At 58.2% G+C, this 56679-nt stretch carries 53 protein-coding genes and 1 pseudogene (2 of these 54 running past the window's edge); 23 read left to right on the forward strand and 31 right to left on the reverse strand.

Annotated elements, in window-relative coordinates; all coding sequences use genetic code 11:
• Positions 1-69, forward strand: partial view of an AAA family ATPase gene (locus ACFSM5_RS10975; protein WP_379876418.1) — the 3' end only. 4056 nt of this gene lie to the left of the window's left edge; 69 of the gene's 4125 nt are visible here — the last part of the coding sequence; its start codon lies off the left edge, out of view; the stop codon is at positions 67-69.
• On the opposite strand, the gene ACFSM5_RS10980 is transcribed toward ACFSM5_RS10975, so the two are convergent.
• The 4 genes from ACFSM5_RS10980 to ACFSM5_RS10995 all read right to left on the reverse strand — a co-directional run bounded on the left by ACFSM5_RS10980 (position 50) and on the right by ACFSM5_RS10995 (position 4359).
• Positions 50-631: a hypothetical protein gene (locus tag ACFSM5_RS10980; protein ID WP_379876419.1), complete on the reverse strand. Its 582-nt coding sequence runs from the start codon at positions 629-631 to the stop codon at positions 50-52. The genes ACFSM5_RS10975 and ACFSM5_RS10980 overlap by 20 nt on opposite strands.
• An 871-nt stretch (positions 632-1502) precedes the next feature.
• A complete protein-coding gene (locus tag ACFSM5_RS10985; protein ID WP_379876420.1) occupies positions 1503-1859 on the reverse strand; it encodes a ubiquitination-like system serine protease family protein in 357 nt (118 codons plus the stop codon).
• Positions 1856-3250 (reverse strand): ThiF family adenylyltransferase, encoded by a 1395-nt coding sequence (locus ACFSM5_RS10990; RefSeq protein WP_379876422.1) that lies wholly within the window; start codon positions 3248-3250, stop codon positions 1856-1858. The genes ACFSM5_RS10985 and ACFSM5_RS10990 overlap by 4 nt, the downstream gene beginning before the upstream one ends.
• The gene (locus tag ACFSM5_RS10995; protein WP_379876423.1) at positions 3247-4359 is read right to left on the reverse strand and encodes a multiubiquitin domain-containing protein; all 1113 of its coding nucleotides are present in this window, start codon (positions 4357-4359) and stop codon (positions 3247-3249) included. Before ACFSM5_RS10995 ends, ACFSM5_RS10990 begins: the two co-directional genes overlap by 4 nt.
• A 156-nt stretch (positions 4360-4515) precedes the next feature.
• Between ACFSM5_RS10995 and ACFSM5_RS11000 the strand changes: the two genes are divergently transcribed.
• Together ACFSM5_RS11000 and ACFSM5_RS11005 are read left to right on the forward strand one after the other, a co-directional pair.
• Positions 4516-4902 (forward strand): antitoxin Xre/MbcA/ParS toxin-binding domain-containing protein, encoded by a 387-nt coding sequence (locus ACFSM5_RS11000; protein ID WP_379876424.1) that lies wholly within the window; start codon positions 4516-4518, stop codon positions 4900-4902.
• Between the two features lies 1 nt (position 4903).
• Positions 4904-5608 (forward strand): RES family NAD+ phosphorylase, encoded by a 705-nt coding sequence (locus ACFSM5_RS11005; protein WP_379876425.1) that lies wholly within the window; start codon positions 4904-4906, stop codon positions 5606-5608.
• Positions 5609-5660: 52 nt separating this feature from the next.
• Here the strand turns inward: ACFSM5_RS11005 and ACFSM5_RS11010 are convergent, their stop codons facing one another.
• The 4 genes from ACFSM5_RS11010 to ACFSM5_RS11025 all read right to left on the reverse strand — a co-directional run bounded on the left by ACFSM5_RS11010 (position 5661) and on the right by ACFSM5_RS11025 (position 8426).
• Entirely contained in the window at positions 5661-6011 is a 351-nt protein-coding gene (locus tag ACFSM5_RS11010) for a hypothetical protein (RefSeq protein ID WP_379876426.1), read from the reverse strand.
• Positions 6008-6757, reverse strand: a complete 750-nt coding sequence (locus ACFSM5_RS11015) for a Panacea domain-containing protein (protein WP_379876427.1) — start codon at positions 6755-6757, stop codon at positions 6008-6010. The genes ACFSM5_RS11010 and ACFSM5_RS11015 overlap by 4 nt, the downstream gene beginning before the upstream one ends.
• A 549-nt stretch (positions 6758-7306) precedes the next feature.
• The gene (locus ACFSM5_RS11020) at positions 7307-8047 is read right to left on the reverse strand and encodes an endonuclease (protein WP_379876428.1); all 741 of its coding nucleotides are present in this window, start codon (positions 8045-8047) and stop codon (positions 7307-7309) included.
• 154 nt (positions 8048-8201) lie between these two features.
• On the reverse strand, positions 8202-8426 hold the full coding sequence (locus ACFSM5_RS11025; RefSeq protein WP_379876429.1) for a hypothetical protein: 225 nt from the start codon (positions 8424-8426) through the stop codon (positions 8202-8204).
• 90 nt (positions 8427-8516) lie between these two features.
• On the opposite strand from ACFSM5_RS11025, the gene ACFSM5_RS11030 reads away from it, so the two are divergent.
• Positions 8517-8804, forward strand: a complete 288-nt coding sequence (locus tag ACFSM5_RS11030) for a hypothetical protein (RefSeq protein WP_379876430.1) — start codon at positions 8517-8519, stop codon at positions 8802-8804.
• Between the two features lies 1 nt (position 8805).
• Positions 8806-9606: a hypothetical protein gene (locus ACFSM5_RS11035; protein ID WP_379876431.1), complete on the forward strand. Its 801-nt coding sequence runs from the start codon at positions 8806-8808 to the stop codon at positions 9604-9606.
• 22 nt (positions 9607-9628) lie between these two features.
• Here the strand turns inward: ACFSM5_RS11035 and ACFSM5_RS11040 are convergent, their stop codons facing one another.
• From ACFSM5_RS11040 to ACFSM5_RS11085, 10 genes are all read right to left on the reverse strand, one after another.
• Entirely contained in the window at positions 9629-10945 is a 1317-nt protein-coding gene (locus tag ACFSM5_RS11040) for an MFS transporter (protein ID WP_379876432.1), read from the reverse strand.
• A 255-nt stretch (positions 10946-11200) separates the two neighbouring features.
• Positions 11201-12091: a P-type conjugative transfer ATPase TrbB gene (gene trbB / locus ACFSM5_RS11045; RefSeq protein WP_379876433.1), complete on the reverse strand. Its 891-nt coding sequence runs from the start codon at positions 12089-12091 to the stop codon at positions 11201-11203.
• Positions 12088-12549 carry a S26 family signal peptidase gene (locus tag ACFSM5_RS11050; RefSeq protein WP_379876434.1) on the reverse strand — a complete coding sequence of 154 codons (462 nt, stop codon included), beginning with the start codon at positions 12547-12549 and terminating at the stop codon, positions 12088-12090. The genes trbB and ACFSM5_RS11050 overlap by 4 nt, the downstream gene beginning before the upstream one ends.
• A complete protein-coding gene (locus ACFSM5_RS11055) occupies positions 12539-13780 on the reverse strand; it encodes a type IV secretion system protein (RefSeq protein WP_379876435.1) in 1242 nt (413 codons plus the stop codon). Before ACFSM5_RS11055 ends, ACFSM5_RS11050 begins: the two co-directional genes overlap by 11 nt.
• Before the next feature lie 336 nt (positions 13781-14116).
• Positions 14117-15325, reverse strand: a complete 1209-nt coding sequence (locus ACFSM5_RS11060; RefSeq protein ID WP_379876436.1) for a TraB/TrbI/VirB10 family type IV secretion system protein — start codon at positions 15323-15325, stop codon at positions 14117-14119.
• The gene (trbG, locus tag ACFSM5_RS11065; RefSeq protein ID WP_379876437.1) at positions 15325-16215 is read right to left on the reverse strand and encodes a P-type conjugative transfer protein TrbG; all 891 of its coding nucleotides are present in this window, start codon (positions 16213-16215) and stop codon (positions 15325-15327) included. Before trbG ends, ACFSM5_RS11060 begins: the two co-directional genes overlap by 1 nt.
• 59 nt (positions 16216-16274) lie before the next feature.
• A complete protein-coding gene (gene trbF / locus ACFSM5_RS11070) occupies positions 16275-16970 on the reverse strand; it encodes a conjugal transfer protein TrbF (RefSeq protein ID WP_379876438.1) in 696 nt (231 codons plus the stop codon).
• Positions 16957-19404, reverse strand: a complete 2448-nt coding sequence (locus ACFSM5_RS11075) for a TraG/VirB4 family ATPase (RefSeq protein WP_379876440.1) — start codon at positions 19402-19404, stop codon at positions 16957-16959. The genes trbF and ACFSM5_RS11075 overlap by 14 nt, the downstream gene beginning before the upstream one ends.
• A gap of 14 nt (positions 19405-19418) precedes the next feature.
• Entirely contained in the window at positions 19419-19676 is a 258-nt protein-coding gene (locus ACFSM5_RS11080; protein ID WP_379876441.1) for a VirB3 family type IV secretion system protein, read from the reverse strand.
• Positions 19673-20029 (reverse strand): TrbC/VirB2 family type IV secretion system protein, encoded by a 357-nt coding sequence (locus ACFSM5_RS11085; RefSeq protein WP_379876444.1) that lies wholly within the window; start codon positions 20027-20029, stop codon positions 19673-19675. The genes ACFSM5_RS11080 and ACFSM5_RS11085 overlap by 4 nt, the downstream gene beginning before the upstream one ends.
• A 254-nt stretch (positions 20030-20283) precedes the next feature.
• Between ACFSM5_RS11085 and ACFSM5_RS11090 the strand changes: the two genes are divergently transcribed.
• The 3 genes from ACFSM5_RS11090 (at position 20284) to ACFSM5_RS11100 (ending at position 30319) form a co-directional block, all read left to right on the forward strand.
• On the forward strand, positions 20284-23316 hold the full coding sequence (locus tag ACFSM5_RS11090; RefSeq protein ID WP_379876445.1) for an FG-GAP-like repeat-containing protein: 3033 nt from the start codon (positions 20284-20286) through the stop codon (positions 23314-23316).
• Between the two features lie 186 nt (positions 23317-23502).
• A complete protein-coding gene (locus ACFSM5_RS11095; RefSeq protein ID WP_379876527.1) occupies positions 23503-26427 on the forward strand; it encodes an FG-GAP-like repeat-containing protein in 2925 nt (974 codons plus the stop codon).
• Between the two features lie 10 nt (positions 26428-26437).
• Positions 26438-30319: an RHS repeat domain-containing protein gene (locus ACFSM5_RS11100; protein ID WP_379876446.1), complete on the forward strand. Its 3882-nt coding sequence runs from the start codon at positions 26438-26440 to the stop codon at positions 30317-30319.
• A 21-nt stretch (positions 30320-30340) separates the two neighbouring features.
• On the opposite strand, the pseudogene ACFSM5_RS11105 reads toward ACFSM5_RS11100, so the two are convergent.
• Positions 30341-30487 (reverse strand): annotated as a pseudogene (locus ACFSM5_RS11105) (IS3 family transposase); the annotation flags it as partial.
• A gap of 302 nt (positions 30488-30789) precedes the next feature.
• Here ACFSM5_RS11105 and ACFSM5_RS11110 point away from each other — a divergent pair.
• From ACFSM5_RS11110 to ACFSM5_RS11130, 5 genes are all read left to right on the forward strand, one after another.
• Positions 30790-33825: an FG-GAP-like repeat-containing protein gene (locus ACFSM5_RS11110; protein ID WP_379876447.1), complete on the forward strand. Its 3036-nt coding sequence runs from the start codon at positions 30790-30792 to the stop codon at positions 33823-33825.
• Positions 33826-33892: 67 nt separating this feature from the next.
• Positions 33893-37702 carry an RHS repeat domain-containing protein gene (locus ACFSM5_RS11115; protein WP_379876448.1) on the forward strand — a complete coding sequence of 1270 codons (3810 nt, stop codon included), beginning with the start codon at positions 33893-33895 and terminating at the stop codon, positions 37700-37702.
• A gap of 9 nt (positions 37703-37711) precedes the next feature.
• Positions 37712-38188 carry a hypothetical protein gene (locus ACFSM5_RS11120; RefSeq protein WP_379876449.1) on the forward strand — a complete coding sequence of 159 codons (477 nt, stop codon included), beginning with the start codon at positions 37712-37714 and terminating at the stop codon, positions 38186-38188.
• Positions 38189-38633: 445 nt separating this feature from the next.
• The gene (locus ACFSM5_RS11125) at positions 38634-39626 is read left to right on the forward strand and encodes an RHS repeat domain-containing protein (protein ID WP_379876450.1); all 993 of its coding nucleotides are present in this window, start codon (positions 38634-38636) and stop codon (positions 39624-39626) included.
• Between the two features lie 56 nt (positions 39627-39682).
• Positions 39683-39934 carry a hypothetical protein gene (locus ACFSM5_RS11130; protein WP_379876451.1) on the forward strand — a complete coding sequence of 84 codons (252 nt, stop codon included), beginning with the start codon at positions 39683-39685 and terminating at the stop codon, positions 39932-39934.
• A gap of 160 nt (positions 39935-40094) precedes the next feature.
• Here ACFSM5_RS11130 and ACFSM5_RS11135 read toward each other — a convergent pair whose 3' ends face one another.
• Positions 40095-41147 (reverse strand): IS110 family RNA-guided transposase, encoded by a 1053-nt coding sequence (locus ACFSM5_RS11135; RefSeq protein WP_379876452.1) that lies wholly within the window; start codon positions 41145-41147, stop codon positions 40095-40097.
• 75 nt (positions 41148-41222) lie between these two features.
• Positions 41223-42107, reverse strand: coding sequence for a LysR family transcriptional regulator (locus ACFSM5_RS11140; RefSeq protein ID WP_379876453.1), 885 nt, complete (start codon positions 42105-42107; stop codon positions 41223-41225).
• A gap of 119 nt (positions 42108-42226) precedes the next feature.
• Here ACFSM5_RS11140 and ACFSM5_RS11145 point away from each other — a divergent pair, with 119 nt between their 5' ends.
• From ACFSM5_RS11145 to ACFSM5_RS11155, 3 genes are read left to right on the forward strand one after another with little or no spacing between them, the layout of a single operon-like run.
• The gene (locus tag ACFSM5_RS11145) at positions 42227-43444 is read left to right on the forward strand and encodes a nucleotidyl transferase family protein (RefSeq protein ID WP_379876454.1); all 1218 of its coding nucleotides are present in this window, start codon (positions 42227-42229) and stop codon (positions 43442-43444) included.
• Entirely contained in the window at positions 43444-43992 is a 549-nt protein-coding gene (locus tag ACFSM5_RS11150; RefSeq protein WP_379876455.1) for a GNAT family N-acetyltransferase, read from the forward strand. The genes ACFSM5_RS11145 and ACFSM5_RS11150 overlap by 1 nt, the downstream gene beginning before the upstream one ends.
• A 56-nt stretch (positions 43993-44048) precedes the next feature.
• Complete coding sequence (locus ACFSM5_RS11155) at positions 44049-44207, forward strand: hypothetical protein (protein WP_379876456.1); 159 nt, start codon at positions 44049-44051, stop codon at positions 44205-44207.
• A gap of 384 nt (positions 44208-44591) precedes the next feature.
• Here the strand turns inward: ACFSM5_RS11155 and ACFSM5_RS11160 are convergent, their stop codons facing one another.
• From ACFSM5_RS11160 to ACFSM5_RS11180, 5 genes are all read right to left on the reverse strand, one after another.
• The gene (locus tag ACFSM5_RS11160) at positions 44592-45065 is read right to left on the reverse strand and encodes a hypothetical protein (RefSeq protein ID WP_379876457.1); all 474 of its coding nucleotides are present in this window, start codon (positions 45063-45065) and stop codon (positions 44592-44594) included.
• A 24-nt stretch (positions 45066-45089) separates the two neighbouring features.
• Entirely contained in the window at positions 45090-45761 is a 672-nt protein-coding gene (locus ACFSM5_RS11165) for a hypothetical protein (RefSeq protein WP_379876458.1), read from the reverse strand.
• A gap of 12 nt (positions 45762-45773) precedes the next feature.
• Positions 45774-46070, reverse strand: a complete 297-nt coding sequence (locus tag ACFSM5_RS11170; RefSeq protein ID WP_379876459.1) for a hypothetical protein — start codon at positions 46068-46070, stop codon at positions 45774-45776.
• A gap of 62 nt (positions 46071-46132) precedes the next feature.
• Entirely contained in the window at positions 46133-46255 is a 123-nt protein-coding gene (locus ACFSM5_RS11175; RefSeq protein ID WP_379876461.1) for a hypothetical protein, read from the reverse strand.
• Positions 46256-46259: 4 nt separating this feature from the next.
• The gene (locus ACFSM5_RS11180; protein ID WP_379876462.1) at positions 46260-46625 is read right to left on the reverse strand and encodes a hypothetical protein; all 366 of its coding nucleotides are present in this window, start codon (positions 46623-46625) and stop codon (positions 46260-46262) included.
• A 577-nt stretch (positions 46626-47202) separates the two neighbouring features.
• Between ACFSM5_RS11180 and ACFSM5_RS11185 the strand changes: the two genes are divergently transcribed.
• A complete protein-coding gene (locus tag ACFSM5_RS11185; protein ID WP_379876464.1) occupies positions 47203-48258 on the forward strand; it encodes a helix-turn-helix transcriptional regulator in 1056 nt (351 codons plus the stop codon).
• Positions 48259-48522: 264 nt separating this feature from the next.
• Here the strand turns inward: ACFSM5_RS11185 and ACFSM5_RS11190 are convergent, their stop codons facing one another.
• The gene (locus ACFSM5_RS11190) at positions 48523-49077 is read right to left on the reverse strand and encodes a hypothetical protein (protein ID WP_379876465.1); all 555 of its coding nucleotides are present in this window, start codon (positions 49075-49077) and stop codon (positions 48523-48525) included.
• A 166-nt stretch (positions 49078-49243) separates the two neighbouring features.
• Between ACFSM5_RS11190 and ACFSM5_RS11195 the strand changes: the two genes are divergently transcribed.
• The 6 genes from ACFSM5_RS11195 (at position 49244) to ACFSM5_RS11220 (ending at position 52989) form a co-directional block, all read left to right on the forward strand.
• A complete protein-coding gene (locus tag ACFSM5_RS11195) occupies positions 49244-49867 on the forward strand; it encodes a hypothetical protein (RefSeq protein WP_379876466.1) in 624 nt (207 codons plus the stop codon).
• Positions 49867-50757 carry a 3'-5' exonuclease gene (locus tag ACFSM5_RS11200; RefSeq protein ID WP_379876467.1) on the forward strand — a complete coding sequence of 297 codons (891 nt, stop codon included), beginning with the start codon at positions 49867-49869 and terminating at the stop codon, positions 50755-50757. Before ACFSM5_RS11195 ends, ACFSM5_RS11200 begins: the two co-directional genes overlap by 1 nt.
• A 156-nt stretch (positions 50758-50913) precedes the next feature.
• Entirely contained in the window at positions 50914-51459 is a 546-nt protein-coding gene (locus ACFSM5_RS11205; RefSeq protein WP_379876468.1) for a hypothetical protein, read from the forward strand.
• A gap of 11 nt (positions 51460-51470) precedes the next feature.
• On the forward strand, positions 51471-51995 hold the full coding sequence (locus tag ACFSM5_RS11210) for a hypothetical protein (protein ID WP_379876469.1): 525 nt from the start codon (positions 51471-51473) through the stop codon (positions 51993-51995).
• A 287-nt stretch (positions 51996-52282) separates the two neighbouring features.
• Positions 52283-52798 (forward strand): hypothetical protein, encoded by a 516-nt coding sequence (locus tag ACFSM5_RS11215; protein ID WP_379876470.1) that lies wholly within the window; start codon positions 52283-52285, stop codon positions 52796-52798.
• A gap of 50 nt (positions 52799-52848) precedes the next feature.
• Entirely contained in the window at positions 52849-52989 is a 141-nt protein-coding gene (locus ACFSM5_RS11220; protein ID WP_379876471.1) for a hypothetical protein, read from the forward strand.
• Between the two features lie 148 nt (positions 52990-53137).
• Here the strand turns inward: ACFSM5_RS11220 and ACFSM5_RS11225 are convergent, their stop codons facing one another.
• The 4 genes from ACFSM5_RS11225 to ACFSM5_RS11240 form a co-directional block, all read right to left on the reverse strand.
• Positions 53138-53509: a hypothetical protein gene (locus ACFSM5_RS11225; RefSeq protein WP_379876472.1), complete on the reverse strand. Its 372-nt coding sequence runs from the start codon at positions 53507-53509 to the stop codon at positions 53138-53140.
• Positions 53510-53577: 68 nt separating this feature from the next.
• On the reverse strand, positions 53578-54876 hold the full coding sequence (locus ACFSM5_RS11230; protein ID WP_379876473.1) for a hypothetical protein: 1299 nt from the start codon (positions 54874-54876) through the stop codon (positions 53578-53580).
• Complete coding sequence (locus tag ACFSM5_RS11235) at positions 54873-55937, reverse strand: hypothetical protein (RefSeq protein ID WP_379876474.1); 1065 nt, start codon at positions 55935-55937, stop codon at positions 54873-54875. Before ACFSM5_RS11235 ends, ACFSM5_RS11230 begins: the two co-directional genes overlap by 4 nt.
• Positions 55934-56679 carry the 3' portion of a site-specific integrase gene (locus ACFSM5_RS11240; protein ID WP_379876475.1) on the reverse strand. The gene runs 355 nt beyond the window's last position, so only the last 746 of its 1101 coding nucleotides appear in the window; its start codon lies off the right edge, out of view — the gene reads right to left on this strand; it ends in the stop codon at positions 55934-55936. Before ACFSM5_RS11240 ends, ACFSM5_RS11235 begins: the two co-directional genes overlap by 4 nt.

The raw sequence follows: 56679 nt of genomic DNA on the forward strand, positions 1-56679 counted from the left end.
CTGCGTCGACGCCCACGGAAGTCGCCTTTGGCGTGGCGGGGTAAAGGGGCTAACGCAACGCCGGAATGAACTCTTGCGTGATCAGGCGTTCGATCTCTGATAGTTGCAGGTCGACAACGGTAAAGGCGGCCGCAACGTCTCGAATGTTATTGGGGTCTTCCGCACCGATGTAGGCTAGGAAGTCGCGCACCTTGTCCAGGATACGAACTGCCTGCGTGTATGCCTCAGGGTCGACGCTGGCGGCCTGCGACAGGATGTCTGGCAGGTGCTTGGCCCGCAGGGTGTCGAAGTCTGCCTTCAGGTTGCTGTCATAGCGCACAGTGCCGTTCATATCGACCCGTTGCCTTAGCGTCAGGCGAAGCTTCTTCGCAGCATCGGCGATACGCTGGAATTCCATCTCGTAGAGCTTGGCGTAGCCCTTTTCTTTACGCCAAACGTCACTCTTGCTGAGATAGAAAGCGATGATAACGGTCAGTATCGCACCGATACCAGATAGCCACTCTGGCAGTTTATCGGTCTTAATGATGAAGGCAGTGATACCCTCGCGCGCCCACAGGATCACTCCGGCGAGGACAAGGCCGAATAGCAGCCCGAGCATGATGATTTTGGTTCGGTTGCCGTCGTTTTTCATGCCCGGTCGTGGCCTGCTGTAGAAGCTTGGGGTTGGTCTGCGGCAAAATCAACGAAGCGCAGCCGATTGGTTCTTGCGTCTGGACGCCAGGCGTTCCGACGCGCACTTCGATGCTCTTCACCGGGTAGGGCGTAGATACTGCGATCGTGATTTTTGTCGGCCGAGTAATACCACGCCGCGAAGGCTAGGCCGTTTAGATTTTGCGGGCAGCGGGCGAGCCATTCCCAAAGGCCGTTACTGATAGGGTTAACCTATCGAGCTTGTTTCATAGAATTTTCAAATTCTATAAGTGCTTGTGAAGGATCTCTAAGAAATAAATGGAAATCCAAAATTTTTGGCGCAAATTTAATCGCACATATTAAGTATTTGGTCAAGGAAACTATGTTTCAAAAGACCCCTTACCAAGCAAACCGTAGATTCCAATATGCTTTGATGCAGTGTTTCAGATGAGGCCGATCCGGATCTCTGCAATTACTTTCCCTCAACCTTTGTTGGAGAGAATTATTGTGCACTACGATCCCTTGTATGCTCCGTATCTAATGCCGGCAGGCTATTGGATCTACGGCGCGGCGGCATATATGCACCGCGTCAAGGAAATGGGCGGCCCGACGCCCTTCGCCAACACGTTTGTTGATTTCGTTGACGCGAGTATTCGCCAAAAGCGTCTCCCGTCGAACGTCGTGGACCTTGCTTCGCGTAGGAGGGCTGCCTGATCTGCTAACCCATGTCCCAGCGACACATCTAGGCGAGGGCGGCATTGGAGGGCGCGCGTAATCAACCCTAAAGAAATTTGAATAAGAGAAGGGGGGCACGAGGAGGTTGCCCCCCTTTTGTTGTATCGGCGCCTTTGGCGCTATCTTCCCAATAAGAATCAGCTGCACCAATGAACACGGCCTTCGCGAAGCCAGAAGTGCGCCCGGCACCCGGTCTGCCGCCAGACCGACGGATGCAAGGTGGGCTTGCCATTCTGCATCTGCAGATCCCAGCGAGGTCGGGCCTCTTTGATGACCAAAAGTTCGAGGGTATCGCCGCACCCGCAGGGGCAGCGCATACCAAGACTCCAAGGTTCGCCGTCATCCTGGGTCAGGACGAGGTCGCGGGCCGGCATCTTGGCCGGGAGGCTGTCGGTCTCCACGACCTGAAGGCGGCGGGCGGGGCCATGGTCTTCCCATAGCCGCCGCCAATGGCCTTTAAGGCCGGTACAGGCCCGCTTGAGCCAGCCGATCACGATTGGCCCTCCGGCTCGTCCAGCATCGTCAGGCCGAGCAGCGGCTCGGCCGTGCCTTGGGCGAAGAGAGGATCATCGCCGGTCTTGCAGAACGCATCGGGGTAATAGTCGTGCTCGCGTGCCGCCAGGCTGAAGATGGTTCGGGCAGCGCCGGCGTTGCCGTCATGGCGATAGGGGTATGCCCGAGCGACGAACTCGTTCATGCAAGCGGCAGCGGCGGCCATGTTCAGGGTGATGACGGACGGCGCCTCTTCAGTGAGGCCCTTGATGTAACCTTCATCCTGAAGCTGCTGATACTGAGCCGGGTCATCGCGCCGCAGTTGCTCTTCCCTCAAGCCTGCCGAGGTGTAGACGCCGCGGTCGAAGAGGTTGGAGCCGCCCGGCTGGACATAGTCGACACGCCCCATGACGTCTTCGATGCGCGGACCGTTGGGGCCGGTGCCGGCGGGGATCACCACGCCAACATCGAAGAGCGGGATCAGGAATGCCGCGCTCAGACGCTCGGCGATCATCCGCGATTCCAGAGTGTCGGTGCAGCTGAAGATGACGTCAGCCTGGCTGACCGCCAGGACGGCCTCGCGGGTCGCGATCGAGGCGTTGAGCGGAACTGCTACTCCCGGCCCGCGGTAGCGGGCGATAGCAGCGGCCATCATCTCGGTTTTCGAACGACCCGCCGCGGCGTCGGCGAGCGTCGAGTTGAGGATACGGTTGAGGTTCTTGGTCTCGACGGTGTCGAAGTCGATGAGGAGGATCGACCCGAAGCCCAGGCGCGCGGCCTCTTCGGTCACGATCGACCCGGTGCCGCTGACACCGATCACCACGGCTCGCAGGCGGCCGAGTTCGGTGGTCATTCCCTTGGTGAATGCCAGCGGGCGTCCGCGCGGGGCGTTCCAGGGGGCGTCCCCCCACCAGACTCGGATATCGTCGCCGGCGACCATGATTTTATCGACCGTGCGACGCTCCAGCTTGGGGGAATAGACGCGCGCACGGATGGCGCCATCGGGCGTCATGATGGCGGTGCCATGCAAGGTGCCATAAGCTGAGAAGATGCAGGGCATGACCTCGGCATCGCTCTCGTCATCTGCCTGCGAGAAGGTGAAGAGCCCACCCGGGTGGCTATGAATGAGGATCAGGGTCTTATCCGAAGCCTCGCCGGCCTCGATGCCTTTCTCCAACCAATCGCCCGGCCAGGTCAGTCGATCGGGCTCGCGACGGGCGCAATCCTTGTGCGGCACCAAGAGTGTGCTCTGCACCAGAAGCTGCTGCGGAGAGCCCGGCACACGGGTGCAGACCAGGATAGCGGCTGCTTCGCAGCCATCACCCGGATAGAGGTGCCGGCGGACTTTCTCGTGGTCGTGACCGGCGATCTTCAGCGTGGTTTCGGGGATCATGCGCCGACATCCTTCTCAAGAGCCCCCGAAACCAGCGCAAGATGCGACTGGATGTTATCGGTGGCCGGGTTCCAGGGAGCGATCGAGGTCCGATGGCGCGACCAGCGGCTGTAGGTCGTCCCGGCGATGACGGCGTTGCCCTCGGTCTGCGGAACCGCCGCGCCCGACCGCAAGAGCAGCTTGGGCAGCGTGAAAAACATGTCGATCTCGGCGGCCGGATAGCCCGTGGGCACCTGGATCGCCAGGGTGATTTCCGAGGCGGAATAGCCCTCCGGGACCCGGTAGCCGTAGATCAGAAGCCAACGGGTGCCGTTGTCAATGATCGTCTCCCAGGGGAGGCCGAGGCTGTTCAGGAACCGGTCATCGACCGGCAGGAGATTAAACTGGTGGCGAAGCGCGTTCTGCGCTTCGCCGTTGTTGATGCCGCCCGGAGTGAGCCGGATCTTCTCGATGCCAGGCCGGGTCAGATCGACAATGTAGTCGACCGTGACGTCTTCTTTTCCAGCGGAGGTCTTGAGGGTGATGATGTAGGGCTTGTCGGGGTCGTACCCGGCCTTGACTATCGCATCGCGGACCTTGACGTGATCCTCGTCAAAGACCAAGACGACATCCTGCACCTGCAGCTTCCAGGTCTTCTTCTGGCGGGAGATGAAGCTTTCAATACCCTTCTTGCTCAGGTTCACGGTGTCGGTCGCGCCGATCAGGCGGTCCGGCTCATCCACCCGTTCGAGGTAGAGGTCCTTATCAGCCGGCACCTCTCCCAGTTTACGCAGGGTGGCGCCGGTGATGATCGTTGCCGGCCACTGGAAGTCCTGGCCGTCAATGGTGATCGGGTAGATCGCGTCGGTTTCGACGATGATGAAGTGACCGTGGCTGTGCCGGAGGTCAACGACCTCCGTGTCCCGGATGTCTTCCAGTTCGCCGTTCGGGAGGAACTGCAGCACGACGACGCTCTGCGCCGGCTTAAAGCCAGCGGCGGCAGCGAGCTGCGCGCCGGTGGGGGTCAGGTCGTCGATGCGAACCGACCGGAAGGTCAGGGTCTCGTCGGCAACCTCGATCTGGTGGCGGGATTTGCCGTTATCGACGGCGCTTATGCTAACGTCGGTCATCTGCATTTCCTTCTATGGCTAGGCGAGCCAGGCGCACGGACTCTTGTAACCCACACGATTGTGGACTAGAGTTTCCTGAGAGTCTCGATATGGACTGTCTAGCATGAGACTTAATTAATCAACAAGTCCAAATATGGACTGGTGGGGAGAATCTGTATGGCCTTATCATCCATCGCCCACAAGGGTGAGGGATCTGTACCGATTCCGGTCGGTTTGGATGCTTTCACGCCCATGGCCGAAGCTTGGGGACTGTCAACAGACGAGCAGATAAAACTGTTGGGGTCCCCTGCGCGGTCGACGTTCTTCAAATGGAAGAAAGAAGGGGGCTCCCTCCCTCGCGACACTGCGGAGCGTATTTCCCATCTTTTTTCTATATGGAAGGCGCTACAGATCCTGTTCCCAGACTCCCGGCGCGCCGATGAGTGGCTTAAGCGCTCGAATACCTATTTCCAAAATGCATCCGCATTGGACGTGATGTTGGAAGGAAGTTTTGCCAGTCTGGTGCATGTGAGGCAGTACATTGATGCTCAGCGTGGCGGCTAATATGCAGGTCGTCGAAATCGATCAAGATTTCCATAATCTGATCCCCTCGCGATTCCCGACAATCGACGTTTATGAGCGCATAGCTAACGGCCGAAGCGAAGAATTCGCCAAGATTGAAGCGCTTACCAATCCGAGATTGCGGGAGAAGGAGCGGCTGACGCGAAATTCCGCGCCTGTCGATCAGAACAATCCGCGTTTCAAAAATTGGAATCATGCGCCCTTCGCCTATCCGAGCCCGGAAGGTAGTACGTTCTACGGACCAGATACGCGGGTCTTGGAATTAGCAGACGAATTGCAGACGGCGTTGGCTATATCCGTTCGCAAGCGCGAAATCTTTTTAAGCTGCACCGTCGAACCCGCGACAGCACTGGAGATGCGTCAACTTAAAAGGCCTGTCAAAGGAAAGTTCTTGGATGCCACTGGGTGGGATGGCATTGGGGATAAGCAGCGTCGGCTTGAGTTAGGCACCGCTGTTGTAGAGGCCGGACATGATGGAATCCTCTTTAATCCGCCCGAACGTCCGAGCGCGACAGCAATCGCGATCCTGTATCCAGAATGCTTAGATCACCCCATCCAGGTCGAGCATTTCAAGTTCATCTGGAACGGTCAAAAAATGACAGTGATATACTCTTTCAATTCCTCCAGCACCGGGGAAGGGCTAGATCCGGCCAAATTGAAAGAGAAGGCAAAGGTCATCGCTGCTTAGACAGCCGCGCGATCGAAGAGGATCTGATAGCTCAGATGCCGAATTCTGGAATTTAAGAACCTTTAGACGCTGATTTTGTCCGAGTGCCGAAGATCGGCATCTTATATTTTCTTATTCCGATCGTTGATCCTGTATATGGGGTAACAGATAGAATTTCTAATGTGAGCTGTGAATGTGTAATAAATTCAAATTCAAATAATTTTTCTGAATACTCATTATCTTCATTACCGAAGACGCAGGTCATCGAATTTGAATTAGGTTTTGGGGTTCCGCAATTTGTGGCGTTAGTTAAGATCCATTTTTCAAAGAACTTTGCCGTGGCGAACATGTCTGGCGAACCATTCATGGTCTGCAATTCATATTGTAAATTTTGTTGTATAGATAATCTGTTGTGACCGGTCATGGGTTTTCACCTGCGGTGTTGTGGTCACGGACAAGTTTTTCTTCAGGAATAACCGTGAATTTAGCGGCCTGCTCATCAAAGTATTGATAGATGAGTTTGTGAGATATTAGAAGATTATCGCGGCTTGACTTGGCTTTCTTCATGGTAATTTCCCACGGTGTCCCAGGTCGATGAGTCAGCTCCGTGAGTTGTACGTCATTATATTTACGAGCCCAGCTGACCACCCATTTTATTAACATTATCTGGTCTTTCGAGAAATTGTCCTGATACTCTCCGGGCACGTTGATTACCTCAGATATTCTCTCCCAAGTCGAGCCGGGTTTAAAATGCTCCCGAACTTCTTTGAGAACCGGCCCAAGCTCCCAGGTCTCGAAGAAAAACTTTTCATCGATGAAAGGCTCATCGAACATCGCGTGATGCCATCCATGGCAATAATATAAAATTTTCTGAAGTCTTCTTGGGCTGAATTCCAGGCCAAGCTCTTTTCCGACTTCGACAATTTTGTATGCAATGGAATTTGGATGCATACGCATGAGTCCTTTATGGAGAATTTTATGCCAGTCGTTAATCCGATAATACATTTTGGTCTCGTCACGCAAGGGTTGTGGAGCGGTTTGGCCAAAGATCGTTATAGAACGCAAATCTTCGGCGAAGCTGAAGGGCCGGAGTTGCTTTAAACAAGCCTCACCAACAACTTCTTCTCCTGCCTTTACCAATCCTTTGACGTGATAGGCTTGAGAAGCCAAGACGCTTCTCAATGGGTGATTTCCCTATGGCGTTTGGCCCCTATGAGTTTGAAATTATCCAATCGCCACTGGTTCGCCTAAGGCGACCAGCAGTGCCCGAGGACATTAGCGCGGATGGCTCGGGCCATTAAAATCACTGGTCGAGTTTCTCTAAAAGTGCGTGACATCGCTGACGTGATATCTACGTTCTGCAGCGAGCCTGCTGGCTTGATGATGGCCCCCACTTTCAGCAGTTCGTCCATTGTCTGCTGCGCCGCCTCTCTGGACCATTCTGGAAATCGCTGCATAACTGTTTCAACTACTGAGGGGCGGCAGCCTGGAATAGAAGCGTTATTTAATTATCGAAGTAGCTGTTTTGCATCAGAACTTAAGATCATTTTTCGCTCCTTTGTACCATATCGGGGGTGGAAGAAAGCGTTCGTTGGTTGCAAACGGGCAAAGTTGCGGCTCTCCGGTGTTGCCCGATAAAAGGGGGCGACCCCAGATCCCTTTGAAGTGTACTTAGACCTTCCTTCTTCAGATTGACTGCAGCAGTCTCTGCGGTTGGTGCTATGGGCGAACGTAGGGATTCGAATTGCCCTGCTCGGCCTCAATACGGCGATTGCGCTCGATTTCCCAATCATCGACAGGATCGTCGGTGCTCCAGCGCTGAAACATGGTCTCTTGTTCTGGGGTGAACATCACACCGTAGGTATCGCGCATGTAGAGACTTATGCGGGCGACGTCGCCCTGGATGTTCCGGGGAGGCTCTGCGACATCGGTGTCGTAGTCGATCTGGAAGGTACAGGAGCCGAACTGCGGCGCGTCGCCAGCGACCTCGCCGTAGGGACGTTCGCCGCGCCGGGCGTTGAGACCTTCGACTGCCGGGATAAGGTTATGGAGGTCGACCTGGATACGAGCGAACTCCGGATCGATCCGGGTGCAGCATTCACGATTGCTGAGGCGGTCGCCATCGCGTTCAAAACACCGCGCATCACCGGCCCAACACGCACGCCAATGACCGAATGCCTTGGCGGGGACGACATGTTCCCATTCCATGTCCTCGGTGCCGGCTCGACTGCGTTGATAGCCGCAGGAACTAAGGTCGAGAAAGCCGCCACTCCGGCCTCTCGGCAGGAAGGTGCAGCCGCAATATTGCTCAACGTAGTTGCCCGCGTAGACCTTGTTACGGGCGGTGGTCTTCGCGTGATCGAAGTTTCGCATCGGGCGGGTAGGCGGGTCTGCTGCCCAGGCAGGGCCTGCAACGACCGCGATCAGAAGGCAGAGGGTCAACGCAGACAGCTTCAGCATGGCTCGGCTCCGCGCTCGATTGACACTCGCGTATGATACTACCTTTAGCTGTGCTGTATAGTGCGCTTGAGCGGCTGGGTTTTCACATGAAGTTTCAACGACTCAGGCTGCCAAGAGCATCTGCTGCGATGACTAGGTCTGGCCTCTGAGTGCTTCAGGCCAACTCGGTGAAATCGACGCGATGTCCGCCGATAAACTCGATGGCCGTGGCATTGGGACTGACGCGCGCTGTCGTGAATACGGCGGGGTCCCGGAGCGGCTTCAGAGCCGGGCGCATCCCGATCAGCTTCTCCACGTCGATGACCTGCACACGCTGGTCAGACCACAGGACAATCACGTCCGGGTAAGTGCAGGCACGGACGTCGATGATCGTTGGCAAAGTTTTATCCAGCCATGAAGCTCAAGCGAAAGATTGACTGCTTTTTATCTTTCCGGTTGCATCGTGTCGATAGCAAGCGGAGGCCTGACTATGAACATGATGCGTATTGGCATTCTCGCAGGCGTTGCACTCACCCTGGCCATGCCGGCGGTCGCCAAGGAAACAATGACTGATGCGCAGATTCGGCAGCGGATCATCCGCGAGTCGTTGTCGAGCTATCCCGGCAATTGCGCTTGCCCCTATTCAACGATGAGCAACGGCCGATCCTGCGGTGGGCGAAGCGCTTATTCGAAACCAGGCGGCCGATCCCCGATCTGCTACGACAGCGACATCACGGACGCCCAGGTGCAGGCTTACCGGAAGCGGTTAGGCAGCTGACGTGGGTGAGGCGCGTACCAAGAGCCGGCGTCGCAGCGAGATCCTCAGCGAGGAAACGCGCTGCATCTATTGCGAGGCCGTGCCGGATACGATCGAGCACATGCCGCCGACGACCTTCTTCGAGAACCGGCATCGGCTCAGCGGGTTCGAGTTTGCAAGTTGCCAGGCCTGCAACAATGGGACGAAGGCAGCCGACGTCATCGCCAGTTTCCTGCTCCGGCTGAATCCCAATGGTCCGACCGATCTGGAAGCGCGGGAAGGCAAGGCGCTGCTCGGATCCGCCGACGATCTTGCTCCGGGCTTCTATCGAGAAATTACGCGGCTGCAGCGATTGCGTCCGCATGTCTGGGGGCGGCGGCCGTCAGGTGTCCTTGAGCGCAGGGTGGAGATTGCGCTGGACGGCCCGATCCTGCGGCGCCACATGGAGGTCTTCTCGGCGAAGCTCGGCATGGCGCTGTATCGCGAATATGTCAAAGCACCTTTGCCGCCGGGAGGCGGGGTCTTTACGCATTGGCTCTCCGGCATACCCCAGGGTGTGGCAGACGCACACTTCAGGATCCTGCCTAACTTCGACCAGTTGAGGCAGGGCAAGCAGGTTTCGGGTGATCAGTTTCGTCTTCGCTATAACACTGACGAGCGAACGATCGTCGGCGCTATGGTCGGGTTTCGGTCGAACCTGCATATCTCGCTTTTTGCCGTGGCATCTCCTGAACCTTACGCTCCGATCTTTGAGGACATGCCCTACGATCTGATGCGGCTTGGCCAGTTGCGCCAGCGCCTGCAGGCGGCCGAGGATCTATAGTCGAGGCGAGGGTCCTAAGTTACTATTTAGCGCCCTGATTTGACCGCAAGGCCAGCGGCAGTAAGGCCGAAATGCAAGCCAGGCCGGCGCAGACCATGAACCCCCGTTTCAGATCGAGAGAAGCCTGGTTGCCGGTGATGCCGATAGCAGTCACCAGCGCGGCTCCCACGGTGCCGCCGAGCGTTCGGGAGATGCTGAGGAAGCCAGTTACTCCCCCGGCTTGATGGCCGGGACTGGCGCCAAGGACAAGCACCTGGAGTGTGACCGCGGCAATGCCCTGTCCGATCCCGAAGAAGGCCGGACCAGGCAGAAGGAACCAGGCAGCCGGCGCGTATTGGAAGAGCACACCCCCGGCCAGAGAGGCTAGCGCCGCCAAGAGCAACTGACCTTTCAGGGACCAATCCGTAAGATGATGGCTGGTAATCCAACCCGCGATGGCGGTGGCCGCTAACATCAGGAGAAGACTGTGGGTTATTCCGGCCTGCGAGGCAAAGCTGCTTTGCGGGATCAGCGGCAGCAGCGTCCAGACGCCGAAGGCTAGGGCTCCATGCAGGAGGGCGAGCAGCCCACCGATCCAGACGGTGGATCGGCGCAGCAGTCGGAAGTCGATGATCGGGTAACGGCTTCGCGCCTCAAGTAGGACCCAGCAGAAACCGAATCCCAGCGATGCTCCGAGGACCGTGAGTTGGAGGAGTGATCCCCATCCCCAGGAAGACGCTTCTGTGATCGAAAGCAGAAGGGGGACGCATGTAAGTGCCAGCAGGCCGGCTGACAGCCAATTGATATGACCACCTGCGCAATTGGAGTCCGACCGGGCGAAAGTGGCCACCAGCATGGCGGCTATAAGATGCAGGGCGGCCCCCAGCCAAAATAACGCTGGCCATCCCAGCCAGAACAGGAGCGGGGCTGCAGCGATCAAACCAATAGCGCCGCCGATTGGAACGGCGATGGTCAGGTGGCCGACAGCACGCCGGTTAGTGGCAGCTTGTTCATGGACGACGCTGAGTGCCAATGGCAGTACGGCGCCACCGGCTCCTTGAATGAGTCGGCCCAATAGAAGGACTTCGAGACTTGTAGCCAGGGCTGAGATCAAGCAACCGAACGCGACGATGATCAGGGTCCACGTTAAAGTTCGTGCTTTGCCATAGACATCGCCGGACCGGGTGATGAGAGGCGTTGTCGCAGTGGCCGAGAGGAGCCACGAAATCAAAACCCAGGCTGTTTGGCCGGAGGTCAGAAGGAGGGAGTGCTGCAGGGTCGGCAGCGCGGCTGGCAATTGAAACTGCAGACAAGCGAAGGCAGCTGTCGCGATGGAGAGCGCCACAGTCAGAAGATTCATTGAGGGCCTATTCAAACTGAAGGATGGTCACCGATACCGGTGGTACGCCTCCAATTTTCTTTTCCCTTTTCGGTATTTAGGCAGGTGACCCGCGTTGAGACCTGCAAGGGTACCAAGTGTCCTGCGCCTTTGAGACCAAAAGATCGCGGAGCGACAGCCTGCTAATCAAACAATCGTTGGGGTAACCCGAAAACTCGCAAGTTTGCTTTTTGTTGGTTGAAAGACGACGTCGTCTCTTGGCCCGTCGCAAGTGCTCTAATTTGAATTGACCGCTTTGATCTCGATCACTTTGCGTCTGCCATTTTCATCGCGTTCGATGAAGATGACGAGGTCGATGGTTTCCTCGATCAGGCGTCTGGAGGGGCGGTCGACGGCTTCCTGCATCAGGTCTTCGAGGCGCTGGAGGGCGGCGTCGGCGCTGTTGGCGTGGAGGGTCGATAGGCCGCCGGGATGGCCGGTGTTCCAGGCTTTCAGCAGATCCAGCGCGCTGCCGTCCCGTACCTCGCCGACGCAGATCCGGTCTGGCCTGAGGCGCAGGGCACTTCGCACGAGACGGCGCATATCGATGCGCGCGCTGGTGCGTAGCATGACGCTGCCGGGCTGGCGCACATGGAGTTCGGGTACATCCTCCAGCACCACCAGTCGTTCGCCCGGCTGATGCAGGCTGGCCAGAATGGCATTGGCCAGGGTGGTCTTGCCGCTGCCCGTCCCGCCGCAGATCAGCATCGTTTTGCGCTCCGCCCAGGCGGCAGCGAGCTGGTGATATTGGGCGGGGGTGAGCGTCCCGGCGGCGATGGCGTCTTCCAGGCTGTTGATATGCTCGGTGCGGCAGCGGATGGCGAAGACCGGCATCGGCGCGACCGGCGGCAGCCAGCCTTGCAGGCGGGATCCGTCGGGCAGTTCGACGGCGATCTCCGGTTCTTCCTTGCCGATCACCTGCCCCTGGAGGGAGGCGGCCAAGCGTAGCAGGGTTCCGGCCTGTTCGGCCGACAGGGTCAGGTCTGTTTCTTCGATCCCGCTGCCCAGGCGATCGATGCGGATGCGGCCGTCGGGATCCAGCATCACCTCCGACACATCGGGCCGGGCGATCAGATCGGTCAGCGGGCGGCCCAGCGCCTCCCAGAATAACTGGGCGCCGTCCTTCACAGCGGCACCGCCCGGCGGATAAGGCGGCTGCGGTCGATGGGGCCAAAATACCGACTGTCGAAGGATCGCAGGCCGTCGCCCAATAGGAACACCTCCCCCTCGGTCAGGACACGGCAGAGGATGGCGGGTGGCGGGGCGTCGGCGACTACCACGGCGGCCGGGCGACCGGCGATATGGATATCGCGCCCCGTGATGCAGACCTCGTCCCCGCCGCTGGCCGCAATCCGCTTGAGCAGGGTGAGACCGGGTTTGCCGGGGGCGGCCAGCGTCACCAGCGCTCCTTTGGGGGCGTCGGCGGCGGGGGTGAGCAGATAGAGGCCGCGCGGCATGCTGTCGGTCGGTTGATAGGCAAAGCCATAGCCTGCGGCATTGGCCACCCCCGCCAGGGCAGCGCAGGTGCCGACCAGCAGCAGCGCGGGACGCAGAACCTTTGCCAGCCTTGCTGCTTCAGCTCTCATCACGGGGATCTTTATCATCTTCGGTACGGGTTCCGGCTTCGATGGCGCGATAGCCGCGGGTGGTGGCCTCGGGCGCCAGGGAGCGGCGCAGGGCGTCACTCACCAGACGGTCGATGCTGACAGCGGTTGGGGGCGCTGTCTGAGCCGTCCGGTCCAGAACAGGGCGTCGGGCGTCGCTGCTGCTGGACAGGCCGGAAGAAGAGTGTGTTACCCCCGGGCTGCTGCGCAAACCTGAATTGCCGCTGCTGGAAGATATCGTGGTGCTGGATCCGGCGGAGAGAAGACCGGTTGAAAAACGGTCCGAGGCCCTGGCAACGCTGGCGCCGCCGCCAAACCGTTCGACCGTGCTTGCCTGCCCCAGGGGAACCGCCGCTGCAGCCTGCAGGGAGGTGCGGGGTGGCAATTGCTGCGCCGCCACGGCTGCTTGCGATGAGGGCGAAGCCGCCGCCGTCGCCTCGTTCACCCCGGCAAAATCCCCGACGACGGCCATGGCGGCGCGTGGCAATCCGAGAAGCAGTACGAACAGGCACAGGCCGAGGCACAGTTGCGCCAAGGGCATGTCCATGGACGATTGCCGTGTCAGGGGCGTCATCATGGCGGTGAGCAAAGCGGGCAGCGGCAGGCAGATCAACAGAACGGTGGTAAGGCGTACCGTGGCGGTCAGCAGCCCGCGCCCGGCGCGTCCCAACAGGGCACGTCCAGGCGAAAATAGACCGATGGGCAGCATGACCAAGGCGATACCGGCAGTCAGATGAAAGGCTGCAAGCTGGTACAGCAAAGCCCCGGCGGCGAGGCCGAAGGTCACGATCATGGCAATGGCAAGCCCCGAGAGAGAGATCGAGGCGCCGAGCAACTGAGGTCCAGTATCGGCCGACAGACGCATCAGATCCAGAGAACCCTGGGTCCCGACGGCCAGCAAGGCGACGGGATCGGGCAGAAGGGAGCGGTCGCCCCTGGAGAGATACAAGGCACTGTCGGAGAGTGTCGTGACGAGGGCGCCGCCATCGCGCACCAGCAGCAGTACAACGCCGATCAACAGCAGCTTCCAGATGCCCTTGGCCAGCATGTCGCGCTGACCCAGGGCAACGGCGATCCCGAACAGCACCAGATCCAGTACGGCGAACAGCCCCAGCAGCGAGAGGCCCGCCTGTTGGGCCGTACCGATAAAGCCCGAGGCAATAGCAAGGACGCCATCGCTGAAGATCGTAAGATGTTCGGGAGCGACTGCCATATCAGTTCGCAGGCGCCGATTTAGGGCGCTGACCCGGTGTTTTGCCGGTTAGGCGGCGCGCGTCGCTTTTATCGAGCATATCGTAAAACCAATGGTTCGGACGGTTCGGATCGCGCGCTTGAGCAGGAGTATTCAAGGAAGATGAAGTCTGAGGAGCGGGTGTCGATCTCGGTCGTACAAGGGTGGGCTGATCGGCCGTCTGGGCGACTACGTCGATGCTTGCGAAGCCGACGATCAGACTGCAGAACAACAGGAAAGGGCGATGGATTGCTGCTGCAGGCCTCGCAGGTGTTGTGCGCCCCGTAGGTGTCGCACGCCCCGAGGCGGCCGGGCCGCTCATTTCTGTTTCCAGGGCGGCAGGACCAGGTCTTGGCCGACGATGACACTGAAGGAGAAGCCGGGAGCGACGGTGATCGTCGGGGGGCGAGCCATGGCGCGTTGGGTGAAGGCATTGCCGACCTGGCCTGCGCCAGTTCCGGCGGCGGCTGCCGCATCCTGACCGATGCTTGGATAGTCGCCGCGTATGTTACCTGCCGTCGAACGGATGCCGACATTCAAGGTCGCGGACAGCAAGGCGCCGATCACCATCTGGCCATAGTGGTTGTTCACTTCGTCGGCGAGGCCGCTAGCCCCTGTCCCGTCACCACCGGCGGTGTCTGCTAGCCGGATCGAGGAGCCATCGGGGCGGATCAGCCGCTCAAAAGTCACGCCGACCCGATCCTCGCCGAATTGGGGTGTCTCGGCCATGCGTCCAATTAAGCGAGCGCCTTGCGGGATGAGCAAATAATTACCTGTCGGCGTGTCATAGACATTCTCCCGTACCTGGGCGACGACAAGGCCTTTCAGATCGGAGTTGATGGCAGTCACAAGGCTGGCGGAAATGATGGTCCCGGCTGATAGGAGATAAGGGCTTGGGCTGGGCTTGAATTCCGGGGTTTCGGCAGCCGCGACACCAGGGCGGGCATTGGCCTGCCTCTGCGGATTGTTCTCGTCTCCGGCCAGCAGATCACCTTGCCCTCTCGTAGTCAGGCCACCTTGAGTTGCCGGTGCGCTATTATTGAAGAAGATGTCGGAGGCGATGGCCCTTTCCCGACCCTCGTCGACAATTTTGGGGGCAGGCGATTCTTCACGCAGAATAACGGGTTCGGGTGGTGGTTGCCGCCGCATCATCTCAATACGTTCGTTGGCTGCCTGGAGGGCGACCTCCAACTCGCGGGTTCGCCGTTCCAACTCGGCAGCCTGCCTGCGCATGGTTTCGTCGACCATGGGTGCGGAAGGTGGCGGCGCAGCGGGTCGCGGCGGCGTTACGGGCACATCGGCGTAGCTGGACGGGAGCTTTTCCAAGCCACTGGGCAGGGTCACCTGGGTGGGGATTTGAACCCGTTCTGGCAGGGTTTCGCGTCGAGCGTCCGAGGTTGCTTGCTGGAGGGCGGCCATGAAGAGGCCAGCGACAATGGCGGCCCCGATGATGATTGGTCCCTTACCGAGGGTTTTGATGCCTTCAGGCAGGTTGCGCCAACGCGATGTCTGTTCGCCTTCAGCCACTATTCGGTTCTCTTTAGTTCGACGATAGTCTGCGATTGTTGACCGACCCGCAGTTGGGCTGTCTCGAATAGGCGGTCGACAATGTAGAGATTGCCGCGCACCCGATAGTTGACGATCTGGCTATCCTCGCCGTTTTGGACATAGAGGACCGGTGCCTCTGTCGCCGCAAAAGCGGCCGGGAAGCGGATATAAACCTTACGACCATCGTCATAGACGGCTTTGGGCATCCAGCGGGGCGGCGTGGTCGAGAGTGGTTTGATCTCATAGCCGAAGAAGAGTTCGTCGGCCTTCCCAGCGGGTTCGCTAGTGCCGGCCATGTCCGCTTCAGCATCGAAGAGGTCGATCTTGGGATATTGCCAGCGGACGGCGACCATCGCCGTCTCGTTGAAGGACCGCAGGCGCAGGTGATAGGAGCGGCGGCTGGTGGTGACGATCAGAGACGTATCGAGACCGGGCGCCAGCGGCTTGATCAGGAGATGTTCCTGGCGTTTGCGCCCTTCGCCGCTCCAGGTCTTAGCGACCTTCCAGCGGATGGTGTCTCCAGCGCCGAAGGAGACGATGGTTTCGCCCTCTTCAAAGCCGATGTCGGTGATGCGGGGCGGGGCCGTATAGACCTGATATTGCACGCCCTCGACCCAGTCATAGGTCATAATGGCATTGATGAACTGCTCGGATCGCGGGCCTTGCTGCGCGGCTGCGTTAGCCTGATCGACGGCGGCGGCATCGCGCAGCTTTGGGGAGCTTTTTTGCGGTGGCGCGGGCGGTGGTTCGAGCCGAGGTGGCGCTGCTAGTGGCTCCGGAACAATCGCTGTTTGAGCGGCAGCCATGTTGGCGGGCTGGAAATTGCCCGATGGGGTAACCGGCTTCGGTTGCCCAAATATGCCGTCCATTTCCGTGCAGGCTGCAACCAACGGCAGGAGCGCTAAGAGGAGGGGGCGAAGCGACCGGTTCATTGCAGGGGCTTACTTTCGGTGATCGTGAAGGCGGTGATGGAAACACCGAAGGGGTTGAGCTTCAGCTTCTCGGGATCCTGGGTGTCACCCGGTGAAATCTGGAAGGTGCCGACCATCTCGCGAGACTTGCCCTTATCCCCTCCTAGGCCATAAAGCGTCTCACGCCACGCGACCTGGAAAGTCTGATGAGTCTGTTTGAGGGTGTCCTGGATAATCACCTCGACTCGGTCCCGTCCGGCACGACTGAAGGTCTGCTCTTTTTCTGCGAGCTGGGTGAGCGTTGTGCTGCCGGATTCTGATAAGAAGGCGTAGGCCTCAAGCCAATTTCGGCGCAGCAGCACGGTATCCATCGGCACGGACCGGATGCGCTGCACGAACTGGTGCAGAGTAAGGGCGATCTGGGCGTCGGTCGGGCTGATCTGCTGCGGCAGGGCGGCGACGTTCATCACCCGGCCATTGGCCCCAACTTCCACGATGTAAGGCGTCACCTGAGGCCGCAAGCTCAAAGCAACCAGACCGCCGGCGAGAATGACGGTGAGCAAGGTCATCGCAAAGAATGCACGCCGCCAGTTGGCAGCCTGCACACGAGCTGATCCGATGCGGTCATCCCATTCCTGACGCGCTTTCAGATAGCGGCCTTCCGGCTGGCTGTCGGCCTGGAAATTCGGCGGAGTGCCGTCACGAAACCGCACGATTAGCCTCCTGGGCGTGGGACGCTTCCCGGTAGCGGTCGAGATGGGGGATCAGCTCGGCAAGACCGCGTTCGGCGAGCCAACGGGCGGGGAAGTCGCCGTCCTGCGCTATCATGCGGGCGAGCGTGCGATCTTCGGGGGTTCCGGCGCCGCAGAAGGCGAGGGCGACTTCACCCAGGCCCAGTTCGACCATACGGGAGCCTTCGGGGACCCGGATGTAATAGTCGCGCTTGGGAACCGCCATAGCCAGATCCTGGATCTCATGATCGGCCAGTCCGAGGCGGCGATAGATCTCCCGGCTCTCCGGGGCCTCTGCGGTGGCATTGGGCAGGAGGATTTGCATCGGGCAGCTTTCGACGATGGCGGTCCAGATATCGCGGTCCAGGATATCGGCAAAGGATTGGGTGGCGAAGATAACGCCGACATTCGCCTTGCGGGTGGTCTTCATCCAGGTGCGCAGGCGGTTCGTGAAGGTCGGGTCGTCCAGCAGGCGCCAGGCTTCGTCCAGGATGATCAAGGTTGGGGTGCCGTCGAACCGCTGCTCCACCCGATGCAGCAGCACGTCAAGGACCGCCTGCGCAAGGCGGGGGCGATCCAGCAGGGTCTCGATCTCGAAGCACAGCCAGCGGGCGTCCTCGATCCCGTCCCGATTCCCATCCAGCAGGGCCGCATAGGGACCCTCGCCGCTCCAGGCAGCAAGCCCGTCGCGCAGGCTCTGATCCTGTACCAGCAGCCGCAGGGCGCTGAGGGTGCGGCGATCTTTCTCGAAGCGCGCAAGATCGCTCAAGGCAAGCCAGAGGGCCTGTCGCTGGGCTGTGTCGCAATCCACCCCGTCGCGCATCAGGATATCGGTCAACCAATCCAGAGCCCACCGCCGCTCATTCTCGTCGTCGATCCCGGCCAGGGGCTGGAGGCCTGTATCGGACCCCTCGCCCAGACGGTAGGCCTTGCCGCCAACGGCAAGACTGGTGACCAGCGCCGATTCCCCGCGCTCGAAGATCACCACCCGCGCGTCCGCGTAGCGGCGGAACTGGGCGGCATAGAAGGACAGAAGAGCGGATTTTCCGCTGCCCGTCGGCCCGATGATCAGCTTATGGCCGATATCGCCGATATTGTGCGGCAGGCCGAAGGGATTATGGCCCTCGGTCACCAACTGCATCACCGGTGCGCTCTGGAAATGCCGGTCGCGGAAGGCGCCGGTCCAGACCCCGGTCAGCGGGACGAGGTGACTAAGGTTTAGGCTGTGGATCAGCATCCCCCGGACATTGGCGTAGGCGTGACCGGGCAAGGAGGATAGCCAGGCTTCGACCCCGTTGATCCGCTCCACCGCCACGGCGGCACCGGCGTTGGTTAGCAGCCGCTCGACCGCCTTAAGGCCGTTGGCGCCGCGCTCGGGATCCGGATCGGTGAGGGTGACGACGCCTGTGTAATAGCCGAAGGAGACAAGATCGTCGCCGATCACGCGCAAAGCCTCGTCAGCATCGCTCGCCTGATCCAGGGCACCGCTGTCGACGAGCTGACTCTCGGAGCGTGTGAGGCTTTCCTGGAGCAGGGTCAGGATGCCTTTGCGCTTGGAGAACCAATGGCGGCGATAGGTGGTCAGCGCCTTCTCGGCCTGATGGCGGTCGAGCGGCAGCCAGCGGGTCATCCAGCGGAACTGCAGGGGCAGGCGGCTCAGTTCGGTCAGCAGACCGGGGGTGGTGGTGCCTGGCAGGCCGAGGATGGAGAGGCTGCGCAGGGGCTGCTCCCCCAGACGCGGCTCCACCCCGCCTACCAGAGCCTCGTTTCCCAGGATCGCATCGAGATAGAGATATTGGTCGGAGGCTTTGAGCGGGCGCGAGCGGTTGGAGACACAATCGTCGAGATAAGCCAGGGTCGCATCGTCGTCCAACGCCAGGATGTCCGGCAGCAGATCCGCCAGCCGCTCGGCCAGTTTGGTGGTGCGATCCTCGAAAGCCAGCAACTCGGCCGTCATGCCGCCATCTCCCCCCAATCCCGCGGCGTTCCGCCCGAACAGCGATCGGTCCAGACGGTTGCTGTTGTCGCTGGGGGACAGGTACTGGAGGGTGAGATACCGTTCGGTGACGAACAGGCTCTGCTCGCTGCTGAATTGGGCGTGGCGCTCCTGCTCGATCAGCCAACTGGCGGGATCGGGAAAATCGTTCGAGGGTTGGCCGGAGCGATAGGGGCGGCGGCGCATCTCGATATAAACCGCCCAACCATCGCCCAGGGTGCGCAGAACCGCATTGAGCTGGGCGTGGATCGCGACCTGCCGGCGCATGTCGCCCCGGGCGATATCCGGGCCTTCGAACCGGAAACTGCGCTGGAAGGACCCATCCTTGTTCAGGACGATCCCCGGCCCTACCAGCATGGCCCAGGGCAGAAGATCCGCCAGGCGGTCTGGGTGGCGACGATATTCGGCAAGGTTGAACATGGTGCCGCCCGATCCTAGCGGTCGTACCAACGGGCTTGCCTCAAATGCCGCAGCAGGCATTCGAAGAACCAGCGGTCGCGCCGGGCATAACGCACGGCGATCAGATGCAGCACGATCCCTGGGACAATGGCCCACCAGACCTGGAGACCCAGGGCCAGCGCGCCGAAGATCGTGGCATTCAAAATCGTGAACTGCCGGGGCGCCCCGCCCAGCAGCGGCGGGAACATGACCGCGCGATGCACTGGGACGCGATACCCCGCCACTTCCTTCATAAGCTATAGCCGCTGGCAACGCCGAACAAGCTGAGCAGGAAGCTCGATGCCGTGAAAGCGATGGAGAGGCCGAGAACCACCTGCAGCAGCCGCTTGACCCCTGCGCCCCCTTCTCCAAAGGCAATGGCAAGACCTGCTCCCACAATCGCCAGAACCCCGATCCCCCGCGCGACAGGACCCGTCAAACTTGCGATGACCCGATTGAGTGGCCCCTCCCAAGGCATCCCTGTATCCGATGCGAAGGCGATATCTGGCGCGCACAGAAAAATCACAGACAAACTCGCCAGCGCTAATATTGCTCGTATTGAGAGAATAGTGCGAGGGTGAGAGATGGCATCCTCAAGGCGGCACATTGGTTGCGGCTTTCTCAACTATAGATGGATATTTTGGCGGCGCTTAGCGCTTAATCTGCTCCAGATGACACGAAGGGGCCGAAAAAGCAACCGACAGGAAATAAATACTCGGTTGTGATTGTTTGTTTAGAGTGCGCCATTTCGGCGAAATATTCTCTTGATTGGAGAAAAATGCCCTCGACTCAGATGGTTGATTTTTGTCACATTGCCCGCAAGTCGAGATAAACTTTATTGCAGTAAAGCTAAGAGTACATATGACGCTGTTCTCGCACACGCTGGCGCGGCATGCTTCGATGCCCCAGCCATCTAGATCAATGCTTGCTGTGGGGGCGCTGCTTCTCGGGCTAATGTCCGTTTCAGTGTCGGCTCAGATGGCACTTCCAAGTAAATTGGATGTTGGCCAAGCGGGTTCAGCCTCTTACACGCTGCCAATAGCGATTGTGCCGGGGACTTCCGGTATGGAGCCAAAGTTGGCTCTGACCTATGACAGTCAGGGCGGCAATGGGCTGATGGGAATGGGCTGGGGGATCTCCGGCTTGTCGGCGATTACCCGCTGCCCCCGCACCAGAGCGCAGGATGGCGCCAATGGTGCGGTCAGTTATGACGCCGACGATCGTTTCTGTCTGGATGGCCAAAGGCTGATCCTAGTTGGCGGCACCTATGGCGCGAACAACTCGGAATATCGCACCGAGCGGGAAGAATTTTCCAAGATCGTGGCGACAGCGATCGTCAATGTTCAGCCGCCTCCACCGGCTGCACCGATCAATTGGCCCTATGTCGGTCCAATCTCTTTTAAGGTGCAGACCAAGGCCGGCGTAACGATGGAATTCGGTACGACGGCGGATAGCGCAATTCAGACGGCGAATGGTTCCTTCCGGGTCTGGGCGCTTTCCAGGGTTACGGATGCCTCTGGTAATTATTTCACGATTTCCTACGAGAAGAGCGCGGACAACAGCGAATATCGGCCCTTGGAGATCCGCTACACCGGAAATATTAATACCGGCGCTAAACCCTATGCGGTTGTTCAGTTCTCATATGAGAACCGCCCTGATGTGGTGCCTGTCTATCAGGCTGGTTCCCTCATAAAGATGACAAAGCGACTTGACCGTATCCGGGTTTTTGACGATGTGCCATTTGACGCGGCACCAACCAATTCTGGCTTTGTGCGGGCGTATGTACTTTCCTATGAAACCAGCCCGTCTACGGATCGGTCGCGGGTTACTGCAATCAAACTCTGCGCTTTAAATGAATGTTTGCCTGCGACTACATTCGAGTGGAGCGATTGGCAGAAAAAAGCCAATACCGTTACGGATAATTCTTTTGATCCGACGACGACCTTCTCAACTAAGCGCATCTGGAGTCTAGCCTGGGGCAGCGCTTCTCCTTCCGATAATCCAGACGGGGAAGGGGGGTACACGAACGCGGCAACGCGCCAGCGCAACCTCGTCGATATGAATGGTGATGGTAAGGCCGATATTCAGTCGTTCGCTTATGGGGGCACTTACTGGTCCGTAGGCCAGCCTGGAGAAACTCCAACCCATATGAAATTTGGCGCACCTAAGCAGATCGTCGCGTCATTTGGCGATAGCGATGCAGCCGGGGATTGGAACAATGACAATGTCGCCCCAAGAATGCTGGCAGATCTCAATAACGATGGTTTTCCTGATATTCTCGGTTTTGCGTCCGATGGGATCTATGGGGCGCTCTCAAACGCGGCTGGTGGTTGGAGCGCTGTCAAAAAGCTGAGAAGCGGCTTTGGTCCTCCAACCTTTGCCTCCCAGGATCGTACACCCCGGGAGTTTGCCGATATGAACGGCGACGGGATCCTGGATATCGTCTCTTTTGCGCCGCTTGGCGTCCATATCTCGCTGGGCACGGGTGGGGGGGCGTTCGGGAATGCAACCTATTGGCTTTCGAATTTGGGTGCCGATACTAGTGGCGATTGGGAAAGCAGCGAAACTCAGCCTAGATTCGTCGTCGATCTCAATGGCGATGGATTGCCGGAGGTGGTTGGTTTTCGAAAAGACGGCGTTGTGGTCGCAAAGAATACAGGCGCGTCTTTCAGTACGCCCGTGGTTTCACTGCCGGGCAAATTCGGGCTCGATGCTGGTTGGGAAAATCAGAAGAAACATACCCGTAGTTTTGTGGATATGAATGGCGACGGTTTGCCGGACCTCGTCGGCTTTGCGAATGCGGGGATTTATGTCGCTTTAAACAAAGGGACAGGGACCGGCTTTGAGTCTCCAAGCTTTTGGCTGCAGAAGTTTGGGGCCAGCGACGGATATGTTGACGAAAATATTCACCCGCGTCGATTTGCTGACGTTAACGGCGACGGCTTGCCCGATCTTGTCGTGGCGTCGAGCGGTGGCATCCAGGTAGCCCTTTCTACGGGCAGTTCGTTGAAGAACCTCGGTCCTATGGTCAATTACTTCGGCGCCAGTTCTACGGCGGGCGGGTTTTCGAACCAAGCCCGTTGGCCTACGGCTCTAGCTGATGTGAATGGCGACGGCTACACGGATATCGTCGGCTTTACCGATGAGTCGACGCTCGTGTCGACCAATAATGCGGGCAATATAATTCCTGACCTCATGATTTCTGCGACGTCCGGTGTTGGGCTTAAGTGGCAGGTCAGCTATCAGGCTTTGTCATTTGTTGGCGCTCCCTACAATAAGGGAGCTGCGGCGACTTTCCCAACCGTCGCAGTAGAAGCGCCGATCTATGTGGCGACCGATCTCAAGGCAACAGCTGGAACAGCCGTTCATGCCCATTCCAGCTATCGCTACGAGGGATACCGGGCGAATGTGAAGGGGCGCGGCCTGCTCGGCTTTAAGAAAGTCATTGCGCGGGACGAGCTGACGAAGATCGAGCAAGCCACAAGCTACCTGCAGGATTTTCCCTTTACCGGAATGCCTGCGCAGATTGAGCGGCGGTACGTGTCGACAGCGGGAGCGACCGGCGTTCAACTGGCCGTCACTGATAATATTTATCAGACCGATACCTATAATAACGGCCTTAGAGCCTACGTTAAACTGTATCGCACTACAGAAAAGTCATGGGAGTTGACGCCAGCTGGGCTGCAGGGCGTTCAACTGCCTATGGTGAGAACGACATATGCTAACGACGTTTGGGGTAATGCGACTCAGATCGTTGTTCAAGTTGATGAGGATAACGATGGTGTATTTGATCGGTCAACAACGACAAATAATGAATATAAACCTGCAGATGTAAGCGGTTGGATACTTGGTCGTTTAACTTCGACCGCTGTCACTAAATATCGTCCCGACTAGGTTGGCAAAAATCCTGGCGACGTTGTCGCCGGGAGACGTGTGTGTGCTTTCTCGAGTAAAAGTTCAATGCTTATAAATAGTATCGAATTCAGATCAGCTCGGCTCGCGCGAATAGCGTGGAGCGTCATGCTGTTGGGTGGATTCAATGTGAGTCTCGCCGCGCTTGTCGCCCCAGCAGCGGCTCAAATGGTATTACCAAGTAAGCTGAATGTGGGCCAATCAGGCTCGGCCAGCTATTCCCTCCCCATCTCGGTTGTGCCGGGGACCTCGGGAATGGAACCGAAGCTTGAACTGACCTACGACAGCCAGAGCGGCAACGGCCTGCTTGGCGTAGGTTGGGGCATTTCTGGCCTGTCGGCCATTACTCGCTGCCCGCGCACCCGCGCCCAAGACGGAGTGAACGGCGGCGTCAGTTATGATGCGGGTGACCGCTTCTGCTTGGATGGCCAGCGACTCAATCTGATCAGTGGCATGTATGGCGAGGACAACTCGGAATATCGCACTGAGCGAGAAGAATTTTCCAAGATCGTCGCCACGGCGATCGTGAATGTTCAACTGCCGCCGCCCGCTGCGCCGATCAATTGGCCCTATATCGGTCCAATCTCTTTTAAGGTGCAGACCAAGGCTGGCGTAACGATGGAATTCGGTACGACAGCGGATAGTGCTGTTCAGACGGCTAATGGTTCCTTCCGTGTCTGGGCGCTTTCCAAGGTTACAGATGCCAAGGGTAATTATTTCACGATTTCCTACGAGAAGAGCGCGGATAACAGCGAGTACCGTCCGTCGAAAATTCTCTATACCGGCAATGCGGGGGCCGGACTCGCCCCATCGGCAGCGGTCGTCTTCGACTATGAGCCCGATACCCGCCCGGACGTCGTGCCCATGTATCAGGCGGGATCCCTGGTCAAGATAACCAAGCGGATGACGGCGATCCGAGTGCTCGATACTGTCGTTGGTGACCCGCCGGCAGGTTCGCTTGTGCGGAAATATAGATTCAGCTACGAGGTCAGCCCCTCTACCAAGCGCTCGCGCTTGACCTCGATCAAGCTCTGTACGGCTAAAGGAGGCCAAGAGATATGCCTCCCCGAAACCAATTTCACTTGGAGTGATTGGCGCAAGAAGGCGACGGTGATCGCCAATGTAGTCGGGGACGAGACCTTCTCCTACCCCTCACGATGGAGCGAGGCATGGGGCAGCGCTTCGCCCAGTGATAATTCGGAAGGCGAAGGCGGCTATACAACGACCGCTACCCGCCAACGCAACCTTGTTGACATGGACGGGGACGGCAAGGCTGATATCCTGGGTTTCATCTGTGGTGGTGCTTACTGGTCCAAGGCTCAGCCCGACAATGCATCGAGCGCCCTGCGTTTTGCGATGCCGGTTCAGGTCGTCAATCAGTTTGGCGATTGCGCCGTAGGCGGTAACTGGAACGACGACAATGTCACTCCCCGTAGTTTTGCCGATACAGACAATGACGGTGTCGTGGATGTCCTGGGGATCGGTACGACCGCGGTCTATGACGCCCGCTCAACCGTCAACGGTTGGAGTGTCTTTCGGCAAGTCCGGTCGGGCTTCGGGGCCACCAACGGCTTCCCGACCCAAGATGAGACCCCGCGCCATTTTGTCGATCTCAACGGCGATGGAATTCTGGATCTCGCGGCCTTTGGTCGCCTCGGCATCTATGTAACCCTCGGCAACGGGGATGGGACGTTCTCTGGTGGCAGCTACTGGAGCAACGACTTCGGTTCGCAGACCAGCGGCACCTATTCAAGCGACTATACGAAACCACGCTTCTTCGCCGATCTTGATGGCGACGGATTGCCCGAGGCGATCGGGATCGCGGCGACCGGCGTATTTGCCGCTAAAAATACGGGGGCAGGCTTCGGGACGCGCATCAAAAGAATCGATGCCTATGGTATCGACACCGGCTTTCAGAATCAGAGCACCCATCCTCGCAGCTTCATCGATATGAATGGTGACGGGCTGGCCGATTTTGTTGCCTTTTCCAGCAGCGGCCTCGTGGTGTTTCTCAGCAAAGGAGATCTCACCTTTGCTCCCGGGGCTGTCTGGTTGACGGGATTTGCGAAAGATAACGGCTTTTCGAACGAGAATACCCATCCGCGCCGTTTTGCCGATATGAACGGCGATGGTCTGCCGGATCTGGTGACGACGACGGCGCGCGGGATCTATCTCGCTCTCTCGAATGGCACGTCGCTTCAGAACCTGGGGCAGGTCTTGGACTACTTCAGCATTGACCCGGCTGCCGGTGGCTACAACAACCAGACCCGCTGGCCTACGGCTCTCGCCGATGTCAATGGCGATGGCTATCCAGATATCGTCGGCTTCAACGAAATTCAAACCCGTGTTTCTACCAATAATGCCGGCAATATTCTGCCCGACCTGATGACCTCGGCTATTTCCGGCACGGGACAGAGGTGGGTGGTCACCTATAAGACGCTATCGCAGGTGGGCGCGCCCTATGTGAAAAGCGCGCTACGCCTCCAGGACGCGATGAATATCCAGGCGCCGATCTCAGTGGTGGCCGAACTGAAAGCGCTGGACGGTCTGGCCGCCAACGCAACGGTACTTTCGCGCGCCAGCTATCGCTACGAGACCCTGCGGGCCAATACACAAGGCCGTAGCCTACTAGGATTCGAGAAGACGGTCTCGCGGGACGAGAACACGAAGATCGAGCAGGTGACGACCCTGCACCAGCAGTTTCCGTTGACCGGCATGATCGCCAAGGTCGAGCGCTTCTATGTGCCCACGGTAGGTTCGGCGGGCGTGAGACTGGGGGAAACAGCGAACACTTACGCTGAAGTTTCTCTCAACAGCGGTGCCAGCACATATGTGAAGCTGACGAAGACGGTTGAGAAATCCTGGGAGTTAACGCCTGCCGGTACTCAAGGCGTTCAGCTTCCAACAGTGACGACGACTTATGTGAACGACACCTGGGGCAATGCGACCCAGGTGAAGGTGGTGATCGACCAGGACAACGACGGCACGCCAGAGTTCGTAAAAACCACGGTTAACGTCTACGAACCGGCTAACACCTCTCTATGGCGTCTTGGTCGCCTGACGCGCACCACTATCACCAATACCACGCCGTAAGGAGCGGGTCATGCAGTCGGTCCGGTCTCTCAGTGTGTATACGGTCTCCCTTATCGGTCGAGTAACCCTCATGAATAGTCTCTTTCTTCGCGCAGACCGTGTACGGGCGGCGCTTCTGTGCGGCGTGCTTGTCGTGGGTTTTGCCGGTGTGGTTCAGGCGGGGAGCGTGACGCGCACCTCGAGCTGGACCTATACGGCAGAAGGGCTGATCGAAAGCGAGACGATCGAGCCGAACAATCCCGATCTCTCCGTCACGACAACCTACACTTACGATGGTCTGGGAAATCAACTCACCTCCGTCACGTCGGGAGCAGCTAATGCATCGCCGACGGCTCAGTTCGTGCCCCGTGGGTCGAGGGTGGTCATAGATCCTACAGGGCGTTTCGCCACCGAAGCGATCAATGCTCTCAACCACACAGAGTTACGGACCTTTGACAGCGCTACGGGCGCCCCCCTTAGCCTGCGGGGGCCGAATGGTCTGCTTACGACTTGGAAATATGATGATTTCGGGCGCAAGACTCGCGAACTGAGGGCGGACGGTACCAGTACCATCTATGAGTATGCTTACTGCCTCGGCGTTGCGGGCGGTACCGAAGCCTGTCCGACCAAAGCCAAATTCCTGACCCGCTCATATGACCTCGCCCAGGGCGGCACGGATTATCTGGGACCCATCACGGTCTTGTATTTTGATGTGCTGGATCGCGAAATTCGTCGCGTCTCGCAAGAAATGACCAAGAGTAGCGGTACCTGGGCTGCTGCACGCACGATCGCCATCGACAGCGAGTACAACGCTATTGGGCTGCCGCTGAAAAAAAGCGAACCTTTCCAGGTAGCTTCGCCCCATGCTCCGTCGGCTACCCCGGATGAAGTCGTCTGGGATATGTACGAATACGATGTTCTCGGTCGTGTGAAGGTCGAATATCACGCCCTTATCGGTACCGACGACGATCCGACCGTACCTGGTAAAAAGCGTGTCAGTTATGAATACCAAGGCCTGAAAACGGTTGCGACAATTCGTCGTGATGCCACGCTCGTTCAGGGCCTTGCCGCCTTTGCGGCCCCATTGGGCGAAGTTCAAACCCGTACGACTTTTAAGAATAGCCAGAATCAGGTCGCCAAGGTCATCGATGCCGCAGGGGGCGAAATCGAATATGTTTACGAGCCGTTCGGCAACCTCAGTACCACCACGATAACTGCCGCAGGCGCTAACGGCCCCCAACAGGTGACTTCGACCGCAACTTATGACGTTCGCGGACGTAAGGTCCTCAACGACGATCCCGATACTGGTGTCAGCCAGTATATCTACAACGCTCTAGGTGAACTGGTTGAACAGACCGACGCTAAGGGGCAGAAAGTACAGATAACTTACGATCGGCTCGGGCGGGAAACCACTAAGACCTTTAGGTTCGGTAACGGTACGGTCGAGCGTATCGATAGCAAGACCTACGATACGGAAAATCATGGTGTTGGCAAGCTAGCGGCTAGCTTGTCGGTCCGTCCGGCGACGCCTGAAGAACTGGCTGCAGGTAGTGCGGCGGAGATCGAGATCGTCTCGAAAACCTTTGCTTACGACGGATTGGCGCGTCCGGTTCTGATCGGGCAGAGCATAGATGGCGGTGCTGCAACCTTCCAATCTGCCGTTTATGAAGCCAGCACTAGTCGTATCAAGAAGACCACCCTCTTTTCGGGTAAGTCCGTTCTGTATAGCTATGACGATGCCGGATCGCTGAAGACTGTGAGCGACGGTCTTACGGGCGCCGCCTATTGGACCGCAACGGCACGTAGCGCCCGCGGTCAATTGACCGACATCACCTACGGTAATGGCGTCCACACTAAGCGCTATTACGATGCTGCCCGGGGTTTTCTGACCCGAATTGAAACGACCAAGGGCGTTACCAAAATTCAGGATTTGCGTTATGCCTGGGACAATCTCGGCATCCTGAAGTGGCGTGAGGTCGACGGCGGCGCCGCGCTCGGAGGATATCTAGAGACTTTCGAATACGATCAGTTGAGTCGTATGACTAGCAATACCGTGGTCAATGCAGGCGGCTCTAAGACGGTGTCGCTGGTCTACGACGGTCATGGCAACATTATCTCTAAGAGCGATGTCGGAGCCTATACCTATGGGGTGGCTGGCGGTACAATTCGCCCCCACGCCGTCGCTTCAATCGAAAAGGCAGCGGGCACCGAACTCTTCCAGTATGACGCTAACGGCAATATGACCCTATCGGCCGGTTTGGACGTGCCCCGGTCTGTCGATTGGACCAGCTTCGACATGCCGCTGTCCATGACGCGCGGACTCAGCCGCATCGATTATACTTATGACGATGCGCAAGGCCGGTTGACTCAAATCGCGAGGTCGCTGGAGAACGGGACGGCACCGGAAACTATCAACCAAACTACCTATTATTACGGTGATGCCTTTACGGGGAATCGTTCGGAACGCACGATTCATCATTCGCTGCAAAAGACGGTCTGGACGGACCAACTGGTCATCAATGGCGAATTGGTCGCGACTATCGAAACCCAGGAAACGCCTGCAGGACAACCCGCCGTTCCGGCAGTCGTGCGTTATATGCATTCCGATCACCTGGCTTCCGTACAGGCGATTACGAATGCCAGCGGTACTCGTATCGAAAGCTTAGATTACGATCCTTGGGGGCTGCGCCGGTTGGGCGGCGATGCCGCTGCGGTCGACCACGGAACACCCCCTGTCGCGGGTGTCGGTATCGTTGGCATCAACTCCGATCGTGGCTTTACCGGTCACCAGATGTTGGACGATATGGGGCTGATTCACATGAACGGCCGCATCTACGATGCGAGTATCGCCCGATTCCTCAGTGCCGATCCGTTCGTTCAGGACGCGGTGAATACGCAATCCTATAACCGCTACTCCTACGTGAATAACAACCCGCTTGCAGCGACCGATCCCAGCGGATATTTCCTTGGCGGGCTTTTTAAATCTATCGGAAAGTTCTTCAAGAAACTTTGGAAGCCGATCCTAACTACTGCAATCACGCTTCTCGGTACTTATTTGGCTCCTTTCACAATGGGCATTTCGATGTTCGTTGCTGGAGCTATCAACGGTTATATCAACGGAGGAACGTGGCAGTCTGCACTGTTCGGAGGCATAAAAGGCTATCTAACTTATGCGGGCGCCTTCGATGTTCCAGGCGCGGACAGCATGTATGCGAGCGGCTTTTTCGAAGCGTTCGAGCAGGCCTCGACTTATGCGACTTTGGGAGCTGTTGCGGCCACAGGGTGTCTGGGGTCGATGCTGAGTGGCGGTAGCTGCGCAAGCGGTGCCGGTGGCGCCCTTATGAAGAATTTGTCCAATGGCTTTATGAAAAATTCCGAATGGGGTAAGGGCATCTCGAAGCTGATGGATGAGGCCGCTGAGTTTAAGTCGTTCGAAAAGACGGTCATCGTCGGTGTCGGTAGCGCGGCCGGGGCTGTTGCCTATGGTTGCGCTCAGGGTGTGGCTACGGGGAAAGGATGTCAGCAAGGGTCCGTCACGTTTGTGGTCGACCAGTCGCTGAATCTCGCTCAGGAAACAGCAACGGAATATCTTACCAAGAACATCGCCAGACAAATTGGGGTCACAAATCCTAGCAGCTTGCCGACACTCAACCCTCCGCCGCAGCAGGCGCCCGGTGTAGTTCTGCACCGTTATGCGGTGGAACGCGACTTCGGTATCTTGAAGGCATCGGTCAATCTTGCCGTAAAATCCGTAGGCGAAGGTATCAAGGGCGAAATCATGAAGACTAAGAGCTTTGCCGCCGCCTTCTCATCGGCCTTCATCGACAACGGCAAAGATATTATTGGGCCAATCCAAAAATACGGCTGTCAGATGATCGTTTGGAACAACAACGCGAATACGGCGAAGTGTTGAAAATGGTGGAGCACTATTTTAACCGTGGACACTGGGGCGACGCTTATAGCCGATCTGCGCCTTGATGCCGGCGAGCCGGGTTAGGCGCTACCCGGTTCGGGCAGCATCTCTCGCCCTGATCGAGCGATCATCGTGCAGTTTGCGATAGCCGTAGACCTTGCCGCTCTGACGTGATGGGGTGGACGACCCCTGCACGATCGTAGCTGTGCGATGATGTGGTCGTTGATCCACGTCAGGAGACTTCAACGCAAGGGTGAGAGTCTAGGGTATCTTGAACTCCAAATGGCACACAAAGCTGCAAAAGGCAATTGTGGGAGAGGTAATATTCGGTTGTGCAATCTGTTTGTTTGCTAACTAATTTGGGGATTTTTTCTCTTAATGAGAGAAAAACATTATCGACTCCGGTTGTTTTGTTGTGTCAGGTTGCGCGCCTTTAGATGCTCCCACAAGAAGTTAGCGCGTAGGTAGTGATGGGCCAGCCTGTTCGTTCGTCGTTCAAATCCGAGGTCGTGTTTTCAGATCTGGTGAAATCAGCCGCCTTCGCAGGAATGTTATGTGTGGGGCTGGTACCATCACTGACGCGCGCGCAGATGACATTGCCGGGAAGCATGGGCGTTGGCCCAACAGGCGCCGCCACTTATTCCATCCCAATCGAGGTTGTTCCCGGAACTGCAGGCATTCAGCCCAAACTGTCGTTTGGTTACAGCAGTCAGAGTGGGAACGGCATGATGGGGGTCGGATGGGGCCTCTACGGCCTTTCCAGCATTACCCGCTGTCCGCGCACCAAAGCCCAGGATGGGATCGTCGGATCCGTCAATTACGATGCCAATGATCGCTTCTGTCTGGATGGTAAACGTCTGAATGTCGTCGGTGATGGGGTGTACGGGGCCTCTGGTACTGAATATCGAACCGAGATCCAGGAGTTTTCATCCGTTGTCTCTTCCGGAGCTGTAGGTTCCGGCCCGGCTTCCTTTGTCGTTCGGACGAAGGGAGGGCTAAGGCTTGAGTACGGGATTACTGCTGATAGTCAGATAAAATTAAGTGCTCAGCCATCGGTCCGGATATGGGCGCTCAGCAAAGTAACTGACACTTCAAAAAACTCTATGACCATCTCCTATGTTAATAGCGATTCATCGGGTTCATATTATCCGGCACGCATTGACTACACTCGTAACGAGACGGACGCGACAGCACCGACGGCAGCCTATGCATCCGTTCAATTCGGATATGAGTTGAAGCCGGAAGATAAATATCATTACACCGGTGGTTTCTCATACCGCCTGAGCAGCCGCCTGAAATGGCTCAGAACCTATTATCATCCGAGCGCAACGACGAGCGAACTCGTCAGCGATTACCGGATTGCCTATGAGGCAGGCCCTTACACGGGGCGTTCCCGGGTAGTCTCTATTTCACGTTGCGGAGCGACAGGTATTTGTCTGCCGCCGACGAAATTCGAATGGTCCGATCAGACGAAATCCTTTCCGGCTGCAACAAAGTGGAACAATGATTTCGCGCAGTCCGCTGGTTGGGGAGACGAGGTTGCTTATCCACGCTTTGTGGCGGATGTCAGTGGAGACGGGCGGGCTGATACGATTGGCTTTGCCTCCGATGGAGTCTATGTCTCGGAAACCACTGGGGTCGCTCTTCCGGCGGGCACGAAGCGCTTATCGGCCTTAGGGTTGGATAACTGGGATAACTCCAGTCGTGTTCCCAGATTGCTTGCCGATGTAAACGGCGACGGCCGGGCTGATATCGTCGCTTTTGGCTATTCAAATACCGGCAGCCAGGCCGTGCTTGTTGCCTTGGCGGAGGGGACAGGTTTCAGCAGTCCTCAGAGTTGGACCAATCACTTCACCCGACATAAAACATTTGAACCGTTCAGTTGGGACCCATCCGCGCGCGATGCGCTAAAGTATATGGTCGACGGAGGGTGTGAGCATTATTGCGAGGTCCCTGCCTACCACCCCGATACCGAAAACCTGACGCCTCGTCACCTCGCTGATGTTAACGGCGATGGTAGGGCTGATATCGTCGGCTTTGGCGCCAACGGCGTTTATGTCAGTCTGTCGACCGGAACGGCCTTTGGCACTCAGACCGCATGGTCCTCGAGCTTTGGGTTCAAGGGTTATGGCAATGTCCAGGCGGATTATAACAGCAAGACGCCGCGACGTTTCCTGGCTGACATGAATGGCGACGGGATGGCCGATATCGTTGAATTCGGCATCGACGGCATCTATGTGGCGCTCTCCAGCGGAACCTCCTTCGGAGCGCGTTCCAAATGGACCTCCGGTTTTCCGAATTGGGCTGCGAGCACGAAGCGCTGGATGACGGTCGCTGATGTCAATGGGGATGGACTCAATGATGTGGTCAGCAACGACGAGTATGGCCTCTATGTTGCGCTCAATACCGGTAAGTCCCTATTGACGCACACAAAATGGTCGAAGGATTTTGGCTTTAACAGTGCCGAACCTGCGGCCGAGGCGGCTTACGCCCATAATTGGGCCGACCTCAAGAAATACCCGATCTATGCCATCGACGTGAATGACGACGGCATGAGCGATATTGTTGGCTTCGGGACTTCCGGGACGTTTGTGGCGCTCTCGAATGGGAAGGGCTTTGTTTCGGCGGCGCCGAACGGCCGTTGGAGTACTGATTTCAGCTTCAATGCGGGCTGGACGGACAATGGCACAATGCCCAGGCATTTTGCCGATGTCACCGGGGACGGGATTCTCGACATCGTCGGTTTCAAGGATGGCGTTCAGGTTTCCGCGCGCACCGGCCTGCCTGCCGATCTGATGACACGCGCCTATTCCGACGTTGGGACGGATTATAGCGTCGTCTATAAATCGCTTTCAGGAGTTGATCGGTCCTACGTTAAGGAAACGACGGCGGTTTATCCTCTGATGGATTATCAGGGTCCCGCCCATGCCGTGCAGAGGTTGAGCTGGGATACTGCGGTTGGCACGACGTCCAGTAAAACCTATCGCTATCAGGGGGCCAAAATCGGCCTCGACGGGCGCGGATTCCTTGGGATGCGGAAGGTCACGGAGCGCGACGAGCGAAGCTTTATCGAGACGACGACGCTGCGCTCGCAAAGCTTCCCCTTCATCGGCCTCCCCACTGTCGTTGAAAGCCGCTATGTCAATACTGAAGCGGATATCAACGTCCGTATCAGTCAAGTCATTAACTCCTATGTCGGAACGAGTGTGGCTTCGGTTGCCAATAAAAACGATAGCGGCAAAACCTCTCTGGTCCTGCTGACCAAGAGCGTCCGGACCGGCAATGATCTGACAAGTGCCATGGCCACCTCCGCCTTGCCCTCGGTCACCTCCGATTACGTCTATGACGATTGGGGCAATATCCTCACGCAGACGACGCAGACATCCCATCCGACGGGTGGCGATTACATCAGCGAGACGATCAACACCTACGCGAATGCCACGGGAAGTTGGATGATCGGCACGCTGCTGACATCGACGACCAAACAAACGGCACCGGGCGAATAGGGGGCGGATGATGGTTGTGATCCGCACTCGAGTTATGTCCGCGTTTCCCCGGTTTCGAGGGTTTGTGATGCCTTATCTGTTCGGTGCGGGTCGTACCGTTGCGGTTCTGTCTGTCGGTCTGTTGATGGTGTCCGTACCGTCCCTCGCGCAGAGCGTCAATTTCGAGGCGCCGGTGGTTCCATCAGATCCGGTGCCGGTGATCGACGCGCCGCCGTTGGAGGCGATGGTGTCGGGTGCCGATGAGGCGGCGATCCTGGAGGCCGAGCGGCTTGCGGAGTTCCAGGCCGGGAGCCGAAGCGCGTCGGCGCCGCTGTCGGGTCTGAAGGCGGACAGTGCGGGCGCTCCGCTTTCCGACGATGGGCTGATGTCGTTGTCGATGCCGATGGCGTCTTCGCTTGCGGGGCCGGTGGAGAAGTCGCGCAGCGTTTCCTACACCTATTTCGGCTCGACCAATCTGGTTAAGAGCGAGACGAGCGAGCCGGGTGCGGATGCGGTCACGACGAGTTATCTGCGGGATGACTTTGGCAATAAGACCAAGTCGACGATCACGGCCGCGGCGACGGGCGAGCGGGCGATCACGCAGCGGAGTTCGACCCTGGTCTATGATGGGACCGGCCGGTTTGCGACGGTTGCAACCAATGCGGCAGATGAAGGCGAGACGCGTGTCTTCGATCCGAAGACGGGGGCGGTTCGGTCGCTGACGGGTCCGAACGGACTGACGACGAACTGGAGCTACGACAGTTTCGGTCGGAAGATATCCGAGCTGCTGTCGGACGGGACGCAGACGACCTGGGCCTATGAGTATTGCAGCGCGATCTCCGGGGGCTGTTCGGCATCGAATGCGGTGACGCGGATCCGGGTTCGTCAGCTGGATACAGCCGGGAACGCGAAGGCTGCGGATGTCGACAGTTTCTTCGATCGGCTGGGGCGTGAGGTCCGGGTGTCGACGCTCTCGACGGCCGAGGACGGGACGGCGAAGCTGGCGTTTGTCGACACCGAGTATAACGCCCGCGGCTTCGTGGCCCGCAAGAGCCAACCTTATGTCAGCGGCGGGACGGTGGTGTGGCGGCGCTACAGCTACGAGGCGCTGGGCCGAGTTCAGAAGGAATGGCATTCGGTCACGGATAGCGACACCGACGGCAAGCAGCGGATCGTCTTCACCTACAGCGGTCTGTCGAGCAAGACGACGATCTGGCGGGATGTCGGGGCCGAGAATGCAGGCGGTGTGGATCGCCGGGTCCTGAAGGACAGCCTGGGGCGGGAGGTTCTGATCGTTGACGCCCTGGAGGGGTCGACGAGCTTTCGCTACGACCCGTTCGGCAATCTGACGAAGACGGTTGTGACGGCGAAGGACGCGCTGGAGACGGTGCGTTCGGTAACGACGACGATCAGTTATGACCCGCGCGGCTACAAGATCGGGATGAATGATCCGGACAAGGGCGTCTGGAGCTATGTTGTGGACCCGCTGGGTCAGGTGCGCAAGCAGACGGACGCGCGTGGCCGGAAGACGGTCATCACCTACGACAAGCTGGGGCGGGTGACGAGCAAGCAGATCGGGACGAGCCTCACGGTGGAGCGAACCGATAGCTGGACCTATGGGACGTCGGCGGCGCAGCGGAATGTGGGCAAGCTGATTGCGAGCAAATCTGTCACCGGCAGCAATGCGACGATCGCGGAGCGGACGTTCGAGTTCGATAGCCTGGGTCGCCTGTTCAAGGCGCGGCAATCCTTCGAGGGCGGTGCTTGGGAGGAGCAGACTGGGGTCTATCACCCGGTGAAGGGCAATCTGGCGGAGGTCAGCTATCCGTCGGGTCTGCGGCTGGACTATTTCTACAATCCGCAAGGGGAGCTGAAGCGCGTCGCGAATCACGTGACGAATGAAGCCTATTGGACGCTGGAGGGCCGTAATGCAGCGGGCCAGCTGACGCAGAGCCTGGCTGGCAACGGGGTGCGCACGCAGCGGAGCTATAATCTGCAAGGGTTCGTTGCGAGCATCGTGAGCACCAAGCCCGGGTCGGTCGCCGGTGCGGGCGACATCCAGGACAATAGCTACAAATGGGACAATCTGGGCAATCTGATCCGTCGCCGGGTGGATGTGACGCGCGGCGGGTATCAGGAGGACTTCAGCTACGATGAACTGAACCGGCTGACCGGGAACCGGATCTGGTCTTGGGACGGTTTGGGAGCGGGTGCTGCACCGCCGGAGAAGCCGACCCAGAGCTATAGCTATGATGGCTTTGGGAATATGGCTGTGAAGTCGGACAAGGGCGCCTATGCCTATGACTTCGGTGACAAGCCGCATGCGGTGCGCGAGGTCGCGCTGACGGGCGGGGTGCATACGGAATATTTCCAATATGACGCGGTCGGCAATCTGACGAAATCGGTGCTGAACGACCCGAGTTTTGCGGGTGGTTCGTTGGTGAGAACGATCAGTTGGACGGGTTTCAACCAGCCGCTGTCGGTGAAGCGGGGGACGTCGCTGGCACTGGAGTTCGTCTATGACGGCGACCAGTCGCGGATCAAGCAGGTCAATAATCAGACACCGGCGCTGACGAAACTCTATTACGCGGACGCCTTCGGCGGAAACCGCAGCGAGTATCTGACGGCGGCGGGCCTATGGAAGGACCAGGTGCTGGTAGGCGGCGAACTGGTTGCGATAGTGGAGACGCAGGACAGCGCTCCGAATAATCCGGACGTGAAATATACCCACACGGACTCTTTAGGCTCGATCCAGGCGGTGACGGACACGGCGGGCCTGAAGATCGAGAGCTTCGACTATGACGCCTGGGGCGCGCGGCGGTCGGGAGGCTTTGTGGTCGGCGTGACCTCGACCGGTTGGCAGGGTCAGCCGGATCTGGGTCAGGCGATCATGGGGAACCACACGGACCGCGGCTACACGGGCCACGAGATGCTGGACGACGTGGGCCTCGTGCATATGAACGGGCGGCTTTATGACGCTCAGTTGGCGAGGTTCATGGCGGCGGACAACTTCGTGCAGGATCCGGCGGATAGCCAGAGCTACAGCCGCTACAGCTATGTGCGGAATTCACCGCTGACCGCGACGGATCCCAGCGGGTGGTATGCAGAGGGGCCACGCGATCAGACGGGGCGCGTGGAGTCTCAAACCAGCACTGGCGTGGGTACCGGAAGCACGACCTCGGGCTCAGCGGCAGGGGACACGACGTCTCCGCCAGTGGACGACCGGGATCCGATCCAGAAGCTCTCGGACTTCTTCGCCGACCTTTTAGGGGTGCCAGACTGGGCACGTGATCCTAAATACGCGGGACTGTCTTATGAGGAGATTGAAAAAGCAAAGCTTACTGAGAAGATAGAAGAGTTCCTAGGATTTCCTTTGCAAGGGAGTCGTCTGGGGAAGATGTTCGCAGGCAATGCAAAAGGGGTAACGCTTGTTGGGATACCTCGCGAAGCATACCAAAAGGCCAAGGAATATATATCTCAAGTAGAAATTGGGGCAAAATTGTTTGAGGCTGCGGAGTTCTTTGGTCTAACAATTGAGTCGTCAATGGGGATGGCTGCTTATGTTGAGTTTGATGAAAAAAGAGGGATAGATATAATAAGGTGGGATCCGTTTTCCACGCCAAGATTTGAATCTGATATTGGCCGGATCGCCTATATGTCGAGTGCATTAGTTCTTGCTCATGAGATTGCCCATGTATTGCGTGAAAATAATGTGGCGGTTCTTACCGAAACAATAGGAACTCCAGATGCTCCCTATGATAATTTAGAAGAGAAAAGAGTGATCGTAAATTTTGAGAACCCGATAGGGCGAGCTTTGGGGGAGCCGACAAGAAGTCATCATGGCGGATTCGGGCGTAAAAGTGTAAAAGAAGTGACAGAATTTGGCTATGGATTGTGAGGGTTTGAAATGTATCGCTTCATAATGTCGTTATTATTTATTTTTATATTGCCATTTGATGTTGTTGGTGATCGTTTAAATTTGTTTGGTATGAATGCGAGTATTAAATTCGCAGGAGCATATTTTGTTAATGATGGTATATTGACAATAGATAGGGTTGTGCCTGGGAATTTAGAAGTCTATGGATGTTATATAAATAGCGTAAATAATGATGAATTAATGGTATTTATAAGAAATATCGAGGGTTTGGATCTTGTTGTGATGAATGATTTTTATAATAAAATTGAGGTAAGGTTTGGATTGTTTTTATATGATGGCGTTGTATGGCGGAAATTATACTTTCAAACAAAAAAAAGAAAAGAAAGTGAATATTTTTATGTTTACGTAGATGATGTAGTGTATAGGGCTCCGGGTTATTTTTTTGACAAAGTTAGGGCTTATATAGATAATATATACAAGTCAAGTGCTTGTAATAGAAGTAATTAGTGGAATGTTTTATAATTGGTTTTTTAAATTGCTGTTCGTGGTTAGGTTGTATCGAACGGCGGCTACCGGGAGACATTCGGCTATGACACGCTGAACCGCCTGACGGGGACGGGCGGGACGGATACGGTCCAGATCGCCTATGACGGCTTCGGGAATATCACCGACAAGAGTGACAAGGGCGCTTACAGCTTCCTCGCCGGTGCCAAGCCCCATACGGTAACGCAGGTGGTGCGTCCGGGGGCTGGCGGGACGGAGACCTATGACTATGACCCTGTGGGCAATCTTCTGTCGGGTGGCGGTCGCACGCTGAGCAGGACGGGGTCCAGGGATTATTACGCGGACTTCTTAGGGAGCAACCGCAGCGAACATTTCCTGCCGACGGGGCCACGGAGGGAACCTGGACGGATCAGATGATCGTGGGCAACGATCCGGACGGTGGTCTTTGTTGAAAACATTCTGGTTCGATAGCCTGGGGCGCCTTTTCAGGGCACGCCAGTTCGTCGAAGGGGGGGAGGACTGGGAGGAGCAGATCGGGATTTATCATCCCGTGAAGGGGCATCTTGCAGAGATTCAGTATCCGTCGGGTCTACATCTGGATTATTTCTACAACCCGCAGGGCGAGCTGAAGCGTGTCGCGAACCATGCAACGGGCCTTGCCTATTGGACGCTGGAAGGCCGGAGTGCGGCGGGGCAGTTGACGCAGAGCCTGGCTGGCAACGGGGTGCGCACGCAGCGGAGCTATACGCCGCAAGGGTTCGTTGCGAGCATCGTGAGCACCAAGCCCGGGTCGGTGGCGGGGTCGGGCGACATCCAGGACAATAGCTACAAATGGGACAATCTGGGCAATCTGATCCGTCGCCGGGTTGATGTGACGCGCGGCGGGTATCAGGAGGACTTCAGCTACGATGAACTGAACCGGCTGACCGGGAACCGGATCTGGTCTTGGGACGGTTTGGGAGCGGGAGCTGCACCGCCGGAGAAGCCGACCCAGAGCTATAGCTATGATGGCTTTGGGAATATGGCTGTGAAGTCGGACAAGGGCGCCTATGCCTATGACTTCGGTGACAAGCCGCATGCGGTGCGCGAGGTCGAGCTGACGGGCGGGGTCCATACGGAATATTTCCAATATGACGCGGTCGGTAATCTGACGAAATCAGTGCTGAACGACCCGAGTTTTACGGATGATTCCGTTGTGCGGAAGATCACCTGGACGGGGTTCAATCAGCCCTTGTCGGTGAAGCGTGGCACGTCGCTGGCGCTGGAGTTCGTCTATGACGGCGACCAGTCCCGGATCAATCAGGTGAATGACCAGCAACTCTTGCTTGATAAATACTATTACGCCGATGCCTTCGGAGGTAACCGGAGCGAGCAGAACCACGGGTCTGTGGAAGGACCAGATCATGGTCGGCAGAGATCTGGCCGCGAGGTGTGCGGCTAGTCTTATCTTTCGTGTATCTTCTTCATTCAGGCTTCTTGAAAAGAGACTAGAATTAAATGCCAGCAAAGCTGCCAGGGCTTCAAATTCAAGATATCGGCGATTTCCATACGACCCCAGCGGCTCGTATTCGGTTTCTCAAAGATGCCTTGGCGTCTGGGGACGAAAAGATGATGGCCTATGCTTGCAAGGTACTCAGGCGGATCCTGGAGTTGCCTGTTCGACAGGAAGCTGCTCCGACAGTCAGCAACCTGATGGAGATCGCTTCGGCACTGGGTGTCCAATTGACTGTCATGAAGTCCAAAACATAGCCGCAAGTGATATGGCTATCGCCGGAGCGATAGATGGCGCCGCCGCAACATCAGGCCGAGGTCGTCTGCCCCAATGGACGAACGCGGTCGGCGCCAACGGCCTCCACAGACTTGCCTCTAACAAGGTCACGGGCCTTAAAGGCCAACAGCGAATACAGAGTTAAGAGCCTGTGGCATTAGCCGCGAGGCCAGGATCGACATAGTCGCTGCCATCGCGCAACATGGCGAACATCTGGACCGCAAGTTTGCGTCCAACGGCAGCCATGACCTTTCTGCCGGATCGGCTGAGGGCAAGCTTCCGACCCCAGTTGCCGAGCGCGGTTTGCCGGACATTGCCATAGGTCAACCGCATCGCCGCTTGGCACAGCAGTGTTCTGGTCATGATGTCGCCACGCCTGGAGATGCCTCTCGGGCCAACGTGTTTAGTCCCTGTTCGGGAGAGGCGGGGCGCCAGGCCGAAGTAGCTGGCGACTTGTCGGCCACTGGCAAAGCGAGACGGGTCATCAATTGCGGCGGTGAAGGCCAGGGCCGTCAGGGCGCCGACGCCTGGGATAGACTGAAGTCGTTTTGCTGCCGGTGATTCTTCGGCATAGGCTCGGATCAATTCGTCCAAGGAGGTGATGGCCGCATGGGTCGCATCGATGACTTGCTTCAATGTCTGAAGGGGCAACAGGGCGATTGGAGGCAAGGTTTTGGTACGCCGATCCAGAACCAGACCAAAGGCCCCTTGTTTTGGGCGATCGAGCCCAATCGCCTTCAGGACATAGCCCAGTCGACTCTCCAGTCCGCGCCGCTGAGCAACCAGTAGATCCCGGGTTTTTAAAGCTGCGCGGACAGCGTGGGATTCGGGAGAACGGATCCAGACATCCCTGCTCCAGCCGGTTCTGCCGATTTGGGCAATCGCAATGGCGTCATGTTTATCCGACTTCACACCAGCGGCTTTAAACCATGCACTGGTGCTGCTGGGGTTCAGCATCTTGACGATGTAGCGGCGTTGCCGGAGGCCCCAGGCCAGCCAGAGGCTGATGCTGCCAGCTTCCAACGCAACGAGATTGATCGGGGTATCAAAGCTCTCGGCAATGAGATCGCAGCAATCCGCGAGATGCTCGGGAGTGGAGGGCATGGTCGTTTCGACAATGACCTTGCCGTCTGGATCAACAGCGCACAGATGGCAGACCTCAAGCCCGACATCGATACCGATGGTGAGTGTCATGGCAGAGCCTCTGAATTTGGGATTGCGCGGTGCGTCAGGACGCCGATGCTGCTATCGGCAGAGGGTTTCCAAAGTCTAGACCCGCGTCGACCGGAAAGACGCGTCCAACTCATCGACCAGGAAGTCGTAGACCCTCCGTATCCAGGGGACGGATTTCAGGTCGTTGTGCGCGACCAACCAAATTTCCCTCGTCCTCCAGGAGAAATCGGGGACGATTGGGATGAGGTTGAAGCGTTGGCCGACATAGCGGGGGATCAGGCTTACCCCCAGCCCCGAGCGAACGGCCTCCACCTGGCCAAGAGCGCTATTCACCCGCGTGGCATTATTGCCGCTGCGGATGATGATATCACGCCAGCCCTCAGTACCCGTTGGGTCGGCCCATGTGTAGTCGACCAAACCCAAGGGCTCGAGTTCATTGACCGATGTTGGCAGGCCCCGCCTGCGCACCAAGTCGGCTGAAGCGAATAGTCCCATTTCCAGCCGACCGACCAGGCGGGCGATCAGCCCCTCCTCATCGGGTCGCTTCAGGCGGATCGCAATGTCAGCGGCTCGGCGAATGAGGTCGACTGACGTGTTCTGAAAATCGACCTCAACGCTGATGCTGGGGTTCGCTTCTTTGAACTTCGACAGACGGGGAAGCAGCCAATAGCCCGCCATACCTTCGGTCGCGGATACACGAACCAAGCCAGAGAGCGTTTTATCCCGGGCAGCGATCTCGTTATCGATGCCCTGGGCCGCTGCCGCCATCTCCTCGGCGCGGGCCATGATCCGGTCGCCGAGTTCCGTGATGACCAGGCCGGTCCGATGGCGCAGAAACAGCGGTCCGCCGCACTGTTCCTCCAAAGCGGCGATGCGCCGGGAGATCGTGGCGTTTTGCATGTTGAGTTGCCGGGCCGCTGCGGAAAGCGAGCCGGAGTGCGCCACAGCTACAAAAAGACGTATGTCATCCCATGAGTACATAGTCGTTTTCCGTAGAGTACTTTACAGAAATAGACCATCCACCAACTACTCGTTTTGTTGGGATAGTGCGCTCCGCAACCTGTGATGGGTCGAATTTCTTGGTCAGCGGAGACAAGTGAATGAATATCCTTAAGCGCTATTTGCAAAGCCGCTCGACACGACTGGCATTGGCGATGGGCGGTGTGATGTATCTGGCCTATGCCATCAGTTTGTCGGCACAGGCCAACCTGGCCTTGATCGCGGTTTGCCTCTTCGTCTCAGCTTTCCTACCGTTCTATTCGCGGTTGAGCAACAGGGCCGAGGAACTGGTCAATCTGCGATTTGCCGTCGTCACTCTTGGACGCTTGGCCCGGTTCGGCCTGCAATTCGCCTTCAATGCTGCAATCTTCACGATCTTCGCCATCGGCGATGTGCTGCCAGCAGAAACCCCATTGGCCCACTTGATCGGGTTGATGGTTGTGACGACTTTGGCCTCCCAAGGGTTCCAGTACGTCGGTATTGTCGCCTACAACCGCGGCTTCGGCGATCTCAACCGCAATATCCTGGTAGCTCTGTCTTTCAACATCCTGCTGACGGCGATGGCGGCGGCGGGTTTCCCCATCGCGCGCACGGCCTTTTACATTCTAGGGATTGGTTTCGGCGCCTTGGTCTTCGGTGTCGGCATCCTGTCGGATTTGCGGGCTCGCTTTTGCCCGCAAGGCGGGGTGGGGGTGTTCTTCGGCACCTTCAATCCGTTCCATGGCACGCATCTGCAGCTTGTGCGGGAGGCGCTGGAACAGCGTGGTCTGAGCAAGATCATCATCCACCCGACCATAGTGCCGCGCCTCCATGCGACGGCCTTGGAGCGGGGTGAGATCCAGATCTCAGGCAATGTCGGTGGCCTGATCGTCTATGAGCGGACGGACAAAGCCGATGCCAACGTCAACTACTTCCCGACCGGCAACCGCTTCTATGCCCCTGAAATGCGGCGCCTGATGATCGAGGCAGCCATCGATGAAGCGGGCCTCACCGAAAGAGTCGAGGTGATTTGGGAGCCGGAGCTTTACCGCGATAAGGGCTTTTACGGTGTCCTGGATGCCATCAAGCGTCGGCATCCAGGCCAGAGGCTGCACGGCATCCATGGCAGTGACCTGGGTGGGATGTGGGTGCGGTCGATCTATGACGAGTGCGGCTGGCTCTATCCCTACGCCGTACGGCGGGTTGACGGTGTCTCTGCAACGGCGATCCGCAATGGCGCCATCGAGATGGCCACGCCTGCGGTGCGGGCTGTTCTGGAGCAGTTGAAGGCGGGCCGAGACATCAACCAGGCCTCCGACCATATCGGGGAAGCCGCGTGATGGATCTCAAGATCGTTTCATCGGCCGAGGAACTGCAGCAGGCCTTCGGTGTCCGGATTCTGGTTTACATCGGTGAGCAGGCCTGCCCCTGGGCGGAAGAGTTCGATGGCAACGACTTCGCCGCCACGCAGATCTTAGGAACCGTGGACGGTGAGCCGGTGGCGACCGCGCGCATTCGCTGGTTTCAAGACTTTGCCAAACTCGAGCGCCTCAGTATCCGACCCGAATGGCGGGGAGGTGGCAATGGCCACCGGCTGCTGCAGTACCTCATGGAGATTTGCCGGAAGAAGGGCTTCAGGCGCCTCTATCTGCATGCCCAGATGCGCCTGGCTTCTTTCTATCGGGGCTATGGCTTCGAAATCGTCGGCCAGCCGTTTGGCTTCTCGGATCATGACTATCTTGAGATGGCCTGCAACCTAGCGGAGAGCGAGGATCGGCTGACGCTTGAGCATGGCCCGATGGTCCTGAATCGTCCAGAGGGTGCTTGGGAGAGCGTAGGCGTGCTGGAAGCCTCTCTCGACCGGATGGAAGTCCCTCTCTCGGCCTGACCCATACCCTAGAGCCATTGCAATCCCCGATCGCGCGATTGAGGAAAAGGATTCGCATGTCCAAACCCAAAGAAGATGCCGCGAAAACGGCCTTGGCCGAGGTCGATCAACTGATTGACGAGATTCGGGAAGGCCGGGTGAAGCTGAAGTCCAAGCAGACCATTGGACGGATCCTGCAGGCTATCAAGGTCGTGCGCGGCCAAGAGCGAAACTAGAGATTGCCACTATAGATTGTAAAATGAGGTGTGTTATAGAAAGTTGATGAATTTGCATTTGGGGATTAGATGCGAAGGCAAACAATTCATGGTTCCGATTTTCTCCACAGGAGACAAGCGCGCATAGATTTCTTGGAGGACGCAATTGCCTCAGGAGATGATCAGCTGATCAATTATGCCTGCAAGGCTCTGGGTCAGATCTTTGACCTCCCCGATGCGCTGACTGATGGACCTCTGTCCATGGGGAAGCTCAAGGTAGTGGCGGCTTTGGTGGGCCTGGAGATTTCAGTTAACTGACGGGCACAGGGGTGTATCGGCTCCGGATGTCAGGGGGATTGAGGTCGCCGCTGTGTTCGCGGCGACCGGCTGTGGTGCTGGCGTTGGCTATGGGGTGGCGGGCTGAGGGGCTGCCCGTGCCTTCGAACTCATAAGGTCGAAATCGACCTTGTAGCTGAAGGTGGGATTCTTGCCGAAGGGGTCATTGATTTCGGTATCGAAGGGGATTGTATAATCTGTGATTGTAGTCCTGCCGGGTAAAGTGGCGGTGACGATGATGCGACAGCCATAGACTTTCCCGACTTTGGTGGTCGGAAGCGCCGACACCAGCTTGAAGGACTTGCGATCGACCTCTTTGGCGATCGTTTCCGCATTCATTGCACCGGCCAAAGCGCCAATCCAGCCCAGGGCGTTGGTCGCCTTGGAGCCAAAGTGTTTGGCGATGACCTTGGGGATGTCTGGGTAGATCTGTTCGGAGATGAAATCCGTGTCGTTGCATAGCTCCACATGCTTGGCATCGTCACAGGCGGTCAGCATCAGAGGCAGCGCCAAAAGGATCAGAGTAAGAGGGCGAAGTGTCATGGCTTACGTCCTTGGTATGCGAGATCACGAAGCTGGCGCCGTGATCGGCTTCTTCTTCGGTGGGGTCTTCGCCGGAGGCTTCGGCGGCGGTGCCGGTGGGGTGGCCGCGGCGATGAGCGCGGGTTCGGCGCTGGCGATCACCTGGTTCAGGGCCTCCACCAGAGCGGGATTGTCGGCTTCGAGCCGGTTCTGTGCGGTCTCATACGTGGTCTTGGAATAGCCGTATTGGGCCGAGCCCGAACCCAGGAGCTTGCCGGTGGTGATCTCTTTGAGATCCATTCGGATTGCCTCGACGATATCGACGCTGGTGGGGATCGCCGCGCCGGCGATGGCGCCGACAAAGGGGATATGGGCCAGGCCGATCGATGCCGCGCCCTTGGCGACCCCAGAACCGTTGTTTGAGACGCCGCTGTCGCGGCTGACGGTCAGCACGTATTTCACGTTCGAGGTTGAGAGTGCGACCGACGGCAAGACGGTGAAGCAACCGCTATTGCTGGCGGTCTTCTCCACGGCTTCGACGCCAGGCGCGCGGCCATGGTCGACGACGATGGTTGCGCGTACGGCAGAGCAGGTCCGCGGCACGACTTGGGCGACGGTTGCCGGTGCAGTGGCAGAGGTCGTCGGGGCCTCGTTACCGGGGACGCATCCGGCAAGAAACAGGGCGGCGGGAATTGGAAGAGCGAGGATATTCTTCATGGAAGGTATCTTTCAGGAAATGGTCTGATCGGATGCTGCGGGGGCCTGGACCCATTCGTCGTTCAGGGCGGCCAGTGCTTCGAGCAAGGTAAACAGTTCGTGGTCCGTCTCGGCGTACAGCCGGAAAACGTTGAGTTCGGCCGCGTCCACGAGTACCGCCCAGCCGTCCGGCAAGAGCCGGCGCAAGCCCTCGATGACGAAGTCGCTGCCAACCACCGGCAGGTCGATGAACTCGATGACGAAACCGCCGTCGGGATCGACGGTGATCGAGAGTTCGAGCACGGGCGCGTAGTCGTAGAGCGGAGGCATGGGGGTGCTTTCGGGCAGGCCTGGAGGGGCCGCAGGCTTAAGGCGGGTGTCTCGAACGGGGATCAGAAGAGGCTGGCGCCGCCGGTTAGGGCGACGGCGACAGCCATTCCGATGGTGATTGAAGCGAGGTAAAGCGCCGCCACAGCTTTGAGCCAGGCTGGTATCCGCTTAGCCCGACCCGGCATGGGATCACCCGATCCGTTCCACGTTGTCCTCGAGGTATTGGGTACGGGCGTGAGCAGCGAAAGCGACGAAGGCCCCGATAGCGGCGCCGACCAGCTTGGAGATGATGTCTCCGCCGGCCCATTGGCCCAACCTGTAGCCGACGTAACCCCAGGCCAAGCAACTAGCGAACTGCCAGATCTTGCGTAGGACCGGCTGGCTATAGATCACCCTCAGGACGCCGAAGATGACGACAGCCGCAACGAGCGGCGCGGCGCCATGTCGGAAGGTGTCATAGGCGACTGCAGCGCCACCCACGATCAGGATCAGCAGTTCGATCCCAAGCACGGTGCTGCCTTCGGTATTGATGAGAACGAAGCGCTTCTCGCTCATGCTCGGCCTCCTGACAGCAGGAGGATGGGCAGGCATAGGGGATTGGACCGCAAAGCGGCCGTGGGGGTGTTATTCATCTCTGTTCCCTTGCTAAAGGGCTGGGTTCGCTCCGGACGGATGTCCGAAGCGCGCGGCAGCCAACAGCGCAGGGCGATACCCCACCTTGCCTGACGTTGCGGGTGTGGAGGCCGCATGCAGGATTGGTCCAGGTCGGGTTGGTTGGGCAGGGGAACCCAACCGTACTCTGTGCGGATTGCAAGCCGCTTCGCCGAGCTTAAAACGGGAGCCGACCAGTCGCAATCGCGGGTTGCGACATGACGGAGATTTAAGGACACGCGGGGCTGACCCCGTGTGTATTCTCCGGCCGCGCTCTCGCTCTTGATCATGGGTTGCTCCGCTTCAAACTGGCGCCGACGAGGCACCGCCCTGCTTTCTTTTGGATTGCCACGGGGGCGAAGCAGCGTAATCACCCCTGGGGGTGAAAGATGCACAACTTGAGCGGGATAAAATAACGGGATTGTCACAACTGATTAAGTGTCGGATTAATCGAGAACCCCCTAGTCGGTTCAAGTAATCAATGATCGGTTCTGTCTCTAGTGTTTTGCATGCTGCTGCGGCTGGCCAAGCTTCCTGGCTGGAGGCGGTCGAGTCGGTGTCGCAAAGCATGCGGGCGGCGGGGGCAGCGTTGATGCTGCACCATGGATCGCCGATGACCAAGACGGTGTCGGTCGGGGCCTCGACCGTCGACCCGGTTTTCCATCAGGTTTACCTGGACAGCTTCATCGACATCAGTCCTCTCCGGCGCTTCGTCCAGCAGGGGAATGTCGATCGGATCTTCACCGGTGAAGAGGTGTTGGGGAACCGGTATAGCGACACCGACTTCTACCGGGATTTCCTGAAGCCGTTTGCCCTCGGTCACCAACTGGTCCAGGTCATGACGATTGGCGCCATGGTGTCGGCGTCGTTGGTGTTTTACCGCACCGCTCGGCAGGGCGGTTTTGAGGAGGAGGATCGCGACCTCTTCGCTAGCCTGACGGACCCGCTGAGAATGGCGCTTGGTGTCCATGTGCGCCTCAGTCAGGCCGAGCGTGAGGTTCAGGCCTCTTCCCAGGCGTTGAATACCCAGGGGCTGGGTGTTTTCTTGGTCAGTGCCACGTTGGAGGCCAAGCAGGTCAACCAGATCGGTGAGGATTTACAGCGCCAACATGGCCTGTTCAGCCGACGATGGTTGCTATCGCCGAAGGGCTTTCATTTTAAACGGGCTTTGACTGAGGCGCTGGCGACCGGGCGTCCGATTGATTGCCTGTGTCAGGGTGAGGGTAGCGGCGTTCTGGTCGCTCGTATCATCCCGATCGCGGGCGGCGCGCAGCCGTATGTGACGATCCTGATGCGGGACCCGTGCAGGGCGAAGCCTCGGCCATGGCAGGCGATTCAGGCCTGTTTCGGTCTGAGCGTATCAGAAGTCCGGGTTTTAAAGGCTTTGGTGGAAGATGAGGCATCAGGCATTGAGATTGCCGCGCGTCTTGGTATTTCGACCAATACGTTGAAGTCGCAACGCTCCAGCGCTTACGCCAAACTGGGCGTATCGTGTCAGTCAGAGATGCTCCGCCTGTTGGACGGGTTCAGTTTCTAAAGCTAACCGCTGTCGACACCCAGGCCGCGAACCGGACGGCCTGGTGCCGGGCGGTTAGCAAGCGTACAGAGTGCGCCCCCGACCTTTTCCAATGACCGCGCGGTTTTGGACGCCTCACGGACAGTTTGGTGTTGTATCAGTCGGGCCGCCCGACCGAGAGGGTAGGGCCGTAGTTCTCTGTTGCGGATGCTAAGCCGTTATCGTTGGCTATCATGCCTCGGTCCGGCGTGCAAGGTTGCGTGCCTTTCCGATTTTGGCCGGGCGTCAATGGATCGGATCGTCCCTGAGCAACGCCAGCATCGCGCCCACATCGAGTTTCAGCTGCGGCATCGAGGTGCGGATCCGCTCGAAGGTCAGATCAAGGGCGCCCCGGCTGATCTGGCCACTGAACCTCAGCCATTCGAGGCAAAGAATAGCGATGCCCAGCGATGGTCGAAAGATCGGCCGCAGAGCCAACGGCACCCGCTTTACCATCAACTTTTCGGCCCGTGCCTCGCTCAACTCGATGTTGGCGCTGTCACAGTTGCCGCCAACCAGGGCACGCTCATGGGTTTCGAATTCGAGCTGCCGAGAGCTGGGCGAGCCGTGATTAGAGCGGCACAGGATACTGCGGCTGGTGGGGGTTCCACAGTCGTTCACACGCAGGTCCTCGACCAGGATATCGAGAGGCAGAGGGTCGTTCAGCCGGACAGCGCCGACCTGTACCGGGCTGAACGCACCATCGTCGGCACGGTCGAGGCGCAGGAAAAACGTGAGGTCGGTCAGATTAACGTTGATCGGAGCGCTGGTAATCAATCGGACTGGCGGATCAAAAAGCATGCGGAAGCCTCCTCATGAACGAGGAGGGGGCAGGTAATGCAGGAACGGATCAAATCAATAGATTAATCCCTGAAACCCGCACAAAACCTACTCTTTGGGGGCCTCTTCTCTTGACTCTCCCGACCTGCTGCCTAGATGCCCGTATCCACGAATGGGGAGACGGCATATGAGGTTTCTGCGCTTGATATTGAGTGACCCGAACTCTCCCCCGCATTACCCGATTACGGGCATCGCGGTGCTCAACGCAGATATCAATCGGCCTGCGCCCGGGGTGGTGGATTTTAAGGTGCTATATGGGGCCGAACTCACCGATTCATTCGAAGTGCTGTGGGATCACTGCACCGAGCCCACGATGTTAAGCCATGACTATTCGACCGCAGAACCCATTGCCAAGCTCCGATTGAGGTGGCTCGGGTTGAGCGGGCGATCAGCCAATCCCCGCGCGGTTTTCCTGGGGGACCGGCTGCCGTCATTCGGGGCCGGGATTTCGTCGCTTTATGAACTGGCGGCTTTGATCGGCTTGCCGGCGGAGCCGCCGTTCGGCAATGACATGCCGAACAGCCGGGAGAAGCTCTTGAGGTGCCTGTTGACGTCTGCTGCGCTTGAACTTCTGCTCATGAAGAATGGGCGCGAACGGATGAGTGCGTTTCTGATCGATCTCTGCGCTGGCAATGGCCTCGAAGGACCGGATCAGGACATCGGGCGAGCCTTCGCCGATCAAGCGATTGAACAGATCCGATTTATTCGGTGGCAGCCGCCGTCGCAGGAGTACGGGGAGATCGAGTTTTGATGGACGTGTTGGAGGCGCGCGCCCTCTTGGAAGCGCAAGGCTGCCGGATCATCGATCGGCTTGAGCCCCGGGCGAGCTACGGCGACCTCGACTCCAGCGAGGAGATCGGCCAGTTGGTGCTGCTCGACACCGAGACCACTGGCTTAGAGGCGGAGGTCGATGAGGTTATCCAGCTGGCAATGGTCAAGTTCGAGTACGGCCGCGCAACCGGCCGTTTGGGGCGGGTGTTGGGCACCTTCGACAGGTTGCGGGAGCCGTCAAAGCCGATCACGGCGGAGATCACGCGGCTGACGGGAATCACCAATGAGGCGGTGGCCGGCCATCGGATCGATGATCAGGAAGTGGCTGCTTTCCTGGGTGGGGCGGCTCTGGTTGTGGCTCACAACGCCAGTTTCGACCGGCCATTCTGCGAGAAGCATTGGCCGGTGTTTGCGGATGTCGGCTGGGCCTGCAGCTTGAACGAGGTCGACTGGCGGGCCGAGGGCTTCGAGGGGTCGAAGTTGGGCTACTTAGGCCTAGCCAGTGGCTTTTGGTTTGAGGGACATCGGGCGATCAACGACGTCTGGGCTCTGGCCGAACTGCTGTCTCGCCCGTTACCGATGACGAGCGATCTGGGGCTGGCGGCCCTGCTGGCGCATGCTCGTCAGCCGGTGTGTCGGATTTGGGCCATCGACGCGCCCTATGAAGCACGGCTGATGCTGAAGGCGCGTGGATATAGGTGGTCAGCTGGAGAGCGTGGTGCTCCCCGGGCGTGGTATCGCGACATCCCGCAGAGTGACCTGGAAATGGAGCGGATGTTTCTGGCCGAGGAGTGCCTGGCACCATCGGCCAGCATGAAGATCATCGCAGTGCCACCTCGGAATAGATTCTCAGATCGAGCATCGACATGAGATGTATTGCAATATTGATTATATTTTATGATTGAGAGTGTAATTAATTATGAGGTTTCTGTAATTAAAATTAGATAATATTTTTCAAATATATTCTTGAATATCTCTTGAGAGAGGGAATCTGAAAAGGCCAACTTCCTTAGCAAGAGGTTTGCCTTGAAGACAATAGAGTTGCCCTTGAGGGCTTATTTAGTCGCCCACTGTGTTGTCCGCAGTGGGGCATTTGTGACGATGCTCGAATTGGAGGCTGCTGGCGATGCGTTTCATCTCAAACGTATCGCTTCTAGGCCTTACACCGGTGCGGTTCATCCTCTGACGCCCAGAGGTGAACTGGTGATTGTCGAGGCGCTCGGCGGCGCGGGAGCGGTGATCCTGCATGAGTGCCGCAACGATGCCGGGCGGGCTCGTCGGGATCGTCTCGAGCTGATGCGGAAGTCCCATCCCGGGGGCGGGCAGGTAGATGCCTTTATTTCCAGCGGGCAGAAGATTGCTCTTAAGGCCAAGCAGACGACGGTCGCTCTGTGGCCGCGGTCGCAGAAGCTGGGATTAGGTGCTGCTCTGGGATTGGCCTTTCTGCTGCTGGATCACTTGTACGTAACAGGCCGACTTACAGCCGATGGCTTACGGCAATCGCTGGAGTCGATAGAGAGGCTGCTTGAGGTTGGTCCAGTCCGCCGGCCGAGTCGGATGGTGGCAGCATGAGGGAGGCGGGCATGAACAGCTTTGAAAGCATTAGGTTGCGGTTCGCGATTCCGGTGTCCAAGCCCGCGGGGATTCTGTCTATGGAAGCCCGCCTTTTGGGGGGCCAGGAAGCCTTTCAGGTCAAAGATTTCAGCTTTGAAATGATGCCTGGAACCAGCGAGACGGACAGGCTCGTTTCAGCGGTACTGGCAGCTGGAATCGGTGCGCGGGTTATGGTCGAGCGCGTGTTGGTGGATGTGCATGTCGTGGCGGACAAGTGCAACGATGAAGGGGTCTGGTCGACGGTTCTTCCCGTCATCGGCGGCAGCGAGGTGGCGATCGCCGAGAGCCGTCAATCCATCACGGCGCTTTTGAAGGATATCAAATTTGAACGCCCGGCGGCTTTGCCTGCGGAACCTTTCCACCGCGTGCTCGCGGCGTATGCCTTGGTCGTAACGGTTCTCCTGCAGATGGGCTATATCACCTCGCGTGAGAGGGAGTGCACAATGCTCGATTTGGAGGCGAGCTTGTTGTTTGACGGCATCAGAGGCGTTTAGTTGACCTGAAGACGTTCGGGGGGCGCTCGTCTTATGAGGCGGCTGAGGGGGGCGGAAAACTAGGACTACCGCCGCTCGATGAGGCCGACGCCTCCTGGCGGCATGCCCCCATCTTTTTCCGCACGCGATAAACTTGAGGAGGCAGCTGGTTTCCCAGCTGCCTCTTTCTCGTTCGAAAACGAACGTTACAAGAACATTTCGTGGTATTCATTGGTGCCGGGGGCATCGTCTTGAGCACTCTCATGGTTGGAAGGTTCCAGCAATGAGGTGGAAGAATGGATCGAGAGATGCGCCGACAGATCGTGCTTGAGCAGGAGAAACTCCGGCTTCAAAAGGGACTCGAGGACTATAGGTATGGGCTGTCGGTAGACCGCGATATCGCGGCGCTGGCTGGGCGGCTGTTCGAGCAGGGCCGGTCCCATATGGTTGCCAATGTGAAGTGGCTGATGACCGGAGTTGTTTTCGCGCACTTGGCTTTTCTCAGTGCGCTAATTGACCGTTTCAACTCCGATAAAAACAACCCCTTCAGGGCCTTCTACGTGAATATCGGCGAGGTGCGGCAGCAACTGTTCCTATCAGTGATGTTGCTCCTCTTTGGGTACATCTGTCTGTACCTCTATACGAGCACGTTCCTGGAGCAGATGACGCTGTATCGGTCCCGTGAGGTGTTCACGCGCAAGGTCGATAAAGGCTGGATCGCAGCATATGTCATCGGAATGGGTGGGGCGCTATTCTTCACCTTTGGATCGGGCTTCCAGCTGCTCTGGCTGGTGTTCGATTTCCTGCGCTTCCCACTGCATTGAGTGAAATGCTGGCTGCGCGTGGGCGATCTTAAACGCCAGGAGCGACCCTGGTGTTCGATCCGCTGAAGACGGTGTGGTGGCTAACAGGGGAAGCCAAATCTGAGGCCAATGGTGGTTTCGTTTTGAGTATTGTTCAAATAATGTTCGTTACTCGGACACGCAAAAATGCGCCTGCCATTGGAATCATGTAAAGTAAGCCTCGAGCGGTAAATGGACTGAAATGATCGCAACAGCCATTGCTGTGCTGGCGATCTCACCATTGTAGCGTGTTTTTGAACAAAAGAAAGCGCGACCCGAAAGGGTCGCGCCGGTACTGATGGGGTGTTCAGGCCGTCTGGGTCAGACGGCTTTGGGTTGGCTACGATACAGCTCGATCTGCTGCTCATAGAGGACGATTTTCTGTCGCATTGTTTCGACGAGGCGCAGCAGCTCGGCGATGTCTTTTTCCAGGAGTCGGGCGCGGCGGGCCGAACTGGTCTCGACCTTTTTCGGCTTCTTGAGGAACAAGTGGCGGAGCTGGTCGAACTTCCGTCTCAGCTTGCGGATGTGCTGGGGGCTTAGGCCGGTTTTGCGATGTGCGCTATCGACCGTGCGTGCTTCGGGAGGCAGTTCCCGAAGGGCTTCAGCGATCATGTCTGCGGACCTTTGGGATTTCAGGTCGCCGACGAGTTTGTTCCGTTCACCAAGTCCATTGTTCCGATTGATCTTCATTTCAGTTTCCATTGCGTTCTTTTGGTTGTTGTCGATGCTGACGTTTGAAGCCCAGGTCTGAGGTTCTGCTAGGTCATGATCCCTCCCTGCGGGTTGTGCGGCTCGAAGGGGAGAGACAACTGGAGGGCCACAGGCGGCAGCTTTCGGCGCGGCCTTGGGATGGCGCTGAAGGAAACGGGTTCCGGCATGCGGTCCCGGCCGTAGCGGCTGGTCGTGCTTTCGGTCGTATGAAAGGCCTGCTTGGAACCGGCGGTGGCACCGTCGTGTCCCAGGTTCTTCAGTTCGCCCAGCAGGACATGGCGTCCGACCAGGGCGGTGACAGTCACACCTTGGATTTGGGCGCCGTAGAGATCCTGGTACTTGGCCAGTAGCTCGCTGATGCCCTGGGTTGTCGCGGCGCGTTTGCCGCGGAAGAACAGGCCGTCGATGCCGTGGCGCTGCCGGTGCGACCGAAACGTCTCTTCCAGGATCTGAACGGTCTGCTCTGCGAGGCCGACGGGCCGGGTTTTGATCGACCGCTCTGTCTTGGCAGTCCGGCCAACGATGCAGGCGATGTCGGAGCCTTCCCGACTGGTTTTCTCGACCAGGCAGTCGGGACGCAACAGGGCCTGCTCCTGGCAGCGGGCGCCGACCAGAAAGCTGAGGGACAGAATGCCGGCTCCTTGTACCGCGCACATCAGGCTGTCGATGCCGCCATGAGCCGGTAGGGGCGTGACGAAGCTGTCGAGGTCGTCGGGGATCTTCGACTTCACCCCCAGGTTGGCGTCGAGATACTCCTTGAGACGGGGGGCGTCGCACAGGAGGATTTCTTTCGCATGCCGCAGCATGACCGCGACTTCCTCTTTGGTCGGCAGTTTGCGGATAGGTTTTTCTGGCAGCGACTTCTTGAAGCCTTTGAGGGCCAGTTGCAGGTCACTGGCCCGCAGGGTGGGAGCGCCTTGGAGATCGAACGCTGCAGCGGCTTCCGCAAAGTCGACAAAGGCCCAGTACAGGCTGCGCCGACGCGGCATTTCCGGGGGTTCGGTCAGGTCGATCAACATGCTGCTGGTGATGTCGGCCAATTGGATCTGCGGCAGGTCGTATTGCTCGGCCATCACGAGCATGGCGGCACGAATCGAGAAGAGGGTGCGCCGGATCGTGCTGACGCTCAGGTTCTTCACAGCATATGTGTGGTATGCCCAGGCCTTGAGAATCTCGAGGTCCTGATTGCGATGCCTGTTGGCATAGGGGATGGCGCAGATCGACGGCCAATAGATAAGTGTCTGATTGACCGGCACGGTCGGATCCATCTCAGCGCGGAAGGACCAGGTCGTGTCTGCGAAGAAGGATGCGCTGCTGATGCGGGGGTTGTTGAGGGTTACGGTCATGCGCGGTCATCTCCCTGGTACATGCGCGTTTGGGCGGAACGAATGAGGCGATCCCATTCGGCAAGGCCCATCGCGCTCTTGCGATAGCCGAGCGAGACCCGGGAGCTGCCGCTCACATGGCCGAGATGGGTGGTGTCGAGGCCGAGGCGTTCCAGTTCGCCTGCCTTCGCGTCCCGCAGGCGATCGGCCGTCACATCGGGGAAGCCGGAGAGACGCATCGCTTTGCGGAAATGATAGGAGAACTGCTCGTGGTCGCAGGACCCGATGACCGAGAGGTGACGCCGGGGGCCGAGACCACCGCCCATGCTATAGAAGTGTGACCACAGGGTTGGTGTGCCGTGATGGCGCTGGGTCCGAGTCAGCAGTTCAAGCAGCGAGCGGACTTCGGTCAGCTGTTCGGGGTCGTGCCAGTGAACCCAGGTCGGTGGGCGGTGGCTGCGGGGTTTCTCCGCTCGATAGGCGGATTGCCGGATGTGCTCGGGGCGCAGCATCAAGACAACGCAGGAGTTTGCTCCCAGAGTCCGCATGATGAAGGCGCTCGCCATGCCGATGTCATCGCCCGTTGGCCGGTTTGGGCCGGAAGGGTTGGCGACATAGGCGGCGAAATCGTCCCGCCATTCCTGGAAGGCCTGGTCAAGCTGAACTAGGCAAGCCTCTGAAAGAGGCTCGACGTGGTCCTGGGTGGCGCGAGTAAGCGGATTGGGCAGCACCACGGGCGTGCCCACCAGTTTCATTAGATGGCGCAGGGTGTCCCCGATATCCCGGCGGTAAGATTCGGCGAGGTCCGGCAGACGGGCAATCCGGATCCGAACGTGTTCCCACGGGATCCACGCTAGATCGGCGATGGTTGTTGGGGCAGGCTGGCCGAGGTCGAGGGCGACCTCTTCCAGCACCCGGGCGATATGCTGGAGATGGGTGCGGTATTTGCGCAGGGTGCTTGGCCTGTGGACGCGGTCGGCGCGTTCCGCGACCAGCTTAGCCAGCAGTTCGCCTGTGGGCGAGATGTCCGCCACGCTGCTGAAATCCAGGCGCTTGCCTTGATTGGCGATGACTTCAATCATGCTGCGTGTCCCCTGTAGAAGGAGACGCGCTGCGGGCGAAGGTCCTGATTCGGGTCCAATCCCAGAGCATGCACATAGTGCCAGGTAGTTTCCGGTGTCAGGTGGTGCAGAATCTTCTGCAGCGCCTCAATCGGATTGAACTCCGTGGCCTTACCGTATTGTTTCATGAACAACGAGGCGTAGAAGTGCCGGAAACTGTGCGACGTCATCCGGTCGCCGACATAGACGATCTTCTGGCGCGGGGGAGAGAAATCGGTGCCCTTGATGTCGAGCACCCGTTCTGTCAGCAGGTTATGATCGAGGCAGGCCTGGAGTAGGGCCTGATTGATGTTTTTGTTGGTGATCCGCTTCTTTTCATCTGCGGGGAGCTGCCAGAGGGCTTTGAAAGCCTTGGCACCTTCATGGGAGACCCGCAGCCACCCGGGGCGCTTGCCCTTGACGGTCACCGGGACATGCAGGACTGACCGCTTCTGGCCGTCCCGGACGGGCGACGGCATCTTGAGTGCCCAGGTCTCGGTGAAGACCTGCCGGACCTCGTCGAAACGGCCCGCCGTGTCGAGCATGCAATCGGCGACGAGCTGATAGACCTCCGGCAGGCGTGAGACGATGGCTTCCATCTCCTCTTCCTCCGGCACGAACGCCTCGGCGGGCGGGAGACCGTTGATGTTGAAGTCGGGAACCGCAACGCCGTCTCTCACGCGCATTGTGGGCGGGGGAAAGGTGTTCTTCACGATCCCCCGCT

The organism is Lacibacterium aquatile (assembly GCF_042683105.1).
GTDB classification, from domain to species: Bacteria; Pseudomonadota; Alphaproteobacteria; order Elsterales; family Elsteraceae; genus Lacibacterium; species Lacibacterium aquatile.

What these genes read in the sequence shown, in the direction of transcription:
- ACFSM5_RS10980 (WP_379876419.1), bottom strand. Translation starts at nt 631, where the DNA reads ATGAAAAACGACGGCAACCGAACCAAAATCATCATGCTCGGGCTGCTA.
- ACFSM5_RS10990 (WP_379876422.1), bottom strand. Translation starts at nt 3,250, where the DNA reads ATGATCCCCGAAACCACGCTGAAGATCGCCGGTCACGACCACGAGAAA.
- ACFSM5_RS10995 (WP_379876423.1), bottom strand. Translation starts at nt 4,359, where the DNA reads ATGACCGACGTTAGCATAAGCGCCGTCGATAACGGCAAATCCCGCCAC.
- ACFSM5_RS11000 (WP_379876424.1), top strand. Translation starts at nt 4,516, where the DNA reads ATGGCCTTATCATCCATCGCCCACAAGGGTGAGGGATCTGTACCGATT.
- ACFSM5_RS11005 (WP_379876425.1), top strand. Translation starts at nt 4,904, where the DNA reads ATGCAGGTCGTCGAAATCGATCAAGATTTCCATAATCTGATCCCCTCG.
- ACFSM5_RS11010 (WP_379876426.1), bottom strand. Translation starts at nt 6,011, where the DNA reads ATGACCGGTCACAACAGATTATCTATACAACAAAATTTACAATATGAA.
- ACFSM5_RS11020 (WP_379876428.1), bottom strand. Translation starts at nt 8,047, where the DNA reads ATGCTGAAGCTGTCTGCGTTGACCCTCTGCCTTCTGATCGCGGTCGTT.
- ACFSM5_RS11030 (WP_379876430.1), top strand. Translation starts at nt 8,517, where the DNA reads ATGAACATGATGCGTATTGGCATTCTCGCAGGCGTTGCACTCACCCTG.
- ACFSM5_RS11040 (WP_379876432.1), bottom strand. Translation starts at nt 10,945, where the DNA reads ATGAATCTTCTGACTGTGGCGCTCTCCATCGCGACAGCTGCCTTCGCT.
- ACFSM5_RS11050 (WP_379876434.1), bottom strand. Translation starts at nt 12,549, where the DNA reads ATGAGAGCTGAAGCAGCAAGGCTGGCAAAGGTTCTGCGTCCCGCGCTG.
- ACFSM5_RS11055 (WP_379876435.1), bottom strand. Translation starts at nt 13,780, where the DNA reads ATGGCAGTCGCTCCCGAACATCTTACGATCTTCAGCGATGGCGTCCTT.
- trbG (WP_379876437.1), bottom strand. Translation starts at nt 16,215, where the DNA reads ATGGACGGCATATTTGGGCAACCGAAGCCGGTTACCCCATCGGGCAAT.
- ACFSM5_RS11075 (WP_379876440.1), bottom strand. Translation starts at nt 19,404, where the DNA reads ATGTTCAACCTTGCCGAATATCGTCGCCACCCAGACCGCCTGGCGGAT.
- ACFSM5_RS11080 (WP_379876441.1), bottom strand. Translation starts at nt 19,676, where the DNA reads ATGAAGGAAGTGGCGGGGTATCGCGTCCCAGTGCATCGCGCGGTCATG.
- ACFSM5_RS11085 (WP_379876444.1), bottom strand. Translation starts at nt 20,029, where the DNA reads ATGTGCCGCCTTGAGGATGCCATCTCTCACCCTCGCACTATTCTCTCA.
- ACFSM5_RS11090 (WP_379876445.1), top strand. Translation starts at nt 20,284, where the DNA reads ATGACGCTGTTCTCGCACACGCTGGCGCGGCATGCTTCGATGCCCCAG.
- ACFSM5_RS11095 (WP_379876527.1), top strand. Translation starts at nt 23,503, where the DNA reads ATGGTATTACCAAGTAAGCTGAATGTGGGCCAATCAGGCTCGGCCAGC.
- ACFSM5_RS11100 (WP_379876446.1), top strand. Translation starts at nt 26,438, where the DNA reads ATGCAGTCGGTCCGGTCTCTCAGTGTGTATACGGTCTCCCTTATCGGT.
- ACFSM5_RS11110 (WP_379876447.1), top strand. Translation starts at nt 30,790, where the DNA reads ATGGGCCAGCCTGTTCGTTCGTCGTTCAAATCCGAGGTCGTGTTTTCA.
- ACFSM5_RS11115 (WP_379876448.1), top strand. Translation starts at nt 33,893, where the DNA reads ATGCCTTATCTGTTCGGTGCGGGTCGTACCGTTGCGGTTCTGTCTGTC.
- ACFSM5_RS11120 (WP_379876449.1), top strand. Translation starts at nt 37,712, where the DNA reads ATGTATCGCTTCATAATGTCGTTATTATTTATTTTTATATTGCCATTT.
- ACFSM5_RS11130 (WP_379876451.1), top strand. Translation starts at nt 39,683, where the DNA reads ATGCCAGCAAAGCTGCCAGGGCTTCAAATTCAAGATATCGGCGATTTC.
- ACFSM5_RS11135 (WP_379876452.1), bottom strand. Translation starts at nt 41,147, where the DNA reads ATGACACTCACCATCGGTATCGATGTCGGGCTTGAGGTCTGCCATCTG.
- ACFSM5_RS11140 (WP_379876453.1), bottom strand. Translation starts at nt 42,107, where the DNA reads ATGTACTCATGGGATGACATACGTCTTTTTGTAGCTGTGGCGCACTCC.
- ACFSM5_RS11145 (WP_379876454.1), top strand. Translation starts at nt 42,227, where the DNA reads ATGAATATCCTTAAGCGCTATTTGCAAAGCCGCTCGACACGACTGGCA.
- ACFSM5_RS11150 (WP_379876455.1), top strand. Translation starts at nt 43,444, where the DNA reads ATGGATCTCAAGATCGTTTCATCGGCCGAGGAACTGCAGCAGGCCTTC.
- ACFSM5_RS11155 (WP_379876456.1), top strand. Translation starts at nt 44,049, where the DNA reads ATGTCCAAACCCAAAGAAGATGCCGCGAAAACGGCCTTGGCCGAGGTC.
- ACFSM5_RS11160 (WP_379876457.1), bottom strand. Translation starts at nt 45,065, where the DNA reads ATGACACTTCGCCCTCTTACTCTGATCCTTTTGGCGCTGCCTCTGATG.
- ACFSM5_RS11165 (WP_379876458.1), bottom strand. Translation starts at nt 45,761, where the DNA reads ATGAAGAATATCCTCGCTCTTCCAATTCCCGCCGCCCTGTTTCTTGCC.
- ACFSM5_RS11170 (WP_379876459.1), bottom strand. Translation starts at nt 46,070, where the DNA reads ATGCCTCCGCTCTACGACTACGCGCCCGTGCTCGAACTCTCGATCACC.
- ACFSM5_RS11175 (WP_379876461.1), bottom strand. Translation starts at nt 46,255, where the DNA reads ATGCCGGGTCGGGCTAAGCGGATACCAGCCTGGCTCAAAGCTGTGGCG.
- ACFSM5_RS11180 (WP_379876462.1), bottom strand. Translation starts at nt 46,625, where the DNA reads ATGAGCGAGAAGCGCTTCGTTCTCATCAATACCGAAGGCAGCACCGTG.
- ACFSM5_RS11185 (WP_379876464.1), top strand. Translation starts at nt 47,203, where the DNA reads ATGATCGGTTCTGTCTCTAGTGTTTTGCATGCTGCTGCGGCTGGCCAA.
- ACFSM5_RS11190 (WP_379876465.1), bottom strand. Translation starts at nt 49,077, where the DNA reads ATGCTTTTTGATCCGCCAGTCCGATTGATTACCAGCGCTCCGATCAAC.
- ACFSM5_RS11195 (WP_379876466.1), top strand. Translation starts at nt 49,244, where the DNA reads ATGAGGTTTCTGCGCTTGATATTGAGTGACCCGAACTCTCCCCCGCAT.
- ACFSM5_RS11200 (WP_379876467.1), top strand. Translation starts at nt 49,867, where the DNA reads ATGGACGTGTTGGAGGCGCGCGCCCTCTTGGAAGCGCAAGGCTGCCGG.
- ACFSM5_RS11210 (WP_379876469.1), top strand. Translation starts at nt 51,471, where the DNA reads ATGAACAGCTTTGAAAGCATTAGGTTGCGGTTCGCGATTCCGGTGTCC.
- ACFSM5_RS11215 (WP_379876470.1), top strand. Translation starts at nt 52,283, where the DNA reads ATGCGCCGACAGATCGTGCTTGAGCAGGAGAAACTCCGGCTTCAAAAG.
- ACFSM5_RS11225 (WP_379876472.1), bottom strand. Translation starts at nt 53,509, where the DNA reads ATGAAGATCAATCGGAACAATGGACTTGGTGAACGGAACAAACTCGTC.
- ACFSM5_RS11230 (WP_379876473.1), bottom strand. Translation starts at nt 54,876, where the DNA reads ATGACCGTAACCCTCAACAACCCCCGCATCAGCAGCGCATCCTTCTTC.
- ACFSM5_RS11235 (WP_379876474.1), bottom strand. Translation starts at nt 55,937, where the DNA reads ATGATTGAAGTCATCGCCAATCAAGGCAAGCGCCTGGATTTCAGCAGC.